Source organism: Flavobacterium sp. AK-345 (assembly GCF_058310175.1).
Genome location: NZ_JBZEER010000004.1, coordinates 134,994 through 191,901 on the forward strand (window position 1 = coordinate 134,994; position 56,908 = coordinate 191,901).

Sequence of the window (56,908 nt, forward strand, 5' to 3'; positions counted from 1 at the left end):
TGATCGGGAGGGCAGCCGATTCGATTTTCAAAAGCAAACAAAACAAAAAAGGGGGATTAGCTCATTTGGCTAGAGTACTTGCCTGGCAGGCAAGGGGTGACCGGTTCGAATCCGGTATTCTCCACAAATATTTCACAAAAATACCCAAATAGTTAAAACAACTGTTTGGGTATTTTTATTTATAATAGTTATGTTTTACACTTATATTCTATACTCTAATACAATTAACAAATACTATGTTGGTTCATGTCAAGATATTGAACAGCGTTTACAAGATCATTTGAATAGCAGAAGTAAATACACAAAAGTGGCTAAAGATTGGGAATTAAAATATTTTGAAACTTTCCTTACCCGAAGTGAAGCATGTCAAAGGGAATTAGAAATCAAAAAAATGAAAAGCAGAAAATATATCGAAAACCTAATTAAAACAAAAGGCTAGAGTATCCCGATGCATCGGGAAGATGACCGGTTCTCCCGATGTCTCGGGACGGTATTCTTCACAAAAAAACCGTATTACTTTATTGTGATACGGTTTTTTTTATTTTTTTAGAAGCAGAAGATTTCGTTTTTTTCATCACCTTAAGTTGTTTAGGCTTTATAAGAATCATTTTTTAAATTTGTTTGAAGACTTACGACAAATAAAGATTCCTGACTAACTTAACCTAAGCTATTTTATGAAAATTTCTTTCACACTTTATTGTTCTGATCTAGAAGTATCATTTCATTTTTATCAAAAAGTTTTTAATCTCAAAAACCAAACTTTTACAAACAAGTTCAAAACTTTTTTTGTGCCCATTGAAGACCATATAGAACTAAAAATAAGCATCCTGGAGAAGCCTCTCAATAAAACGAACATCGAAATAAACGAAGTAGATGTCGCCGAATTATATGATACACTCATCAAGAATCAACTTTCTAAAACTAATGAATCAGATCCTATGAAAATGCCATCGGGTACATTCTCCGGTCCATGGGAATTCCCGGGAGGTAGTGCAGTTTTTCTAATTGATCCGGATAATCATTTTATTGTTTTTACGGAATGGTAATTGAACGAATTACAAATCTTTACCATCAGTTTTAAAAACTCTGCAGAGTTCCTTGTGAAGATTTCACCTTTATCAAAATGACAATATGTGAAAAACAAGAATAAAATTTTAGTTTAAAAAACCTACTTCAACAAATACCCCAAACGAATACTCCCGTAAAAAGATCCGTTCATATCATGACTTTCCAATTCTTTCCCATGATAAATAAAAGAGTAAGACATGTTGAAGCTATTATGACGATATTTTAAACCAAATTCAGCATTAAAGCGCCACGGAATCAATTCAAAAGTTACCGGACTTGTATTGCTAAACATGCTCCCTTCGATTGTAGCATCATAAAATTGGTAATTGATACTTGGAATAGCATAAAAGTAAAATTCACGAACATTATATTGCGTTTGCGAACTTACTGAAGCATCGTGCAAATTAGAATCGTAAATTGGGAGTAATTTTTTGAAACCTAGTCGGGTTAAAAAACCTGCGGAAACTCCCGTGAAAATTGTTCCAACATTTGCTTCTGTCTGAAAGTGAAGATCGGCAAATTCATTGGGTTCATTTTTAAGTAATTTCTTCGAATACAAAGCATGCGCCTGAATACCTAATGCATTGTGAACCTGATTTTCCCAACCAAAAACTTCTTTGTATCCAATAGTATGATGAAAAGCTTCCTGCATTTGTCTTCCAAAAGCATTTGGCCCCATGTAACCCAACTGAAAATCGGTTTTTAAAACTGACTCAGATTGGTAAAAAAAACTTCTCCCCGCTTCGGCAAAAAGATAACCGGCAAACGGACGGTTGTTACGGTTACGAGCTTCAATATTAATATACCTCGGATTATAAATATATTGACCAACACGAAACTCAGTTATTTTCTTGTTGATTTTTTTATTTTCATTCTTCGATAAAAATCGGTAAAAAAGCTCCAAACCATTCGTATAATACATGTCATTTTTAGACGATGTATATAAATCATTATCTGTGATAAAACCTATTTCTTTAGTTTTTCCTTGTCCAAAAGTCAACGTAGTTGTTAATATCAGGAATGCAAAAACAATCTTTTTACTTCCCATCATAATTTATTTTTCCTACGGCGCGCATTTCACGAACAATTCTTTCTTTACGTCTGTTTATATAACTGGAAGATCCCGTTGCTTTAAATTTTCTTGGATTTGGTAAAATCGCAGCAATTCCGGCAGCCTGCATTGGTGTTAAACTCGAAGCATCGCGACGATACCAATGTTCTGTTGCCGCATAAGCTCCGTAAACACCATCGCCCATTTCAATACTGTTCAGGTACACTTCCATAATGCGTTCTTTGCCCCAGATAATTTCTATCAAAACGGTAAAATAAGCTTCTAAGCCTTTACGGAAATAACTTTTCCCCTGCCATAAAAATACATTTTTGGCCGTTTGTTGTGAGATCGTACTTCCACCACGAATTCGGCGTCCGCGTTCGTTGCTTTTATATGCTTTTTGAAGTGCCTTGAAATCGAAACCATTGTGTGATAAAAAAGTTCCGTCTTCACTTGCGATAACGGCTTTTTGTAAATTCATCGAAATTTTATCTATTGGTTCCCAATCATGATCAAAATAAACCTCTTTACCACCTAATTTATTTTCTATAGCCCTTATTAACATTAATGGCGTAAAAGGAACGGGTATATATTTAAAAAATATCACGGATCCAATTGAGAGTCCGAAAAACCATAACATCAGTTTAATAAAAAACCATTTTACTTTTTCGCCAAAAGAACGATTTCCCTTTTTCTTAGCTGTTGGTTTTGGTTTACTTGCGGTTGTTGTTTTTTTTGGTGCGGGTTTTTTAACTGCCATTATATTAAATCTGCTAATTCTGTTCCTATTAAACTTCCTATTGCAACGCCCATTCCGCCTAAACGCACTCCACAAAACACGTTTTCAGACAGTTGCGAAACAACAGGTTTTTTACTGTTTCCGATTCCCATAATGCCGCTCCAACGATGTGCAATTTGGAAATCCTGATTTGGTAAAATTACATTTTTAAGTAAATCTTCCAACTTATTTTGTACAATTTTGGTCTCACCAAATTCGGTTGTATTTTCTGCTTCAAAATCGAGGTTTCTTCCTCCGCCAAGTAAAATTCTGTCGCCAATATTTCTGAAATAATAATAACCGCGATCCAAATGAAAAGTTCCTTTTATATCCAGATTTTTAATAGGTTCGGTAATTAAAACCTGCGCTCTGGCTGGCTGTACTTCTCCTTTGGTCAAAGCATTGGCAAAACCATTTGTGGCAAAAAGTATTTTTTGAGATTTAAAACTAAAATCGCCAAGAGCAATTTCAACCTGATTTCCTAAATCGGCATAACCTGTTACAGTTTGTTTATTCAAAATTAGAATATCTGCAGCAACGGCTTGTTTCAGCAATTCCTGCATCATATTTCCGGTATCGATTTGGGCTTCAAACGGATTAAAAATCAAATATTCGTGAATGTTTTCAAATCCAAATCGGTCGACTTCTTTGGCAAAAACATCACTCTTGAAAATGGGTTTTAAAATTTCGTTGATAAATGGCAAACGCATTACAGCTTCATTAAAAACTCTTTCATCTTCTTTTAGAAACAATTCATATCCGCCATGAGGTTTAAAATCTATTGCCGTGTCCCCAAGTCTTTTTCGAAGTAATTGCAAACCCTGCCAGCGTTTCTCTATCAATTGCACAACATCTTCTTCTGAGTGTGTGTTTAAATCTTCTAAAATTTCAGAAAGACTTCCAAAACAGGCAAAACCGGCATTTTTCGTACTCGCGCCTTGTGGTAATGCTCCTTTTTCTAAAACTAGAATTTTAGCTTCCGGAAATCTTTCGCGCAAGCGTAATGCCGCATGCAATCCTACAATTCCGCTTCCAACAATTGTATAATCAACGTTGGTGAACCAATTTTTGAGTTCCCAGTAACTTAAATCCATTTGGCAATTTTTTATAAAAATAATGATTTTTTGTACCAAAAAATAAATTTCAATTTTAAAATTCCAAATTCCAATTATGGGAGTAAAATTCGATTTAAACTTTATTTCTCACTATGTCAGGCTGAGCGTCCCGAGACTTCGGGAGAAGCCCTTTTCATACACTTAAGCCTTCTCCCGAAGTCTCGGGACGCTCAGGGTGACAATAAGGTGTGCAAGATGGTAAGTTTAACATTAAATTGGAATTTGGAATTTAAAAGTTGGAATTTAAAATCCGTACTTTTAGCTCCACAAAAATTAGAATTTTATTATGAAAAAAGTATTATTTACAACCTTAATAATGATGAGTTTAAATGCTATCGGACAGAATGTAATGTCACCGGAATTGTTATGGAAGTTAGGAAGAGTGTCGGCACTTGGGCTTTCGAAAGATGAAAAAAATATTGTTTTTAAGGTTTCAACTCCTTCTGTTGAAGAAAACAAATCGCATTCTAAATTTTACACGATTCCTGTAAATGGTGGAAATGCAACTGAAATTAAAGATACTAAAGAGGTTTTGAAAGACAAAAATATTTCGCCTGACGGAAAATTTTTAGTGTATAATGAAGAGGTGAAAATTGACAAGGTTTTAGGTAAAGATTATTATCCTAACCTAACAAAATCTGACGTTCAGATTTATAATGGTTTAGATTACCGTCATTGGGATACGTGGAATGAAGGAAAATTTAACCACATTTTTTATAAAGAAAATAAAGAAGGCGCAAAAGGTATTGATATTTTAAAAGGTGAAACTTTTGATTCTCCGCAAAAACCTTTTGGCGGTGACGAAGATTATATCTGGTCTCCAGACGGAAAAAGTATTTTGTATGTGTGCAAGAAAAAAGCAGGAACTGAATATGCTGTTTCTACAAACACGAATATTTATGAGTATAATTTAGAAACTCAAAAAACGACTAACAGAACCGAAGATAATCTGGGTTACGATACGGCTCCGCAATTTTCTCCGACAGGAAATTTAACGTGGCTGCAAATGAAACGTGATGGTTACGAGGCTGACAAAAATGATATTATTGTTGAGTTTAAAGGAATCAAAACGAACCTAACGGCAAATTGGGACGGAACTGTAGATAATTTTATCTGGAGCAAAGATGGCAAAAATGTTTATTTTGTTGCTCCTGTTGATGGTACAAAACAACTTTTTGTTGTCAATTTTCCGGGTTTAACAAGAATTGCAATTCAGGTTCGTCAAATTACAAATGGTGATTTTGATGTAAATGATTTAGTTGGATTTTCTGGCGATGATATTATCGTAACAAGAAATGATATGAATCACGCTCCGGAAATTTTCTCTTATAATTTGAAGAAAAATACCTGGAAACAACTTTCAAATGTAAATACCGAAACGTATAAAACATTGGCGTTAGGCAAAACCGAAAGACGTTATGTTGCAACAACTGATGGCAAAAAAATGTTGGTTTGGGTAATTTTACCTCCAAATTTTGATGCTTCAAAAAAATATCCAACTTTATTATTCTGTCAAGGCGGACCACAAAGTGCGTTGACACAATCGTATTCTTTCCGTTGGAATTTCTCTTTAATGGCGGCAAAAGGCTATATTGTTGTAGCACCAAACCGTCGAGGAATGCCAGGTCACGGTGTTGAATGGAACGAACAAATTAGTAAAGATTGGGGCGGACAGGTTATGGATGATTACCTTTCTGCGATTGATGATGTTGCCAAAGAAAATTATGTAGACAAAAGTCGTTTAGGTTGTGTTGGTGCAAGTTATGGCGGATATTCAGTGTTTTATTTAGCCGGAATTCATAACAACCGTTTTAAAACTTTTATAGCTCACGATGGCGTTTTCAATACGGTAAGTATGTTAGGAACTACTGAAGAAGTTTTCTTTAACAATTGGGATTTTGGAGGTGCATATTGGGAAAAAGATAATGCTGTGGCTCAAAAAGCTTACACTACTTTTAATCCGGCAACTTTGGTTCAAAACTGGAATAAACCGATTTTAATTTTTCAGGGAGGAAAAGATTTCCGTGTACCAATTGGGCAAGGACAAGAAGCTTTTCAGGCTGCACAACTTCGCGGAATTAAAAGCAGATTGGTTTATTTTCCAGAAGAAAATCACTGGGTTTTACAGCCACAAAATGCTCAGGTTTGGCAGGGAGAATTTTTTAAATGGCTGAGCGAAACGCTTTAATCTATTAAATAAATAAATTAAGCCATCTATTTTTGCAGATTCAACTTTGTTAGTCGGCAAAAATAGATGGCTTTTTTGTAAATTCATATTACAATTATATAACATATTGATATGATTTTATACTTGAAAATCAGAAAATTTTAAATAAATTGCAATACTTTCAATTTTAAAAATACCAGCAATTACAGCCTATGGAGAGCAAAAGAAGTTACACTGCAATAAAAGTCCTCTTCAGTTATATTGCCTTATTGGGATTAGTTGTTACTGTTGGATGGTTTTTGTATTCAGAGAATGTGGTGTACAATAAACTTGAAGGCAAGATTGCTTTCGAAAAAACAAAAATTCTAAGGGTCAGCAAACTTTTTTCGAATGTTTATAAAACTGAAAGTCTCGCCAGAAAAACAATTCAGACCAATTCAGAAAGTGATTTTAAAAGTTATCTTACTGAAACAGATTCGTTACGATGCAGGATTGATACTTTAAAACAAATTGTTACTACAGAGTATCAAAAAGTTTTATTGGATAGTGTAAATTATTTACTGTCTGAAAAAACAGAAAACATAAGACAATTAAAAACGATAAAAAATAAAGCAGAAGACGAAGTTTCGGTAAATACGGCGATTGACGAGATTACCAAAATGGAGTTTAAACTGCGTAAATTAGAACTTCAGGATTTTACCAAAAATCCAAATGATCTTGGTAATTATCAGCGAAATGTATTGCAGAAATATGTTGATTACCTTAATCAAAATATTCCCGATGACAGCACCAATACGTTGAGCAAACAAGCTTCGGATTCTATTTTGGCCAATTCAAAAAAACTGCTTAGTAATGTAAAACTAAAAGCAGAAAAGAAAAAAGAGTCTTTGAATTTTGAAGAAAACAAACTCTTGAAAAATGAGATTGCAATTTCGGAACAACTTCGAAAAGTGCTTCGAATTATCGAGAGAGAAATCATCATTAACTCTATTAAAAATAATTCACTAAAAGAAAAATCACTAAAAAAGGTCAATGAAATCGTTACGGCTTCGGCTATAATTGGTTTGATTTTAACGCTGTTTTTCTCGGTTTTAATTGTTAGTGATTATTCAAAATCGCAATTGTATAAAAAACAGCTTGAGATTGCGAATTTTAAAACCAAAAATCTGCTAAAAAGCCGCGAACAATTGATTTCGACAGTAAGTCACGATTTAAAAACACCATTAAGTACAATTGTTGGCTACACGGAACTTTTAGGGAATTCTGATGTAAACTCCAAGCAATCCTATTTTGTAAAAAACATTAAAAATTCATCTGAATATATTTCGCAATTGGTTCAGGATTTATTGGATTTCTCTCAAATTGAAGCCGGAAAAATCACAATCGAAAAGGTACCGTTTTACTTACCTGAAATTATTGAAGATGTTGCCAAAAATATTCAGACGGTTTATAAACAAAAAGATATTGAGCTGATTATTAATGTTGATGAAAAGCTGAACACTAAAGTAGTGGGAGATCCTTTCCGCTTAAAACAAATTTTGAGCAACATTATTGGAAATGCTTATAAATTTACTGAAGAAGGTTTTATAAAAATAAGTGCTTTTGCAGATATTGAAGATCCTTTTTTTATTATAACAATTGAAGATTCAGGAATAGGAATTGAAAAAGGAAATCAGAAACTGGTTTTTGAAGAATTTGCTCAGGCGAATGAAAACATCGAAAAGAAATATGGCGGAACTGGCCTGGGTCTGGCAATTTGCCAAAAAATAATATCGATTCTGGGCGGAACTTTAAATCTTGAAAGCACTTTTGGAAAAGGAAGTACTTTTGAAATTAAACTGCCATTATTGTTTGACACCAGTCAGAATGCAATTCCTGAAATTAAAAAACCTGTTTTTCTCAACAATAAAAAATTTACTTTTATTGTTATCGACGACGACATCAATTTATTGAATTTAACGAGCGGCGTTTTAAAACAGGAAAAACATAAAGTTTTATCTTTTGACAGAGCTACAAAAGCATTAGAAGCTGTTTCAAACACGAATTTCGATTTTATTATTACTGATATTCAAATGCCGGAAATGGACGGCTTTACGTTTATTAAAAAATTGAGAAACTATAATTTTTCAACCTATAAAAACCAGCCGATAATTGCACTTACAGGGCGAACCGACCTGGATTTATCAGTTTACACTGAGGCAGGATTTACGACTGTAATTAAAAAGCCATATTCGCCAAAAGTATTACTACAGACTATTCAGCATATTTTAGAAAACAAAGATATTCCAACTACTGAAGTTAATGAAGCTGAGCCAAATTCAACTCAATTCTATTCATTAGAAACTTTAAAAGAATTTTTAGGAAATGACGATGATGCACTAAAAGATGTCATCCTATCATTTGTTGAAAGTACAGATGAAAATATGGTCTTTTTAGAAAAAGCGATATCGCAACAAAATATAGCAGAAATCAATACAATTGCTCACAGGATTGCGCCAATGTTCAGGCAAATTCAGGCAAATGAAATTGGGAATATTCTTAAAAACCTGGAAAGAAAAGATTTAGAAAGTGAAGGTTTAGAAAATATTTTCGAAAGCTTAAAAATCAAGACCGAAACTCTTTTCACATCTTTAAAACAAGAAATTGTTTAATCGATGTTGTATTGCTTCAATTTATTGTAAAGTGTTTTTCTGGTAATTTTAAGCAATTTTGCTGCTTCAGATTTATTATTTTGCGCTTTTGATAAGGCATAAATAATGGCTTCTTTTTCATTTTCAGACAATGAAAAATTACCCGCATTTGAACTTTGTTTCTGGATTTGAAAAAACTCCGCAGGCAAAACATCGCTTTCTATAAAATCACCACGAGATAATAATGTGGCGCGTTTTACACAGTTTTGTAATTCGCGTAAATTTCCGGGCCAGCTGTATTTTTGAAAAATATCGACCACTTCCGGCGAAAATCCGATAATTTCCTTGTTCAGTTGTTGATTGGCTTTCTCTAAAAAATAATCGGCAAAAACCATTAAATCTTCTCCCCTGTCTGTTAATGATGGAGACTGAATTGAAAATTCGTTAATTCTATGGTATAAATCTTCACGGAAATCACCGTTTTTAACGGCTTCTCGTAAATCTTCATTAGTTGCAGTAATGATTCGAATATCAACATTAATTTCTTTATTGCTCCCAACAGGTTTGATTTTACGTTCCTGAAGCGCTCTTAAAAGCTGTATTTGATTTTCGTAGGACAGATTCCCTATTTCATCTAAAAAAAGAGTTCCTCCGTTAGCAGCCTCAAAATAGCCCATTTTATCGCTAATAGCTCCGGTGAAAGATCCTTTCAAATGCCCGAAGAATTCACTTGCGGCTAATTCCTTTGGAATTGCGCCACAATCGACCGCTATGAAATTATTATTTTTTCTATTGCTTTGCTGATGAATGCTTTTGGCAATGATCTCTTTTCCTGTTCCGCTTTCGCCGATGATTAAAACAGACATGTCAGTTGGGCTTACCAATTGAATGTGATCGAGCAATTTTTTTGAAGCAACAGAAATTCCTTTTACAAATTCATTTTCAGAAGAAGTTGTTTGTTTTCTTGGTGCTTTTTTTTCTTTTGAAGGAGTTTCTTCTGTTGCCGTTTCGCTTTGTAGGGCATTTGTAATTACTAATAAAACCTCATCAGGATTAAAAGGTTTTGAGATATAATCGGCAGCACCATTTTTAATGGCTTTTACTGCTGTATTAACATCTGAATATCCCGTCATTAAAATTACAGGAATATTGGGGTAAGAATCCTTAATTTCTTTCATAAGTCCGATACCGTCAGAATCAGGCAAACGAAGATCTGTCAAAATCAAATCGAAAGATTCTTTTTTGATCGCTAATCGTGCTTCTTCTGCTGAGAATGCAATAGTTACTTCATATGCTTTTTTTAATAGAAATCGTTCTAATAATTTGCAAAATGAAATGTCATCTTCTATTAATAATATATTTGGCATCTGTTTTTTGGGACTTTTCTGCTAAAATAATACTATTAAAGTTGTATTTTCATAAAATTTTGCAAAAAAAAAGAGATTGTTTCCCAACAATCTCTTTTTCACCAAAAACATAAATCTAATTCACCTAATTATATTTTTAACCAGTTACCATTGACATCTGAAAAAACAGTAGCCTTTTGGTCTTTTACCGATATTTCTAGTTTGTATTCTTTTTTATCGTTTACATATGCTTTTACCACTTTCGCTCCCGGGTAAGCAGTTTCCAAGGCTGTTTTAACAGCCGTAGGAACCGCATCGGCGCTGATTTCTGTATATTCGGCTTGTATAGCAACTTCACTTTTCACTATTTCAGATTGTAAAGTTGTGGTTGCGTAAATAGATAAGCTTGCTAAAACGATCGCTACTGAAAGGACAATCTTTTTCATGATAATTATTTTTTAATGATGTTTCCTTCAGCATCTGCAAATACAGTATACTTTTGATCTCCTTTTGAGATTTCAAGTTTATATTCTTTCTTTTCGTTAACATATGCTTTTTCAAGTTTTGTTCCCGGAAAAGATTTTTCAACCGTAGACTTTACTGCGGCAGGCACAGCATCAGCACTAACTTCAGTAAATTCATCCTGAATAGTTACTGATTGATTCATTGAATTTGTTATTAACGGAACAGTAGCTGCATTTACAGTTAAACTTCCTAAAACGATTGCTGTGGATAATAGTAACTTTTTCATAGTGATTGTTGTTTGGGTTGATGTTAATTTATATTATTTTTTAAGGATTGTTCCTTTTTCGTCTGTATAAACAATAGACTTAACATCTCTAACGCTAATTTCGATTTTATACTCTTTCTTTGCGTTTACATATGCTTTTTCTAGCTTTACGCCTGGATAAGCATTATCTAAAGATGTTTTAACTGCTGCCGGAACAGCGTCGATTTCTTTATATTCGTCTTGAAAATTTACTGTTTTAATATTTGAATTTAAAACGACAGTATTTCCTGCTTGCATCGACAATGTTCCCAGAACAATTGCCGCTGATAATATTAACTTTTTCATAATAATAGTTTTTTAGTGTAATTTATAACCTAAGTCGTTGGTTAGTCGACTTATTTTTTAATCCAAGATCCGTCTGCATTAGCATAAAGAGAACCTACTTTGTCTCCAACAGTAACATCTAATTTGTACTCAGATTTTGTGTTTTTATATGCTTTTGAAAGTACTGCATCCGGATAAGCTTTTTTCAGAGCTTCTGTTATAGGCGCCGGTACTTCTTCAAGTTTAATTTCAGTATAATCATCCTGAATTGAAATTGTTTTAACGATTGTATTTGAAATTGGAGAAGTTGAAGCAAATGATGTTAAACCTCCCAAAACGATTGCGGCTGATAAAAATAAATTTTTCATAATAATATATTTTAAGTAATAACGTTAATTTTTAGTAATCTGTTGTAAATCAGATATAATTTTTATTTTTTAATCCAAGTTCCATCTGCGTTAGCATAAAGAGAACCTACTTTATCTCCTACGGTAACTTCTAATTTGTATTCAGATTTTGTATTTTTGTATGCTTTTGTAAGTACTGCATCCGGGTATGCTTTTTTAAGTGCATCCGTAACTGCAACTGGTACTTCTACTACTTTAATCTCAGTATAATCATCCTGAATAGTTACTGTTTTTACGATTGTATTTGAAATTGGAGAAGTTGAAGCAAATGATGTTAAACCTCCCAAAACGATTGCGGCTGATAAAAATAGATTTTTCATAATAGTCATATTTTAATATTTGTAATTTTATTTTAGTATTCTTAATTTGAATAAACATAAAAGTCTATTAAATTATTTTTTAATCCATGTTCCGTCTGCATTAGCATAAAGAGAACCAACTTTGTCACCTACTGTAACATCCAATTTATATTCTGATTTTGCATTTTTGTATGCTTTTGAAAGTACTGCATCAGGATAAGCTTTTTTCAAAGCATCTGTAATTGCAGCAGGAACTTCCTCTACTTTAATTTCTGTGTATTCGTCCTGAATAGAAATTGTTTTTACGATTGTATTTGAAATTGGTGAAGTTGAAGCGAATGATGTTAAACTTCCCAAAACGATTGCGGCTGATAAAAATAAATTTTTCATAATGTGTATATATTTAATAGTTAATAGTTGTTTACGCTTTAGATAATGAAATAATTATGCCGTAACAAAATGATAATCGCTTAATCTCTGTAAAAGCCTGTTTTTAAAGGGATTTAGGGAAATGTGCCAAAAATCAATAAATTAAAAAAGTGTGTAATTCAATGATATTGTGTATAAAAAGTATACACAAAATGTGTTTACCATATAAAAAGTAACCCCGACAGGTTTTAAAAACCTGTCGGGGTTGTTATGAAAAATGATTATCAAAACCTATAACCTTTACACAATGCTATAAACATAGCCAACGGTTTCAACCGTTGGAACGCAATAATGATCACCATTATTATTCCCAACGCGTCTCCCGTGGTTGAAATCACGGGCTATAATTAAAATGCGATATAATTGAGGAATTTAGAAACGTCAGATTTTATATGGTAGATTTCATTACACAAAACCCGACAGGTTTTAAAAACTCCCATCGGGTTTGCGACATGATGTAAAACAAAAAAAGGCTGCCAAATCTGACAGCCTTTTTTATTATTCTTCTATGGGTTTCATTTTAAAAGTATCCATAAATGCAGTTGTATAATCCCCTGCAATATATCTCGGATCATCCATTAATTGTCTGTGGAAAGGTATTGTTGTTTTAACACCTTCGATAACAAACTCATCCAAAGCTCTGCGCATTTTGCTGATAGCCTCTTCACGAGATTGTGCCGTAGTAATTAATTTAGCGATCATCGAATCGTAATTTGGCGGAATAGTATAACCAGAATATACGTGAGTATCTAAACGAACTCCGTGACCACCCGGCATATGAAGCGTAGTAATTTTTCCTGGTGAAGGACGAAAATCATTATAAGGATCTTCAGCATTAATACGACATTCGATAGCATGTAATTCCGGTAAGTAGTTTCTACCTGAAATCGGAATTCCGGCAGCCACCATAATTTGCTCACGAATCAAATCATAATCAATAACTTGCTCTGTGATTGGGTGTTCTACCTGGATACGTGTATTCATTTCCATGAAGTAGAAGTTTCTGTGTTTATCAACCAAAAATTCTACAGTTCCTGCACCTTCGTATTTAATGAACTCAGCGGCTTTTACAGCAGCCTCACCCATTGCAGTACGCAATTCATCCGTCATGAATGGTGAAGGAGTTTCTTCAGTTAGTTTTTGGTGACGACGTTGTACTGAACAGTCTCTTTCAGAAAGATGACATGCTTTGCCGTATGAATCTCCAACCACCTGAATTTCGATATGACGTGGTTCTTCAATAAGTTTCTCCATGTACATACCATCATTTCCAAATGCTGCAGCAGCTTCCTGACGTGCACTTTCCCAAGCTTTTAATAACTCTTCTTCTTTCCAGACAGCACGCATTCCTTTTCCACCACCACCAGCAGTTGCTTTAAGCATCACCGGGTAACCAAATTCTTTAGCTAATTTTTGTGTTTGTTCGAAAGATTCTAACAATCCTTCAGAACCTGGTACACATGGAACCCCTGCAGCTTTCATCGTTGCTTTTGCAGAAGCTTTATCTCCCATTCTGTCAATCATTTCAGGAGCGGCACCAATAAATTTGATTCCGTGTTCCTGACAAATTTTTGAGAATTTAGCATTCTCAGAAAGAAATCCATATCCTGGATGTATTGCATCTGCGTTTGTAATTTCGGCAGCGGCAATGATATTTGACATTTTCAAATACGATAAGTTACTTGGAGGAGGACCAATACAAACCGCTTCATCAGCAAACTTAACATGTAGACTTTCTGCATCGGCTGTAGAGTAAACTGCTACAGTTTTGATTCCCATTTCTTTACATGTACGAATTACACGAAGTGCAATTTCTCCTCTATTCGCAATTAATATTTTTTTAAACATCTTACTTTAATTAGATAATTAGACAATTCGATCATTAGATAATTTTAGATGATTAACAAAATTTCTATTGCGAACCAGTCTAAAATCTAAAATCTAAAATCTAAATTTATTTATGATGGATCAACTAAGAATAAAGGTTGGTCAAATTCTACAGGAGACATATCGTCTACAAGAATTTTTACAATTTTACCTGAAACTTCTGATTCGATTTCGTTGAATAATTTCATTGCTTCAATTACACAAAGAACATCACCTTTTGCAATAGTGCTTCCTACTTCAGTGAAAACTGGTTTGTCCGGAGATGGTTTTCTATAAAAAGTACCAATGATTGGTGATTTTATAGTAATATATTTCGAATCTTCAGCTGGAGCAGATACCTCGCTAGTTACATTTACAACAGCTGGAGCTTGTTGAGGAGCAACTGCCTGTGGTAATTGCGCTTGAGCAGGCAATTGTTGTACATAAGTAGTTTCAGTAACGTTTCCTTCCAAAGTTGTTCTAATAGTGATTTTTACATCATCCATTTCCAACTTTACTTCTGCAACTCCCGAATTTGCTACAAATTTGATTAGGTTTTGAATTTCTTTTAAATCCATAATGATTCGTTTTTAGTTTTAATTTATTTTTTATCGTAAGCCCATTTCAAATAGATAGATCCCCAAGTGAATCCTCCACCAAAAGCGGCAAAAATAATATTATCTCCTTTTTTCAATAAGTGTTCAAAATCGTGTAGTACTAATGGCAAAGTAGCTGAAGTTGTATTACCATATCTTTCGATATTCATTAACACTTTAGAATCATCAAGATTCATTCTGCCTGCAGTTGCATCAATAATACGTTTGTTTGCCTGATGAGGCACTAACCAATTTACATCTTCATTAGTCAAATTGTTTCTTTTTACGATCAATTCGCTTGCATCAGCCATATTGGTAACAGCAAATTTAAAAACGGTTTTCCCGTCCTGAATAATATTGTGCTGTCTGTTTTTTACGGTTTCTTCTGTAGTAGGTATTAAAGAACCACCGGCAGGGATTTTAAGATAGTCGCGTCCTTGCCCATCGCTTCGTAGGTATTCATCTTGCAAGCCTAAGCCTTCATAATTTGGTTCGAATAAAACAGCTCCTGCTCCATCTCCAAAAATAATACAAGTTGATCTGTCTGTATAATCTACAATTGATGACATTTTATCGGCACCAATTAATAGTACTTTTTTGTATCGACCTGACTGCACATATGCTGCAGCAGTTGACATTCCGTATAAGAAACTTGAGCATGCGGCTTGCAAATCATATGCAAATGCATTTGTAGCTCCAATTTGTGTAGCAACATAAACTCCTGTAGAGGCTACCGGCATATCTGCTGTAGCTGTTGCCATGATTACCATATCTATCTCTAACGGATCGATATTAGCTTTCGCGATTAAATCTTGTGCTGCTTTTATAGCAAGAAACGATGTTCCTTTATCAGCATCTTTAAGAATTCTTCTTTCTTTAATTCCGGTACGAGTGGTAATCCATTCGTCATTGGTATCTACCATTGTTTCTAATACTTTGTTCGAAAGAACAAAGTCTGGAACATAGCCTCCAACAGCGGTAATTGCGGCTGTGATTGTATTCATTATATTCTATTATTTCCTTCCAAATATTATTATTTGAAAAATTTTTAAAAGACTTGAAAAGTACAAAAAAAAACGAAGCGAATTTGTATCTATTTTCTTAAAAACCGAAAATTATAACCAACAAAAAAAACTCTCACTATGTGAGAGTTCTAGTATAATTTACAAAAACGTATTAAGCAACCGCTTCAGATTTATCGATAACAACTTGCCCTCTGTAATACATTTTACCTTCATGCCAGTAAGCTCTGTGGTATAAATGTGCTTCTCCAGTAATAGGACATGTAGCGATTTGAGCTACAGTAGCTTTATAATGTGTTCTTCTCTTATCTCTTCTTGTTTTCGAGATTTTTCTCTTAGGATGTGCCATTTTACTATATTATTTATCCGTTAATAGTTTCTTTAGTTTGTCCCAACGCGGGTCAATATCTTCTTCTTGTTTACTCTCTTCTTTTTGTTCTTTTACTTTTAATTCATTCAGTTTGGTTAAAGCTTCACTTTGTAAAGTTCCGTCTTTAACTCCAGGATGAACTCGTTTTAGCGGTACCGAAAGCGCAATCATTTCATAAATGTATTGTTCAACATCTATTTCATGCTCACCATGCGGCAGAATTAAAAGCTCTTCGTTATCATTATTGAATTCATCTCCAAAGCGAACAATCAATTTCATTTTCCCTTTTATAGGAAGATCAAAATCTTCGCCTGTTAGATCACAAGGTACATTTACAGTTCCTTTGTGTTTGAATTCCAACTCTAACATGTTGCTTTTCTTATCTAAAACTAAACTCACTTTGATATCCGAACTTTGAAATTCGTCGTAATCAAAGTTCTCAAAGAACGCATTACTTATTTGATACTCAAAATGGTGTTTTCCCAGCTTTAATCCAATAAATGGAATTAAAAATTCTTTTGTTTTGCTCATTTCAACATCAATTTGTCCTCTTCATATCTAAACTAGATATCCGAATTGGGGTGCAAAGATATAAAATTATTGTAAAACTAATAATCTTATTCACCTTTTTTTGTTTATAACTGTTTTTCTTTTATTTTAAGAGGTTTTTCGCTAATCTCCTCATACTGATTACGCGAGCGAAAAATATCAATCGCGAGATAAACTGCTTCCTTAAACGAATTGTAATCTGCCATATCTTTTCCTGCAATATCATAGGCTGTGCCATGATCTGGCGAGGTTCTTACCTTATTTAATCCCGCAGTATAATTAACTCCTTTTCCAAATGACAATGTCTTAAAAGGTATCAATCCCTGATCGTGATATGTTGCCACAATAGCATCATATTTCTCATATTGACCGCTTCCAAAAAAACCATCTGCAGGAAAAGGACCAAAAACCATTGTTCCCGAATCAAATATTTTCTTTAAGGTCGGCTTTAAAACCAAATCATCTTCTTTCCCAATCACTCCGCCATCACCTGCATGGGGATTTAATCCTAAAACAGCAATCTTTGGCTTTACAATACTAAAATCCTGAATTAACGATTTTCTTACTGTTTCGATTTTTCTTGTAATTAATTCTTCTGTTAAATGAGAAGAAACCTCACTTAAAGGAACATGATCTGTCAACAACCCTACTCTAAGATTATCCTGAACCATCATCATCAGGGCATTTCCTTCTAATTCCTGACCTAAATAATCTGTATGTCCCGGAAATTTAAATTCTTCGGACTGAATATTGTATTTGTTGATGGGAGCTGTAACTAAAACATCAATTAAATCTTCTTTTAACGCTTTTGTAGCTGCAACAAATGACTTTATGGCATAGGTTCCTATTTTCTCATCATTTGCCCCTAAATTAATATCAACTCCTTCTTTCCATAAATTATACACATTTACTTTTCCCGGCAAGACCTGATCTAATTTATCTACACCGTGAAATTGAACCGTTGAAGTAAAACTTTTTTTAACAAAAGAAAGAATTTTGGCATTTGCAAAAATAACCGGCGTACACAGTTCTAACATACGAGAATCTTCGAATGTTTTTAATATAACTTCGCTTCCAATACCGTTTAAATCTCCTATTGAAATTCCAACAATTATATTTTCTGCTTTTTTATTCATGAGCTCAGATTATTTATTACTAATTTTGATGTGCAAATTTAGTAAAATAAAACAACAATGTTTACAGGAATTATAGAAACCCTAGGAAGGATTCACGAAATACAAAAAGACCAAAACAATCTTCACATAACAGTCGACTCTTCAATTACACATGAATTGAAAATTGACCAAAGCGTTTCGCACAACGGAATTTGTCTGACGGTCGTTGCCATAAAAGACTCTTTTTATACTGTAACCGCTATAGATGAAACGATTTTAAAAACAAATATTGGAGAATGGCAGGTAAACGATATTGTAAATCTTGAAAGAGGCATGAAACTCGGCGATCGCCTTGACGGACATATTGTTCAGGGCCACGTCGACCAAACAGGAACATGCGTTAAAATTGAAGAAGCAAACGGAAGTTGGAATTATACTTTTGAATACGATAAAAACCTCAACAACATTACGATCGAAAAAGGCTCGATCACTGTAAACGGAGTTAGTTTAACAGTTGTAAATTCTAAAACCAACGAATTTAGTGTTTCGATTATACCTTATACTTTTGAAAATACAAATTTCAAAAACTTTAAGGTTGGGACAAAAATAAATCTGGAATTCGACGTCGTAGGAAAATATATTTCAAGGCTTTACGCGATAAACAAATAAAATTTCAAATGTGTCATAAAAATAAAAAAGCTTCAATTTATATTGAAGCTTTTTTATTTAAATTATATCTGTATATCGTATGTATTCCAAAAGACAAACCACATATTAACAAAACTATTAAATATTCATTAATAGGCCCATCGACAGGTGGTGGTGGAATTGCCGAGGTTCTATTAGTACTAGTTGGCGCAGGCGGAGTTCCATCTGCCAGAACACTTGATACATTTATCAAGGCTATTAAAAATGCTAATAAAACAGTCTTTGTTATTTTCATAAATCTTAACGTATTGAAAAACAATAGTATATATTATTAAATTCAACTTTATTTATTATAATTCGCACAAAAACAATCTTTTACGCTTTATTACAGCGGCAAATGTAGAAGATTTTGTCTTAAATACAAGGTTTTTAAGCAAAACTTTGTGATTTTTTGTGTTCTTTTTCTAAATGTCAACAAATCATGTATTACAACATATCCTATTGCTCTTTTTTGTATTTACGAATATTTTTCACTTTTGGTTTTATGATAACCTATTTATAAATATAATAAGACAATAATATATTCTTTCAGGCTTCAAAATTCATAAATACTATTTATTCCATAAAATAAATTTCAAATTTCATTGACAGCTCTTTTCAAAGATCCAATTCAGAGTTATGAGTTTTTTAAATACCATTGCATAATAATTCCCTAATTTTTTGATCTGATTAGCCTGAATTTATTTCACAAAAAAAGCCCTTACATTTCTGTAAAGGCTTATTCTAAAACTGTGGTCCCACCTGGGCTCGAACCAGGGACCACCTGATTATGAGTCAGGTGCTCTAACCAGCTGAGCTATAGGACCGGTTTGAGGATGCAATATTACTACTATTTTTCGTTCACTCCAAATATTTTGAGGCTTGATTTGCATTTAATTTAAAATCATATCCACTCATGTTAAAAACACAATTGATTTTCAATATCTTATTTAAAAACCAAAACCAAGTTTTTTTATTTAATTTCCTGACAAAGCTCTACCAAAACGCCATTTGTATTCTTCGGATGTAAAAAAACAACCAATTTATTATCGGCACCTTTTTTAGGAACCTCATTAATCAGCACAAAACCTTCGCTTTTTAACCGTTCTATTTCTGCAACAATATCATCAACATCAAAAGCAATATGATGAATTCCTTCTCCTTTTTTTTCCAAAAACTTCGCAATTGGACTTTCTGGATTTGTCGCCATCAAAAGTTCAATTTTATTGGTTCCCGTTTGAAAAAAAGAAGTTAAAACGCCTTCACTTTCTACTTCTTCTGATTTATAAGAAGGAACACCTAATAACTTTTCGAACAAGATATTTGATTCCTCAATATTTTTTACTGCGATTCCTATATGTTCAATCTTATTTACCATTTGCTTTTATTATTGATTAATATAAGTATTAAAATAACCGCATTCCGAAATCACATCCTGATAATATTTTGTATCAGAATAATCCTTTTTCAAGGTTTTAAATCCATTCCAGGCGATAAAATTAACTTTGTCATCCTGAATTTCCCACCAGCTGTTTACGTTATTGTATTTAGTGTTGTAATATTCGTTGCGCTCGCATTTTGCCAGCATGTAAATACATTTTGCTTTTTGTTCTTTTGTCGTTGCCGCTTCTAATGCTTTTTGATAATACATTTTCGGCACATCACAATTTGTAATCATTTTTTTCATCGAATCTCTAAATGAATAGGGACTTGAACCGTAACCTACAATACTTATTTCATAGAAAGTTCTTCCATTTCCAAAATGTGTGATATTATAAAAAGCATTTCCTAACAATAAACTATTTGTATAAACATCTTCTTTTTGAGCCAGTTTATCCTGCATTTCTTTTATTGTGGTTAGAAAATCCAATTGAGAATATTTCTTTTTTTGATAAGCCGAATGATCACAATCGTGACAATCTTTTATATTTCCGTTAAACGGATTTCCTAAAAATTGATAATACTGAACAGAATCTGTTTGTTGAATAAAACCAATTGCTTCCGGAATTTTATTTTTAAAAGTTGCCTGAACTGCCTGAAAATTGCTAATATCTTTTACTTTCAAACTATAAATTCCTGCCGCTATTTTTTCGATTTCTGTTTTATCTGTTTTAGCCAAAAACGCTTTCATATCCAGTAAATTCTTTTCATTGTCATAAAAAGAATTTCCGCGACCCCAATAATTATCCGGAGTATCACCAAATAATTCTGCCATAACCGGATTTGATTTTGCTCTGTAAAGCGATGCTAAATAATTTTTACTCCACTGCGCTGCATTTTGATATCGGAATTCCTGCCCTTTATATGTTTTTGGCAGCTCCTGATAGAGCCAGTTCAAATCGGTTAAAATTGTTTTTTCATTTTTATCTGTAAGTTTATCAATCTTGCTCATATTGTTTACAAAACGAAGCAGCCTTAATTGAAGTTTTGCCAACTCAGTTTTAGGCATTGTTTTTTCGGCTTTGTCAAAGTTAGTTTCTGCTGTTGCATAATCGCCTTTTAACGTTTGTAAATATCCTAACGAGATATCCCATAAATAAGGTTTATTGGTATTTCCTGCCGCAGCAATTTTAGCAACTACATCAAATGCAGCCTTATCGATTTTACTTTTATTCAGCTCCTTGTTTTCGGCGACAGTTTGTTTTTTTGCCGGAAGATTATCTTTGGCATTTTCTTCAAACGAATTATTAATGCTTTGCTCCTGCCCGTTTACCAATCGGGTTAGCAAATAATTCAAATGCTCACTTTTTGGATCAAGTTCATAAATTTTAGCGATCGCTTTCTTCTCCTCTTTATAAAATCCATGGATTGCCCAAAGTGCTGCTTTTTCGCTATTATTTTTAGCCAAAAACAACGATTTATTCCAATCGGCATCATTTTGCGGATGAAAACTATAAGCCGTAACAATTCTCAATTCCGGACATTTGTCAAATACTTGTGCATACAGACAATTAGATTCTGAGTATTTTTTCTGTTTGTATTTTATTCCCGCAACATAAGAAAGTCCACGATAATACAATATATTTTTAGGAACTGATTTTTCTGTTTTATTAAAAAAATCAATCGCTTTTTGTTTGTTACTGCTATAGAAATAGGCTTTCATGGTAAGAAACCAATATCTGTTTTGCAAAAACATATCTTTGGTTGTATTGTAAACATTTTCAATAGACTGAATCATTTTAAAATCATTGAAAGTTTTGGCCACAACCGGATCATAACTCCAGTAATCTTCTCCTATAGAAACGGTTTCTATTTTTTGTGCCAAATACAAAAATTCGATAAAGCTCTTCACTTTATCATCTTTCAAATTGATTTTCTTTCCCCATTTTAAAGAAGTCGGATTGTCTTTTTTAGTTTTCAAAAAAACATGAAGCTGCGTAATATCGGTTTTATTCAGAGGTGTTTTTTTCTCAGATGAATACATTGGTGTTTCTTCTCCAATCAAAAAATAGCTTACCGTTGAAGCATCTGCTTTTCCCTTTAGATAATTTTCCCAGTCTGATTTTATATCTTCATTAAATCTGGAATTGTGCTGTGTATCAAAACCAATCCCGTAAAAAATATCTCCCGATAAAAAAAGCGGCGTATATGATTTATCCGTAAAAGTTTCGGGCGTAAAATTGGAGTTGTAACTAAAAAAATCCCAGTCGTCACCACCAGCGCAGGCATAAATTATTCCGTAAACAAAAAGGAAAGAAGCACTAGAAATAAGAAACAACTTGTTTAAAAATATTCTTTTCATAGGTATTTATATTGAATTCATCTAAATCGTAAAAAATAATTTCGTTTGGTGTCTGAGCTAAATTTTCATCCAACTCTTGTGCCATTTCTTTTAAATCTTCTGCAGAAATGGCTTCTATTTTGAGTTTATCGTTTTCTTCATAAAAAACTCCATTTTTATAATTGGATTTTTTTACTTTAAAGAATATTACATCAATTTGCTCGAAGTTTTTATCTTTTTTAAGTTCGCTTACATTTAATTTGGAACGCAAACCTATCACTTTTCCATCTCGAATATGAACTCCCCAGGAATAAATGGGCAAAGCAAAATCAAGATGCAACGGATATTTCTTTAAACTTTTAAGATACCTTTCGGCAATTTTAGAGCTGTAAATAGAATTTTCCGCATCGGGCGCAATTGAACCCATATTATAGTACATTAAAACTCCGGAATCTACATTTGGAATTTTGGTTTTTTTGAAATATTTAACCTGATGCAATCGTATTGTTGCGGAAAGTTTTTTATGCGAAAGTTTCTTAAACCGTTCAATAAACTTCAAATAATTCCCTTTACTTTCAAGCGTCCAGTCGCAATCAATTTGAATTTCCTGAGATACAATTTTGTTTTTTGCATTTATTTCTTCAACCAAACGAAAAGTCTTTTGAGCTAAATCTTCAATATCAAGATTAGTTTGCAGCATAACTTTGTTTTTGATAAAAACAACCGGAACAACTTCAAAACCATTCATACTTTCCTGAAAATGTATCGGACTTATCGGAATTGGTTCTTTAGATTCGGGATGTAAACCAATATCAAAATAGCGAATATAAAGCTTCGTGACGTTGTTTTCCCTCAAAACCTCTTTCTCGGTTTCAGACAATTTGAAGATAGTTTTCCAATAATAAAAAGATACAATTGGCTCTTTTGTTTTGCTACAGGAAACAAGCAGTAAAAACACAAAACCAATTAAAATATTATTTTTCAAACCAATTAAATTAAATGCAGATTCAAAAGTAAGAAATTATAATCCGGTTTCTGAATCGAACTTCAAAAAAACAAGAAAAACTGAAAGTCCGAATTCCTAATAAATAGATAAAAAATTTCGATTAAAGCAAATATAATCGTTATTTTGTGCAATCAAATTTAAAACAGTTATGTTGAAAAACAACTTCAAATATATTTCATTTCTATTAGTATTGTTAATGATGAGCTGTGCCAAAAGAGGCAGCATTACCGGCGGATTAAAAGACACTTTGGCGCCTGTGCTAAGCTCAAGTTCGCCTAAAAACTTCAATACTGATTTTAAAGGAGATCAAATCGTCTTAAATTTTGATGAATATGTTAAGCTTAAAAACCTTAACAAGCAGCTTGTTATTTCACCACCAATGAAACACGAGCCTCTTATTACACCAACAAATGTCAGTAAAGTTTTAACGATAAAAATCAAAGACACCTTACAACCTAATACAACATACAGTTTTAATTTTGGGCAAAGTATTACAGACAATAATGAAGGTAATGCGATGAACCAATTTAAATACATTTTTTCAACCGGGCCTTATATCGATTCGCTTTCTATTGGCGGTATTGTTAAAGATGCTTACGAAAAAAATGTCGATAATTTTGTTTCGGTAATGCTGTATGAAGTAAATGACAAATACAAAGATTCTGTAGTTTATAAAGATCTTCCAAGATATATTACGAATACTTTAGACAGTTTGAGAACCTTTAAACTTGAAAATTTAAAAGCAGGAAAATATCTTTTGGTAGCCATGAAAGATAAAGGCAGCAACAATAAATTTAATCCTAAAGATGATAAAATTGGGTTTATAAAACATTTTATTACTGTACCAAATGATACGCTGTTTGAATTAGAATTATTTAAAGAAACACTACCTCTAAAAACCTTAAAACCAATACAAGCTTCTGGAAACAGATTGTTTTTACCGTATGAAGGAAAACAAAATTTCAAACTTTCCCAACCAAAAATTGTTCTTAAAAACAATGATGAAATACTGGAAACTATTGTAACACAATTTCCTAAAAAAGATTCTTTGCAAGTTTGGTACAAACCTTTAAAAGCAGATTCGTTACAGCTGGAAGTAACAAAAGAGAATTATAATAAAAAATTTACTTTTAAAATTAAGGATCAAAAGAAAGACACTTTAAATATAACAGCAGTACAAAACGGGGTTATTAATTTTAGAGACAGATTTACTTTAGAAACTGCAACGCCATTAGTAAAATTTGATAAGTCGAAAATTAAACTAATCAATAAAGATTCGCTTGACATAGATTTTACGACAGAATACAATGAACTGGAGCAAAAATTATATGTTGATTTTAAGAAAGAACCTTTAGAAAAATACAAGTTTACTTTTCTCCCGGGTGCTCTGACTGATTTTTACGATAACGTAAACGACACTTTATCGTATAAATTGACTACGAAAGAATATGCAGATTACGGGAATTTAGTTTTGAATTTGAAAAACGTAAAAAGGTTTCCAATCATTGTAGAAATAACCAATAAAAAAGGCGATGTTGTATTGGCCAGTGACTATTCTGAAGGCAATACAAAAATTCAATTTGACTTATTGCAGCCGGAATCATTTACGCTGCGAATAACGTATGACGATAATAAAAACAAAATATACGATTCTGGTAATTTCTTAAGTAAAACCTATGCCGAAGAAGTATTTTATTATCAAAAAGAAATCGATGTTCGAACCAATTGGGACGTTGATGAAACTATCGATTTAAGTATTCCGTATAATCCTGAAGTCGAGAAAAAAGAAACCGACAAGAAGAAAAAAGAAGAACAGAAAAAGAAAAAAGCGTTCTAAATTAAACTATTCAGCCTAGCAGAAATTTGACACGGATTTCACGAATTAGCACGAATACAAAATAAATTGATTCACCAAAAACATTCACAATGTAATTTGTGCAAATTTGTGTAATTCGTGTTATTTTTATTTAAATCCTGTATTAATTTACTCAAGATTAAATAGTTAGCTAAATTTTAATTTCGAAAGTATCTTTATCGCTTAGAAAATCTAGTTTTTTTCTAGTTTCCACCATAACATTTTTATCCAGTTCGACCACAAAAACACCTTCAGTTTCTTGTGGTTCGAGGATATAATTTCCTAAAAAATCAACAGCTTGCGAATGCCCAATATGCTCATAATTATTGGCATCCAAACCTATTCTGTTTACGCCAACAACATAACTCAGGTTTTCTACGGCGCGTGCTTTTAGCAAAATATCCCAGGCGTTTGTGCGCACTTTTGGCCAGTTGGCCACATATATAAGTAAATCGTAATTTTCTACATTTCGCGCAAAAACCGGAAATCTTAAATCGTAACAAACCTGCAGGCAAATTTTCCAGCCCAAATAATCAACAATCACTTTTTCGGTTCCGGCAGTATAGGTTTTATCTTCGCCGGCGAGCGTAAACAAATGTCTTTTATTGTAATATTGAATTTCTCCGGAAGGAAAAACAAAGAACATTCTGTTATAAAACTGTTCATTTTCGGTGATTACCAAACTTCCCGTGATTGCACAATTTTTCTGTTTTGCTATTGCCTGCATCCACAAAACAGTTTCGCCCTGCATGGTTTCGGCTACAGCCAAAGCATTCATGGTGAATCCGGTAGAAAACATTTCGGGCAAAACGATCAAATTAACTTCTGAATCAATTTGATTTATTTTCGATTCGAAAGCATTTCTATTTTTAGAAACATCTACCCAATAAAGATCTGATTGTATAAGTGCAATTTTCATAATTCAAAAATACGAATTTTAATATGAAAATTATTTTTTGCAAAAAAAGTCTATTCTGCAAAAATTTCTCAAAACACCGCTAAAAATCATGCTTCTTTTGGAAATTAAAAATACTTCAGAAAATAATATTGCAAAAAATATGCATTTTATGCAAAAAATATGCAAAGGTGAAAGATATTTATATATATTTGAACATCAATGCAAAACCAAAAAAACAACTAACCAAAAAAAATTATGAAAACAAGGCTAATTTCATTAGTGTTTATCGGAGGAATCATCTTCTCCGCAAACGCCAAAGAGATTGCAATAAAAAAGCATCTTTTTGAACAACAAAGCAATCAGGTTGAAATCTCGGGTCAGATTTTAGGCCAGGATGACGGTCTGCCAATTGCCGGAGCTACTATTTATGCAGAAAGCAATAATAAAATTGCAACAATATCTGACGAAAACGGAAAATTTAAATTAACCGTTCCGGAAAACGAAGCCCATATTATTGTAACGTACATGGGTTATGAAACTTTATCATTTGCTTTAATTAAAACGACAAGTTTAGTAATCCGACTAAAACCTGCAGAAAATGTTCTGGAACAAGTTTTAGTAACCGCGCTTGGAGTTAAAAAAAGCAGCAAATCAGTCGCATATGCTGTAACAGAACTTAAAGGGACAGAATTTACAAAAGCAAAAGAAACTAATATAGCCAACGCATTAGTTGGAAAAATTGCCGGTGTAAACGTAAGCAGCACCGCAACGGGACCAAACGGATCGAGCAGAGTTGTGATTCGTGGAAACGGTTCCTTAAACGGAAACAACCAGCCGATGTATGTGGTAAATGATTTGCCGATTGATAATACGCAATTGAATTTACCGGGAATTGGAAACGGTGCCGGATCAACAAGAATAAATGTGGACCGAGGCGACGGAACTTCGGTCATAAATCCGGATGATATTAAAACTATTACGGTTCTTAAAGGTGGAACGGCTGCGGCTCTTTATGGCGCAAATGCTGCAAATGGTGTCATTTTGATTCAGACAAAAAGAGGTGCAGCACAACAAGGAATTGGCGTTGAGTACAATAGTTCTTTTACTTTTGAAACGCCATCTATTACTCCGGATTGGCAATATGAATATGGTTCTGGAGCAAATGGCCTAAAACCAACAACTCAAGCCGAAGCCATTGCTACCGGACGCTGGTCATGGGGCGCAAAAATGGACGGAAGTAATGTTATTCAATTTGATGGTGTTGCGAGACCTTATGTAGCACAAAAAGATAATATCAAAAATTTCTATAAAACAGGAACAACTTTTATCAATTCGATTGCTTTATCTGGTGGAAATGAAAAAGCTACAGGACGTCTTTCGTTTTCGAATATGGACAATGAAAGTGTTTTGCCAAATTCAGGTTTTAACCGCAAAACTTTGAATATTGCCGGAAATGTTAACTTAACAGACTGGTTAAAGTTTGATGTGGTAACACAATATAATTTAGAAAAATCAGAAAACAGACCTACCGTTTCTGATGCTGAAGCAAATGCCAACTGGGGAACTTACATGATTGCAAACACTGTCGACATTAGAAATCTTGCCCCGGGCTATGATGCAAATGGTGTTGAAGAAGCATGGAACCCGGTTGCCGTTGCTACAAACCCTTATTTTGTGGTAAATAAAATTAAAAACCGCGATACTAAAAACCGTTTCATCGGAATGGTAAATGTGAAATTGAATTTTACCCGCGATTTATTCCTTCAGGGTAGAATTGGTCAGGATTATACAGATTATGATTTCTTCGGATACATCCCAAAAACAACTTTAAACAATCCGGTTGGATATGCGCAGGGTTCACGAATGAAATTATCCAACTTAAACTCAGAAGCAATTCTTAATTACACTAAGAAAAACATTTACAAAGAATTCTCATTAAACGCATTAGTTGGGGTTAATTCAAGAACAACGCTTAGGGACGAAACTAAAGTAGAAGGATCAAATTTTGTACTAGATGATTTTTATGCTTTGAGCAATTTATCGACTTTGGCTTATAGTTATCCTTACGGAAAAACCAAAACAAACTCTGTTTACGGCGCTGTCGATTTAGATTATAAAAACATTGTTTTCTTAAACTTTACAGGTCGTCAGGATTGGTTTTCGACTTTATCTGCAGAAAACAATACAGTGTTTTATCCGTCTGTAGGAACAAGTATCATTGTTTCGGATATTATTACAATGCCTGAATTTGTTTCATTTGCAAAACTTAGATCTTCCTGGGCCGAGGTTGGTGGCGCAACTCCTGATCCGTACGCATTAAATCAATCCTACTCCATGATTCAGGGAGGACACAACGGTCAGCAATTGCAAGGCCCGACAAGTTCAAGAGTCCCTAATTCGACTTTAAGTCCGTTAACTTCTACAACATTTGAAGTTGGAACTGATTTAGGTTTTTTTAATAATCGCTTAAATATAGATTTTGCATGGTACAATCGTGCCACTACAAATGATATTGTCGAAACTACAATTTCTACAGCTTCAGGAGCAAACACAGCTTTATTGAACCTTGGAAAAATGAGAAATAAAGGTGTTGAACTTTTGCTTACCGGAAAAATCATCAACAATAAAAACTTTTCGTGGGATGCTACTTTCAACGGATCATACAATAAAAATACCGTTGAAGCACTTACAGATCAGCTAAACTCGATTACAATGGCAACTTCTGTAAACGGTTACGTAACAATTGCAAGTGATGTTGGTCGCCCATACAGTATCATAAAAGGATACAAACCTCGTGTTGATGCTAATGGAAATACAGTTTATAACGTAAGCGGTGGTTCTGCAACCATAGCACAAGGTCCGCTTGAAGAATTAGGTCAGGGAGTTCACCCTTGGGGAGCGGGAATCAGCAATGAATTTAAATACAAAAATGTCTCTTTCAGCTTTTTAATTGATGGGAAATTCGGCGGAAGCTTATACTCTGGAACTGATTTGTACGGAACTCGTATGGGTTTAACCAAATTAACACTTGAAGGTCGTGAATCAGGTTTGCCAATTTCCGGAGTTGACACAAACGGAAACCCGGTAAATATGGTTATTGCTCCTGAAAATTTGAGAACCTATTATGACGGTTTAAGAAACATCTCGTCCACTTTTGTTTATGATGCAAGTTTCATCAAACTGAGACAAATTATTTTGGGTTATTCGTTGCCAATTGAAAAAATAAAAGGTTTGTCTAAACTTCAGGGCGCTTCTCTTTCATTCGTAGCAAGAAACTTATTCATTCTTTACAAGAAAACACCAAACGTAGATCCCGAATCTGTATTTAGTGCAGGAAATGCTCAGGGTGTTGAACAATTTGGAGTGCCAAAAACAAGAAGTTTCGGTTTAAGTTTAAACGTTAAATTCTAAAATTAAAAGACATGAAAAAGATAACCATTTTATATATCACAGGCGTACTTTTAGCTAGTATGACAAGCTGTACCAAAGATTTTGAAGAAATAAATACGAACCCGAATGTTGTTGAAAAACCAAACCCGAATTTCATTTTCAGCAAATCTATTTTAGACGGTTTAAACAATAATTATTTTGCTACGAATATTCTGGAGTGTGGCGGAATGTTACAGCATTATGCCACTTATAAAGAAGCATCCGGAGTTGGAGATAAATATTTGAGCAATGAAGTTTATTTTTCGGCTTACTTTAATCAGGTTTATCCAACGGCTTTAAACGAAACCGAAATTGTAATTGATGCCGTAAAAGGTAATGAAAACGACAGCAATAAACTGAATGTTGCCAGAATCTGGAAAGCGTATTTGTATCACAGAATTACAGATTTATACGGAGATATTCCGTACACAGAAGCTGCAAAAGCAAACAGCACGCAAATATTTCTGCCAAAATACGATACGCAGGAATTTATCTATAAAGATTTATTGAAAGAATTAGACGAAGCTGCTTTGGCATTAGATCCAGCAAAACCAACTTTTGGAAATGCCGATTTTATCTACAACGGCGATGTGGCAAAATGGAAAAAATTCTCGTATTCGCTAATGCTTCGTTTGGCAATGCGATTAACAAAAGTTGATCCGGCATTGGCACAAACCTGGGCAAATAAAGCAATCGCCGGCGGTGTAATTTTGAATACTGCCGACAATGCCATTATGAAATATACAGACGGTCCAAATGATATCAACAGAAATCCGGTTGGTTTTGATTCGAGAAAACAAGATTTTACCGCAGGATCTTTTGGACAGAAAAATGTGGAAGGCGGAAAATTATCCAAAACATTTATAGATTTACTTCAGGCGACTGCAGATCCAAGAATTAGTGTTTATGCAGGCGTTTGGGAAGGAACGGTACAAAACACAAGTCTTGCGGTACAAAAAGGTTTTCCGAACGGAACAAAAATAGCACCAACACCAATAGAACAAGCGACTTATTCTGAACCAAATCAAAGTACGGTTTTTAAATATGATGCGCCAATTATGATTTTAAGCAATGCCGAAACTAATTTTCTGTTAGCCGAAGCTGCTGCAAGAGGCTGGTACACCGGAGAAACCGATCAGGCTTTATATGAAAAAGGTGTAAAAGCTTCATTTTTAAACATGGGAATTTACGGAACAGCGTACACAATTGCAGATGCAACGCCTTATTTAACATCAAATCCATTCAACGCCGCCGGGTCTTTTGAAGATAAAATGAATCAAATTCATACTCAAATCTGGATTGCCCTTTTTGTAGACGAGCAGGAAGTTTATGCCAATTGGAGAAGAACTGGATATCCGGTTTTAGTTCCGGTAAACTTTCCCGGAAATGTTACAAACGGCACAATTCCAAGACGTTTCAGATATCCAACCAGCGAATATTCAGTCAATTCAGCTAACTTAGCAGAAGCGGTTAAACGCCAAGGCGAAGATAATTTCACGACAAGAATTTGGTGGGATAAATAATAGTAAATGTTTTTTGCAAATAATTCAACAAATAAGTTGGCTGCTAAAAAAGTATAATCCCTACGGGATATTTCCAGGGTGTGCCTTTCGTTATTCTACCAATATTTAACTCCTAACGGAGTAATAAAAAATATCTCGGAGAGATTACATATTGGTAGAAATTAATTTTTTTGTGCCATTTTTTTGTCCCGTAGGGACTACAAACTTGAATTAATTTAAAGACATAAAACATAGTTTCAAAGATTTTTAATTTTTAATTCTCAATTTTTAATTAAAAGAATAAATGAGCATATTAATTCTTACGGCATGCATTGCATTTTTGATCCTTCAAATTGCCTGGTTTAAAATCAATCCGTTTATTGCCTTTATCATAACAGCTTTACTGGCAGGTCTTTTTTTAGGTCTGCCAATAAACGCCTTATCGCAAACGGTACAAAAAGGTTTGGGCGAAATGTTGGGTTCGATTACGCTGATTATCGTTTTTGGAACCTGCATTGGTAAACTTACCGTTTCATCGGGCGCAGCCAATGTTATTGCAAAAACAGTTATGGGATGGACAGGCGAAAAATATGTCCGCTTAGGCTTAATGATTACCGGATTTATTGTTGGGATACCACTGTTTTATAGTGTTGGATTTGTTTTGTTAGTACCTTTAATCTTTTCAGTAGCCCGCCAATTTAAACTATCAAAAGTATATCTGGGAATCCCTATGCTTGCGTCACTTTCAGTTGCGCACGGTTTTTTGCCTCCACATCCGTCTCCAATGGCGTTAAGCAGTATTTTAAATGCTGATATTGGTCTTGTTTTAGTTTACGGAATCATCATTGCCGTTCCAACAATATTTATCGCGGGATTATTATTTTCAAATTTGCTCAAAAACATCAAAACAGAATCTGATCATGAAATTTTAAATGTTGAAGAAGTGGTAAACGAAGGTAAATTGCCGAGTTTCTTCACAAGTTTATTTTCTGCCTTATTTCCCGTTTTCGGATTAACGATAACTTCAATATTGCCATTAATTTCAGATAATGAAACACTACTAAATATTTGCAAAACAGTTGGCGAACCCAGTATAATCATGCTGATTTCCTTGCTTATTTGTACTTATACTTTAGGAATCAGAATGAACCGAAGTCTAACTTCTGTAATGGATGATTACGCCATTGCCATAAAAGATGTTGCACTAATTGTTTTAATTGTAGGCGGCGCCGGAAGTCTGAAAGAAGTGATGATCGTAAGCGGTGTCAACGAAACTATAGTTTCAACATTAACCCAAATCAACATTCATCCCTATTTACTTGCCTGGATTATGGCGGCAATTATCAGGGTTTGTGTAGGTTCTGCAACCGCGGCGGGATTAATGACTGCCAGCGTTTTATTACCTTTATTACAAACTAATAATCTCGACCCCAACTTATTAGTTTTATCTGTTGGAGCTGGAAGTTTGATGTGCTCGCACGTAAACGATCCGGGTTTCTGGATGTTCAAAGAATATTTTAATATCAGCCTGAAAGATACTTTTAAATCATGGACCGTAATGGAATCCTTAGTATCTGTTTTGGGAATTGTTTTCGTTTTTATTTTAAACTCTATAATACATTAATATCATGAATTTATTGCCTCAGGAAAAATTTGAAACCCTTGGCTTATCATTACCGCCAGCGCCTCAACCTCTTGGTATATATAAACCTTATTTAGTCGACGGAAAGTATTTGTACCTTTCTGGTCATGGTCCGGTTCGCGACGACAAATCTTTAATTATCGGGAGAATTGGCGACGATATGGATATTGAAGAAGGAAAACTGGCCGCCAGACAAGTGGGTTTAACCATGCTTTCGACAATTGTAACCAATTTTGGAAGTCTGAACAAAGTAAAAAGAGTTATAAAAGTATTGGGAATGGTGAATTGCAATGGCGATTTCCTTAGACATCCGTACGTAATAAACGGCTGCAGCGAATTATTCGCCGAAGTTTGGGGACAAGAAAACGGAATTGGCGTAAGAAGCGCCGTAGGAATGGGTTCTTTACCAGATAATATCCCCGTAGAAGTTGAAGCTGTTTTCGAATTATATTAGATTAAGAATTTAGCCCACAGATTTTACGGATTAAACAGATTCGCACAGATTATTTAGTTGAACCATTAAGATATTAAGTTTATTAAGAAGCTAAGCTTAATTTTTCTTAACCTTTTTAAGTTTCATTAAGTCAAGCTTAATTTTCTTAATCTCTTAATGGTAAAAAAAATTGAATGTTTAATTCAGTTAAACCATAACACATTAAGCTTTATTAAGAAGCCAAGCTTAATTTTTCTTAACCTTTTTTAAGTTTCATTAAATCAAGCTTAATTTTCTTAATCTCTTAATGGTAAAAAACATTGAATGTTTAATTCAGTTAAACCATAACACATTAAGCTTTATTAAGAAGCCAAGCTTAATTTTTCTTAACCTGATAAGTTTTATTAAGTCAAGCTTAATTTTCTTAATCTCTTAATGGTAAAATATTTAATCTGTGGCAAAAAACAAAAAATATGAATACAACACCACAAACAAGAATTGCAACTTTCGGAGAATTATTACTTCGGATGAATGTTGCAGATGGAAATCGTTTTACGCAGGCCAGTGATATTAAAGTTCACGTTGGCGGAGCCGAAGCCAATGTTTGTGTATTACTTTCTCAACTCGGCATTCAAACCGATTATATTACGAGATTACCGGAGAATGATTTGGCACAACTGGCCTTAAACGAATTGCAGAAATACAAAGTAAACACTTCAAAATGTGTTTATGGCGGAGAACGTTTGGGATTGTATTTTGTCGAAGCCGGAAATCAAATCAGACAATCGCAGGTTATTTACGACCGAAGCAATTCGTCTTTTGCAACCATTCAGAAAGATCAGATTAACTGGGATTTGGCTTTCGCCGATGTAACTCATTTTCACTGGTCTGGAATAAGTCCGGGCGTTTCAAACGAAGCTGGTTTGGTTTGTAAAGAAGCCATTCTTTCGGCACACAAAAAAGGATTGCCGATTTCTTCCGATTTTAATTATCGCTCAAAATTGTGGCAATACGGAAAACATCCGTCTGAAATTATGCCCGATTTGCTTCAATACAGTACGATAACCGTTGCAGATTTAGACGCAATTGAAATTTACTTCGGAATAAAAACCGATAAAAACGAATCTGATGCCAATCGTTTCAGGAAAACATTTGAGTTATTAAAAGAAAAAATGCCTTATCTGAAAACCCTTGCCATGAGTTTTAGAAAATCAGACGGACTGGCGCATTTATACAAAGGAATGTTGTTTCACGAAGACAAATTTTACGAAACAAAAGAATACAAAATACATTTGGTAACCGATCAAATTGGTTCCGGAGATGCCTTCAACGCAGGATTATTATACGGATTATCCAATAAATTATCGGCACAGGAATGTATCGACTGGGCAACAGCCTGCGGCGTAATCAAACAAAGTATTCACGGAGATTTCACCATGAGTAATCCAACAGAAATAAGTCATTTTATTGCAAATGGCGCGAGTAACAGAATCAATAGATAAAATTATATTTAAGCATATGTACAGCATTTTAAAAGCACAAGGCGTACTTCCGTTAGTAACACAAATCAATATCGAGACAGCCAAAATTGTGCTGCAGTCCGCCGCAGATGCTGGTATAAAAATTATCGAATTTGCTGCTCGTGCAGATAATGCTAAAGAGGTTTTCACTCAAATGGTTGCCTTTAAAAAAGCAAATAATTTAGATGTAAAAATTGCCGTTGGTTCTATTTTAAGCGTTGACGATGCCGAAATATTTCATCAATTGGGCGCAGATTGTATCGTTTGTCCGCATACTGATCCTGAAATTGGCAATTATTGTTTAAAAAATAATATTTACTGGATTCCCGGCGCAGCAACTTTAAACGAAATATTGCACGCCAATAAATTAGGTGCCGATGTTGTCAAACTTTTTCCTGCCGATAAAATTGGTGGACCAGGTTATGTGAAAGCGATTAGAGCGCCGTTTCCGAATTTAAGAATAATGCCAACCGGAGGCGTAACATTAGAAGAAAGCAATTTGAAATCATGGTTCAAATCCGGCGTTGTTTGTGTTGGAATTGGTTCTAATTTATTTTCGAAAGAAATGCTTTTGAATTTAACTTATGAAGAATCGCTTCAGGCTTTTCAAAATTTAATTGAAGTGGTAGAAAAAACAAGAAACTAGATTATGCAAAAAAATTGGTGGAAAATTAATTCCGAAACTTGTCCCGACACTCCATTTTTGGCCGTTTACGAAGATCGTATCCGGTTTAATCTCGAACGCCTTATTGGGGCAGTAAACGGCGACACTCAAAAATTAAGGCCACACATCAAAACACATAAAATAGGCGAAATTCTGGAGTTGTTTAAAATTTACAACATCAAAAAAGTAAAATGCGCCACAATTGCCGAAGCTGAACTTGCCGCGATACATGAAATTCCGGACGTGCTTCTCGCCTATCAGCCTGTTGGTGCAAAAAAAGAAAGATGGATTTTGTTGCTTCAAAAATATCCAAATATTCAATTTTCGACTATTGTCGACAATTTAGATTCGGCGAAAGCCTTAAATGAAATTGCTAAAAAAAATAACCTGATTCTAAATATTTTTCTCGATCTAAATACAGGAATGAACAGAACCGGAGTTTCAATTTCTGATAAATGGATTGATTTAGCTTCTGAAATTATTGCATTAAAAAACATTCATTTTGAAGGTTTTCATATTTACGACGGTCATATAAAAGGAACTGTTGAAGAACGAAATATTCAAGCTTCAAACTCCTTTTCAATTATTAAAAAAGAGATTGAAATACTTCAGCAAAAAACAGATTACGAATTAAAAATCGTTGCCGGGGGATCAAATACATTTCCGTTTTATGCCACTCAGGAAAATGTAGAATCCAGCCCGGGAACTTTTGTTTTTTGGGATTCTAATTATCAAACCAATTTACCGGAACAGGAATTTAAGCCTGCTTTGGTTATTGTAGGAACTGTAATTTCAAAACCAACAAATACAACGTTTTGTGTTGATATCGGATACAAAGCCGTTTCATCAGAAAACCCGATCGATAAAAGATTAGTAATTTTAAATGATGAAAATTTAATTCCGATTTCGCATTCAGAAGAACATTTGATTGTAGAAAATCGGGGAAAAAATCAATATAAAATTGGCGATACCGTTTATGCCCAGCCGTATCATGTTTGCCCAACCTGTGCACTTTACGATTCTGTTCAGGTCATCAACAAAGAACATCAAATTTGCGATCAATGGTTGGTTGTGGCAAGAAGCAGAAAAATTAATATCTAGCAGCAGAAAAAGGAGAATAAAGATAAAAAGAATAGAAAATAGAGCAAAGAAGAAAGAGAATAGACCTCATAATAACACTTGTAGAGAACCTCTGAGCCTTTGTGCCTTAAAAAAATACTATGTTTATAATAGACGCCCATTTAGACCTGAGCATGAATGCGATGGAATGGAATCGAGATTTAAGAAATGACGTTCCCACTTTGCGCCATCTCGAAAAAGGAATGACTGATAAACCAGATCGCGAACGTGCCACGGTTTCGTTTCCGGATTTGCGACGCGGCAATATCGGAATTGTTGTCGCCACTCAAATTGCAAGATTTGTAAAACCCGACAGTATTATTCCGGGTTGGAATTCTCCCGAACAAGCCTGGGCGCAAACGCAGGGACAACTTTCGTGGTACAAAGCGATGGAAGAAGCCGGAGAAATTACAGCGATTATCGATAAAAAATCACTTCAAAAACAAATTGATTTATGGAACGACGGAACGCCAAACGATAAAAAACCTATTGGTTATATTTTGAGTTTGGAAGGTGCCGATTCTATTATTGATATTTCGTATTTAGAAAAAGCATACAATTACGGATTACGCGCCATTGGTCCGGCACATTATGGCCCGGGACGCTACGCAAACGGAACAGATGCAACGGGAAAAATGAATCAAAACGGTCTTGATTTATTGAAAGAAATGGAACGTTTGAATATTATTCTCGATGCAACGCATTTATGCGATGATGCTTTTTGGCAGGCTCTCGATCATTATAACGGACCGGTTTGGGCAAGTCATAACAATTGCAGAAGTCTAGTTGATCACAATCGTCAATATAGCGACGAAATGATCAAAGCTTTGATTTCGAGAGGAGCCGTTATTGGCGGCGCTTTAGATGCGTGGATGCTGGTTCCGAATTGGGAACGAGGCGTTTCGACTCCAAAAGGTACCAATTGCGATCTTGAAAGTGTTTTTAAACACATGGATCACATTTGTCAATTGGCCGGAAATGCCAATCATATTGGTGTGGGTTCTGATTTAGATGGTGCCTTTGGAACAGAACAATCTCCGTATGATTTAAACACGATTGCCGATTTGCAGAAATTGGTTTTGATTTTTAAAGACAAAGGATATTCTGATGAAGATTTAAATAAAATCTTTCACCAGAACTGGATTAATTTTTTAATGAAGAATTGGGATTAGATAAAAACTAAACTTGGAACTGCCTTTTTATAAGCTTGTAATTTTGCGTCTTTAGGATCAACTTCCGTGACAACGTAATCAACTTCAGATAAATTGGCAATTTTCATTTTTAGAACCGTATCCAATTTTTCAGAAATAGTTAGAATCGCTGTTTTTTCAGAAGCCTGAATCATTGCTTTTTTTACCTGAACGGTTTCCCAGTCAGAATCTGAGAATCCGCCTTCGATATCCAGAGCATTGGTTCCTAATATTAATAAATCGACTTTAATATTTGCCAACTGATTATAAACGTCGCCGCTCACACACATTTGACTATAAGATGAAATGCTGCCGCCAATCATGATAATTTTCACATTGGGTTTGTCCAGAAGTTCAACCGCAGACAAAACGGTAACGGTAAAAATAGTAAGATTTAAATCATTAGGAATTAAGCGAATGAATTCACGAATTGTAGTACCGCCGCCAATTAACAAAACCATGCCGTCATGAAGTAAGCCTAAGGTTTTTTGCGCAATGATTTGTTTTGATTCACCCGCATAAGTTTGATTGGATGAAGAATGGTGGTACGCTTTTGTCATCGCGCCGCCTTTTACTTTAATCAATAACGATTCTGATTCGAGTTCATTAATATCGCGTCTAACGGTATCTTCTGAAACAAATAATTTAGCCGAAAGTGTTTCAAAACTTACGCGGGTATGCAAGTTAATCTCTTTTAAAATAAGATTTTTACGTTCTTCCTTGCTATAGTTTACCACTTCATTATCGTTATTCATGCGAATTCTTTTTTTTGAACAAATGTAAACAATAAATGCAATATTCTTGCGAATCAAATTATAACACAACGTAATAAAAAAGTTAACAAGCCTAATTTAAAGACTTTTATAACAAATTTAGAATTGCAAAAAAAATGCAACTTTATGTAACAAACCTTAAATTTGTTTAACCACCAAAAAAGTAACCATGCAAAAAAGTATATTTCTCTTTTTGATATTCTGTTATTCCTTCGGAAATGCACAAACTGCTTCTAATAACAATTCGATAATTCCTGCTCCAAATTTTTATAAAGCAACCGGAGATAGTATTTTTTTAAACGGACAAATAAAAGTAGTTTTTGAAAAGAACAAGTTTAGTGCGAAAGAATTAAAAACAGCACAGATTTTTGAATCGACCATCAACAAAAATGTGCCTTCGAAAAAGAGCAATATTGACGTTTTGTTTATTACTCAAAATCCGTCTTCATCTTTAAAAAAAGAGGCTTATAAAATCAATATTTCGACTAAAAAGATCATCGTTACCGGAAGTGAAGAAGGATTATTTTATGCAGTTCAGAGTTTATTACAGCTTTTGCCCAACAAATTTAAAAATCAGGAAATAAAATTGCCTTGCGTTACTATCGAAGACGAGCCGAGATACAGCTACCGCGGGCTTCACCTTGATGTTTGTCGTCATTTTTTTACTACTGATGATATAAAATATTTTATTGCACAAATGTCCAGTTATAAACTAAATAACTTTCATTGGCATTTAACCGACGATCAGGGCTGGCGAATCGAGATAAAAAAGTATCCAAAATTAACCGAAGTCGGATCTAAAAGAGCACAGACTTTAGTTGGAAATAAATTTGAAAGATCACCCTATTTTTTTGATGGAAATCCGTACGGAGGATTTTATACTCAGGAAGAAATTAAGGACGTTGTAAAGTTTGCCGAAGAACATTATGTAAACATTATTCCTGAAATCGAAATGCCGGGTCATGCAACTGCGGCGGTTACAGCTTATCCAAATTTATCGTGTTTTCCAGACAGAAATTATAAAGTGGTTGAATATTGGGGTGTTTTTGAAGATATTTTCTGCGCGGGAAAAGAAGAAACTTTTATTTTTCTGGAAGATGTTTTGACAGAAGTTATGGCTTTGTTTCCGAGTAAATACATCCATATTGGTGGAGATGAATGTCCGAAAACAAGATGGAAAGAATGTCCGAATTGCCAAAAACGAATCAAAGATTTAGGCTTGAAAAACGAACATGAATTACAAAGCTATTTAACCACACGAATTGAAAAATTCCTAAACGCAAACGGAAGACAAATTCTCGGCTGGGATGAAATGCTCGAAGGCGGACTTGCACCAAACGCAGCCGTAATGTCCTGGCGAGGAGAAGCAGGCGGAATTGCCGCAGCAAGACAAAAACATAACGTAATTATGAATCCGGAACAGGTTTTATATCTGGATTATAATCAGGGATATTCACCAAATGAACCTTTAACGATTGGAAGATTAACGACAGTTGAAAAAATCTACAATTACAATCCAACTCCGATTGATAGTTTAACTGTTGAGGAGCAAAAATATATTATGGGCGTTCAGTCTAATCTTTGGTCGGAATATTTGACGAGTCCGGCGAAATTAAATTACATGCTTTATCCGAGAATGTTTGCTTTAGCAGAAATTGCGTGGACTGAACCTCAAAACAAAAACTATAATAACTTCGTTTTAGATAGAATTCCGCATCATTTAGAAAAATTAGATGCGCAAAAAAGATTGTATAAAGTTCCAACACCTTTCGGCTCGACCGAAACCGCTTTAATCGCATCAAAATATGTTCTGGATTTAAAACCAACTATCAAAAACGGGCAAATTTTCTACACGATTGATGGTTATAATCCAGACGAAACAGCTGAACTTTATACGAAACCCGTAACGATAAATATTCCGAAAGGAGAATATCGAATTATAAAAACGGTTCAAATTAGCGAAAGCGGAAGAAGAAGTTCTGTCAATAAAATATTGGTTCGAAATCCTGATCTGAAATCGGCTTTAAACATAAAACCAACGAAGAAGGGCTTAAAATACGATTATTTTACCGGAACTTTATTTCAGCAGGTTCAGGATTTAGAATTAATAAAACCTATTAATTCAGGTATTTTTGAAGGTTCAATAAGCAGCGAAAAATGGAAATCGAAAACAGAGCGTTATATCGGCTTAAAATTCGACGGATATATCTATATTCCGGAAACGGCAAATTATACAATTTCAATGCTTTCAGATGATGGATCGAAGCTTTTTATTAACAATGAATTAGTTGTCAATAATGATGGTATTCATTGGCTTAATGAAGCATACGGGGCGGTGAAACTCGAAAAAGGTTTTCACAAAATCAACATTAGCTATTTTGATCAAATTGGAGGAACTACTTTAAGCTGTTTTATTCAGCAAGAAGGAAAAGAAAAACAGGAAATTAGTGCTTCGCAATTGTATTATGAATAAAAACAAAAGACGCATTTGCTGTAGCTAATGCGTCTTTTGTTATGGAAATCTATTTAGATATTGCTTTACTAATGTTTTTAAAATCGTCATCTTTTAAATTATATGCAAAACCGGCACCGTAAAAATAGTAAACCGGATTTCCCGTTTTGGTATTTACAACATCTAAATATTTGTTACCATTCATACTTACGTAGCGTAAATAGAATATATCTTCGTTATTAAGAATCTTCTTTTCCAGATCTTCATCTCTAATAAACTGATATTTGTATTTGTAATCTTCTACCAGTTTTTTAAGATCCTTTTCATCTCTAAGTTTTTCAGTTCCTTTCCAAGGATTATATTCCATCATATAAGCTTCCGGAATATAAAGTGTATTTTCTTTTAGATTCTTAACTTCCTGAGTTACAAAATCATCATAAAGTCCGGTATGCTCACCTTTGCTGATAATTTGGTTTATCTGCTGAAAATAGTTTTTCAACATTCCTAAATTAGTATTTGTAAAACTTTGGTCTGTATACATTCTATCATAAAAGCTGCCAATTTTTTCATCTGATCCGGCTCCTGCCATCGCGTCTACTAAAAATTTATTATTAACGCTAAGTGGGAATCTTGCTATATAAGTTAGATTTTCTCTGAAAAGTTCACTCAATTTTCTATTATATTTTTTGTCATCTGCTTTTAGTTTAGCAAATCCTTTATCGAATTTTTCTTTATCCAAAATTCGTATTGCAAAATTGGTATGAATATAAACGGTGCCTTTTCCGCTTGTAGTAATATCTCCAATGAATTTTGCAATTGAATATTTACCATCGGCATAATCTGTCATTTTAAAATCTTTAAAATCAACAACCTTATAAGGAGTAACTGTCCAAACTTCTTTCAAAATTTTTTCGTAATCTTCTTTCTTGTTTAATTGTGGTAAAACAAAAACCGTAGTTGTAGCTTTAAATTTTTCAAGTTCGCCTTTTTCAAATGGTTCATTTGCTCCTCTGTAAGATGCCGTTATAGCAATTTGTGAGTAATTTTTAATGCTCAGAACGAGCATAGTAATAAGTAAAATTCTTTTCATTAATTTGTTTTTGGTTTGATTTCGGGGCTAAAGATAATATTATTAACATTGAAACAACTGCATAAAAAAACGCATTCAACTTAATGAATGCGCTTTTTATTATTTAAAACTATTTCTTAAAATTACCCTTTTAAGCTTGCAGATAAATATTCACGGTTCATACGCGCGATATTTTCAAGAGAAATTCCTTTAGGACATTCTACTTCGCAAGCCCCAGTGTTGGTACAGTTACCAAAACCTTCGTGATCCATTTGGTGTACCATGTTTAATACACGATCAACAGCTTCAATTTTACCTTGTGGCAATAAAGCATATTGAGATACTTTTGCAGCAACGAACAACATTGCCGATGAGTTTTTACAAGTTGCAACACAAGCTCCACAACCAATACAAGCAGCAGCATCAAATGATTTATCTGCATCATGTTTGTTAATCGGAATTGTATTTGCATCAATTGTATTTCCTGAAGTATTTACCGAGATAAATCCACCAGCATGTTGAATTCTGTCAAAAGAACTTCTGTCAACAACTAAATCTTTAATTACCGGGAAAGCTTTTGCTCTAAATGGCTCGATAAAAATCGTGTCACCATCTTTAAACATACGCATGTGTAATTGACAAGTTGTAACTCCTCTGTCTGGTCCGTGTGCTTCTCCATTGATGAATAAAGAACACATTCCGCAGATTCCTTCACGACAATCGTGGTCAAATGCTACTGGCTCTTCTCCTTTGTTGATTAATTGTTCGTTAAGAACATCAAGCATTTCAAGGAAAGACATATCTGGTTCGATTCCGTCGATTGGATATTCAACGATTCCCCCTTTATCCTGGGCGTTTTTCTGACGCCATATTTTTAATGTAAGTTTCATTTTCTATAAGTTTTAAGTATTAAGAAATAAGTATTTAGACTTTTTCAGAATACTATTTATAACTACGCTGTACTAATTTAATGTTTTCGTAAACCAGAGGTTCTTTGTGTAATACGGCATCGCTTGGTTTTCCTTTGTATTCCCAGGCTGCAACATATGCAAAGTTTTCGTCATCACGAAGTGCTTCTCCTTCTTCTGTTTGGTATTCTTCACGGAAGTGACCTCCACAAGATTCATTACGGTGCAATGCATCTTTTGCGAACAATTCTCCTAACTCTAAGAAATCGGCAACACGTGTTGCTTTCTCTAATTCCTGATTAAATTCGTTTGCGCTTCCAGGAACTTTTACATCTTTATAAAACTCTTCACGTAAAGCGGCAATTTCTTCGATAGCTTCGGCTAAACCTTTAGCATTACGAGCCATACCTACTTTATCCCACATGATTTTTCCTAATTTCTTGTGGAAATAATCTACAGAGTGAGTTCCTTTATTATTGATAAATCTGTCGATTTGATCTTTTACTTCTTTTTCTGCTGCTACGAATTCTGGTAAATCTGTAGAAATTTCTCCCATTTTAATATCCGGAGCTAAATAATCTCCAATAGTATAAGGAAGAACGAAATATCCATCAGCTAAACCTTGCATCAAAGCAGAAGCTCCAAGTCTGTTTGCTCCGTGATCAGAGAAGTTAGATTCTCCAATTGAGAAACATCCAGGAATTGTAGTCATTAAGTTATAATCAACCCAAGTTCCACCCATTGTGTAGTGAACCGCTGGGTAAATCATCATTGGTGTTGTATAAGGATCCTCATCGACGATTTTGTAATACATCTGGAATAAGTTTCCGTATTTACTTTTCACGATTTCAGCTCCTAATTTAGTTACCAATGTAGCATCATTAGCATCTAAACCTTTTACGAAAGCTTCTTCAGTTCCGTAACGTTTGATAGCCGCAGCGAAGTCTAAGTAAACAGCTTCTCCTGTTTTGTTAACTCCAAAACCAGCATCACATCTTTCTTTTGCAGCACGAGATGCCACATCACGAGGTACTAAGTTTCCAAAAGCCGGATATCTTCTTTCTAAGAAATAATCTCTTTCAGCTTCAGATAAATCAGTTGCTTTTTTCTTTCCTTCACGGATTGCTTTAGCATCTTCTAGTTTTGCAGGAACCCAAATACGACCGTCATTACGTAATGATTCAGACATCAAAGTCAATTTTGACTGGTGATCTCCAGAAACCGGAATACAAGTTGGGTGAATTTGTGTGTAACAAGGATTTGCGAAAAACGCTCCTTTTTTATGAATTTTCCAAGCTGCTGTTGCGTTACTTCCCATAGCATTTGTTGACAAGAAAAATACGTTTCCGTATCCTCCAGAACCAACTACTACTGCGTGAGCAGAATGCCTTTCTATTTCTCCTGTAATTAAGTTACGAGCAATAATACCTCTCGCTTTTCCGTTCACGATTACTATGTCCAGCATTTCGTGACGGTTGTACATTTTTATTTTTCCACGGCCAATTTGACGGTTCATTGCAGAATAAGCTCCTAACAATAATTGTTGTCCGGTTTGTCCTTGTGCATAAAAAGTACGAGAAACCAAAGTTCCTCCAAAAGAACGGTTATCTAAAAGTCCGCCATATTCACGAGCCAATGGAACTCCTTGAGCCACACACTGGTCAATAATATTAGCAGAAACTTCAGCCAAACGGTGAACGTTTGCTTCACGCGCACGGTAGTCACCCCCTTTTACAGTATCATAAAATAATCTGTAAACAGAGTCACCATCACCTTTATAATTTTTTGCTGCATTGATTCCCCCTTGTGCTGCAATAGAGTGTGCACGACGAGGTGAATCCTGAAAGCAGAAAGCTTTTACGTTATATCCCTGCTCAGCCAAAGTAGCCGCAGCCGAACCTCCAGCCAAACCTGTACCAACAATGATAATATCTAAATTACGTTTGTTAGCAGGATTTACTAAATTAATATGATCTTTATAATCTGTCCATTTGTCCGATATTGGGCCGTGTGGAATTTTTGAATCTAATGCCATTATAATTTATATTAATTATTGAAATGATGAAATAATGCGATAATTACGAAAGCAGCCGGTACTACAACAGCGAACCAGTAGCCTACTTTTGCTAAAAATCTTGAGTATTTGTTGTGCATTCCCACTGATTGAAGAGAAGATGCGAATCCATGCCAAAGGTGAAAACCTAATAACACAAAAGAAATACAATACAATCCTGTGCGAATTGGATCGTGAAATTTATGAACTAAATCTTCATAATATCTGGTAGCATTTGGTGCTTCACCTGCAATATATTTATAGGTAACCTCAGGAAACCAAAAATCATAAAAATGCAATCCTAAGAAAGCTAAAATAACCAATCCGGAAATAATCATATTTCTAGAACTCCATGAAGCATTTGCAGCTCCGTTGTAATTTGCGTAAGCAATTGGTCTAGCAGCTCTATTTTGAGCAGTAAGTACAAATCCCATAACAAAATGGAAAATTACTCCGAATGCCAAAACAGGTTGCATTACATATTGAATTAGCGGATTGTAACCCATAAAGTGAGAAGCTTCGTTAAAAACATCTTCACTAAGAATAGAAATGAAATTTAAGGTAACATGCAGCGCTAAAAACGTGATTAAGAATATTCCCGAAAGAGCCATAGCCACTTTCTTTAAGATGGAAGCATTCAATAGTGCAGATTGTGCCATAAGTGTTTAAGTAGTTTGTTTTAAAAAATTAGACAAAAATAAGTCAATTAACAAAGAACTACAACCATTTCGTTGTTATTTATAATGATTTTAAAATAGACTACGTAATACGTATTTTTACGTATAAAAAATACTTAATATCAAATAATTTTATTATAAAAATCTAAAAACGCATACTTTACAGAAATTATTTAACAGTAATAGCCGCTATCTGACTCTCATAAAACTTTATGAAATTACTATTTTAATCAAACATTTAATTTATTTTCTTCAAAAGTGTTCCATCATCGTAATTTTGTAGCCGAAAAAAATGGTCATTCCATTGCATAATTTTACCTTTATCAGCTTCAAAAAAAATCAGAATGAAAACAGGAATAGACGCTATATCATTTGATGTAGCCAACATACATTTACCTATAAAAACTTTGGCTGTTGCCAGAAATATTGAACCGGAAAAACTAGAAAAAGGTCTTGGATTAATTAAAATGACTTTACCGGACGTCCATCAGGATGCGGTTGTTTTTGGCGCAAATGCTTTAACTAAACTTATTCTTGAGCATGAAATAAACCTTAACGAGATTAGCCGGATTTATGTTGGTACCGAAAGCGCGATCGATAGCTCAAAACCCATCAGTTCTTATTTAATTAATTTAATGGAGCAAAAATTTGGCGAAGATTCACTTGCCGAATGCGATGTTGTAGATTTTACTTTTGCCTGCATTGGCGGTGTCGACGCTTTGCAAAACTGCATTGATTTTGTAAAACTGAATCCAACAAAAAAAGCAATTGTAGTTACAACTGATTTTGCAAAATACGATTTAAACTCAACCGGAGAATATACACAAGGTGCAGGAGCATTGGCAATGTTAGTAACTTCGAACCCAAGAATTATTGCTTTTGATGAAAATTGGGCAACAAGTACAAAAGGAGTTTTTGACTTTTTCAAACCTTACAGAACTATATCAAAGGAATCAATTACAAAAAATGAAAACAATGATCCTTGGTTTGAGAATTTAGAAGCTGAAATTGAAGTTCATAAAGACCAGCCGGTTTTTGATGGTCAATATTCGAATCAATGTTATATGGACCGTACGCGAAATGCTTACTTTTCATTTAAGAAACTAAAAAATACAACAGAAACTTTATACAATACCTGGAATAGTATTATTATGCACTTGCCATATTCTTTTCAGGGACGCAGAATGTTGTCTGAGATTTATGCTTTAGACAGTGCAGATAAAATCATTGCAGAAAATATTGATCCCGCAGATTATCAGAATAAAATTAAAGAAGTGGGAAAATCGGATGAATACAGAAAGTTTGTAACCGAGAAATTACAACCTGCAGAATTGGCTTCATCGCTAATTGGCAATCTTTATACTGGTTCCATTTTCATGGGATTATTGTCGACTCTGGCACATTATTATGACACTAAAAAAGAAGTTGCCGGAACAAAATTCGGATTTCTGGCTTACGGAAGCGGATCTAAATCAAAAGTTTTTGAAGGAACAATTCAGCCAAATTGGCAATCAGCTTTAGCCAAAACCAAACTTTTTGAAAACTTAGAAGAAAGCACCGAAATTGGTTTTGAAACTTATGAAAGTCTTCATAAAAAAGAACAAAAACAAAGTGTTCGAACTCCTAAAAAAGAATGGGTTTTGGATCGAATCGAAAAAGAAATTCCTAATTTAATTGGGGCGAGATATTATAAATGGGTTGATTAAGAGATTTCAATTTTTTAATCCCGATAGCTATCGGGACCAAATTCCAATTTAATAAATGCGCAAAACCTTTGTCAAAGTTTAAAACTTTGACAAAGGTTTTTTTATGCGCAATATAATTACGCACAAGCTTGTCATTTCGACCGAAGGGAGAAATCACACAAGTAATTCCGCAAACAAAGTCGCCAATCTTTATCGAGTTCTAGTGCGATTTCTCCCTTCGGTCGAAATGACAGAAATGCGTTAGAACCTCAAAGAAGACTAATCCTTCTTATGCTGTTCGGTATAATTTTGATTTCCTTTAGTTGCCTCTTCATGAACATTCATTCCGTTTGACATTCCCAGCATAAAAGCGGTTATTATAACAATAAATTTTCTTTTTATCCAATGAAGCGGTCGCTTAGATTGCTCTAAACGTGTTTTATTTTTGTGTTTATTCATTTTGAAAATGATAAATGATTAGACATTATTGTATCATTTTATGCGTTTTTGCGCACAATGCCCAAAGAAAATCTTTAAGCGATGTATAAACTTTTACGGCAATTATTTGAAGTGATTATTTCATTTACAAAAACAAATTGTTTTACAAATGAATTTATATTTTGATAAAGAAGTTTTTGAAGTTGCAGAAGAACTCTTATTTGAACATTACAAGCAACTTTAAATTGGAGAAAGATTAAAGGAATTGAAAAACCAACTTTTTCAAAAGTTCTTAATTTATTAAATAAGAAGAAACCAGAATTTTTAAAATCTAATTCTCTTCTTAAAATCACAAAAGAAGACTGATAATAATCTGCTGATTTTGATTGAGAATCTAAAGTACAATCGCTCGCAATCATAGCAAAAGCCAGAAAGAGTAAGATTAAGTATTTTAGAGTTTTATTCAATTTATTTAAATTCAGTTATTCCCTTTAAACAAAAATACAAATTAAAAATAGAGATTCTATTTTGAGTTTATTATTTATCAAATTGTTCGTTTTGGTTTTCTTTTCTATTTAAGTAAAAAAGTCAATCCTAAAACAAAAACCACACAACCCGACAACATATAAACTCCATTTTTTAATATAAAAAAAGAGAAACCTATTGCTAACGAAGAAAGAAAAACCATTAAAAAACTTATCACATTAGTTTTTATAAAATTCAACGCGTGAAGAGACAGACCAATAAAAAGCAAAGATGGACCAACAATTACAAAAGGGTACAAAATTGATGGCACATTACTAATATGCCGGCTTAATTCTTCTCTCGCGAAATCATTTGCTCCATAACTCGACATTATTAAATCGATTGTACAAAGTCCGATATGCGCAACAACTCCTAAAGTTGTTACAAAAGAATCAAAAGAATTTAATCTGTTTTTAGGAAATACATCATTAAACGACAGCAAAAAACAGGCTCCAATTAAATTGAACCAATGTGCAAAATCAATTGGACTTTGAAAATCAGGTAAAGTTTTAGAAAATAGCAAATAACTTATTACAAAAAATAGTAATCCTATCATACAAAAGTGTTTTGTTTTCATAATTTATTTTAAAATTGATGAAACAAAACTAGGATGAAAAACTTCTGCAAATGCCAATATTATTGACTTTGGTACAAAACGTATTGTTTTAGGTACGAAATTACAAAGTCAACAAACTTTCTTTATAATTTTTAGAAACCGGAAGTTCCATTTGAGTCAAAATAACAGTATTTGAATTTCTCCAGGACTTAAAATGAATCGGATTTATTAAATGAGAACGATGGATTTGGATTAAAAAAGTAAAATCTTCGAGAATTTTTTTGAGTGAAGAACGAATTAGTTTTGAATGCAATGTTTCATTTTCGATATAAAAAATCTCGACATAATTTTGAGCATTCGAAATACAAACCAAATCAGCTTTTTGGACTTTTAAAATGTCTAATTTGTTTTCCCCAATAAAAGTGAGCATGTCATCTTTTACAGGAATGAGTTTGATTAAATATCTTCTCGCCAGAATAACTACGGGAGTTAAAATCAAAGCAACTTTAATAAAAATAATCGAGAAAAACTCATAAAAACTATAACCTCCTTTTAAAATCGGGCTTTTGTAAAAGGTATAAATTCCAAACAGATAAATAAGGAAAAATAAAACAATACTTCCAATTTCTAAACTAAGATTCCATTTTGAGATTTTCTTGTAAATCCTATTTTGAAGAACAGCAAGAATACCATAACATAAAAATGCCATTATACTAAAACCAAAACTTATTAGAAACCAAGCTCTGAGATTTATAGTTCCATCGTCAAAAGGTTTTATGATGAAAGCAAAAACAAATAACCAGAGACCAATTAGCGAACCAACTATTAAATGATGTTTTATTTTCGGATTTAATTCTTTCATCTTTTCCTGAAGCAATTATTATTTTACAATATTAAACTTTAATCCAATTTGCTTCAAGTAAGATTCACAAGTTTTTTCACTTATTTTCAAAATCAACAATTGCATTAAAAACACAAAAAAAGAAAGAATTTACTGTGGTTTTAAGTTAAAAAAAGAAAAATATTGAAGATTTTTGAAAAATCAATCAGAATCTAAATGTTTCTTTTTGTAAGTATTTATTTGGAAAAAATAATTAGTATTTTTATCAAGTAGTATCCAAAAACTTATAGAACAGAAAAATCCAAAAAACCTTATTTATGAAAAACTTACAAAAATTGTCGACACAAAAATTATCAAAAGAAGAATTGAAATCAATTAACGCCGGTAATAATGCACCCTGTATACCATGGCCACTATGTAACGGTCAGGAAGCCACTTTTTATGTAATAAACTCATGTGGCTGGTATTTATACAAAACATCAACAGGTAGTACCTGTATGGAATATGGAGCAGTATAACAACATAATTATCCATTTTCATCAAAATAATATCTAGAACAGAAAAATCCAAAAAACCTTGTTTATGAAAAACTTACAAAAATTGTCGACACAAAAATTATCAAAAGAAGAACTGAAATCAATTAATGGCGGAGTTGTAAACTGCGTGCCATATCCGTTATGCAACGGTGACGAAGTTTCTTATTATGGTAGAAACATATGTGGCTGGTATTTGTACAGAACAGCAACAAATAGTATCTGTATGGAATACCTACCATGATAACAACATAATTATCTATTTATTAAAACTGCTACCAACAAAATAGCAGTTTTTTTATGTTCAAATTTCATAGCTGGAAAGCTATTTATAAATCGTAAACTTATTATGCGATAAGGTAAAACCAAGATTTTCATAAATCAACACGTTCTCAACTCTTCGCCGATTTGTGGTAACTTCGATACTTTTCAGGTTATTTTGATTTGCATATTGCATGATCTTCTCTATCAATTGTCTTCCAATTCCTTTTCCCCGATGATTTTGATGAATAAAAAACTCCTGAATTTCTCCAACCCGACCACAGTGATGTAATAGATTTTGTGTGTGAAAACTAATAAAACCTAAACCTTCATTCTCATTTTCGGCTATTAAATACAAATTGTTTGGGTTTGAAATATTTTCATTGAATATTTCTTTGAAAACTTTGAAATCTAATTCTTCATTTTCAAGTTCGCAAATTGATTTGTAAACAAAATCTAAGTCTTGTTTTTCGACTTTTCTGATTTCAACTTTTTGTTTCATAATTTAGTATTGGACAATTAATTGCAAATCTTGCGTGTCATTTTCTACAAGTTACCGTAAACAACTATATAATCAGCATACGTTAATTTATCTTCTAGCCAGTTTGTTACTTCTTTCAAGAAAAACTGAACTTTTTCATCATCGTTTTTTATATGAGATATCTTTTCTACGATAATTCTACAGGTTTTATTATCAAAAAAGTTATTACCAACAGGATCAAATTCATCCTCAATATCATTATTCCAAGGATTTTTTAATGGAAAAACAGATTGAAACTCTTTTAGGATAATGTCAAAATCTTCTGTATGAATAAAGACATCATTTCTTTTGGCTGTTTTATAGAATTCTCCTGCAGCATTTTCGGGCCATAAAACAAACCCAATTTTAGAATCTGTTGTATTTCCGGTTGTAATTATTACTTGTTTTTTGATTGATTCTTTCAATCGCTTTTACTATATCGTAATTGCACAACGCATAACTTTCGTTCGCCGTTTTGTAATCACATTCTGCTTTCTGAGAAATTGTTTGGATATTAATATCATGAAATTCCTGCTCACATAATAAAACATCATTATTATTCTTTTTAAGAAGCTCAACAGCGACATTTAAAGGAACTGCAATTTTACTTCTTAGTATTTTTATCTTTTCGTTATCCATTTTTCAAATACTATGATTACAAACCAATACGTTCAAGCTTCTGTTTGTACTTTTCAACATATTTATTCCACTCTGCTTCATTTTGAACATTATCATAAACAGATGCCGCGTATTCAAAAACTTCTTTGCTAAAATGATTTCCAAAAACAGCGTCAAGATTTATTATTCCAGAGTCAATAACACGTTTTAAAATCGATATTTTATCTTTTCCATTTTCTTTGCAAGCTTTATCGAGCCATAATCCTTTTCCAATTTTTACATATTCTTCCAGCAAACTTTCTGTAATAAATTCAGAAGGAACATCATTAATATCGGGTTCGTGTTTACCATTTTTGAAAGTCGTCAGAATCAGTTCTTCCGAATAAAAATCATGCGGAATCAACGAAATCAATGTTCCGCTTTCTGCAGCTTTCAAACAAAGTTCCTGGGTTATAAACTGACTTGGTATTTTCTGAATTGCAAAACCATCTTTCTCTACTAATTTTTCACAGAGTTCAGCCGTAATAAATTCCTCATTTACAAATGATAAAGCATGAAATGTATTATTCAAAGCCAACTCACATAATTCTTTAGTTTTAAATTGAGGTGGAACCACTTTTAAATCTCTGTAATTCGACGTTACTCTATTTTGCCAATATTCATATGTTTTCGGCTGCGGATTACTTTGCTTTAAAACCAATTCACCTCTTTCTAATTCGCGCTTTAATTCTTCAAAAGTTGCGATTAAAGGATTTTCAAGGTGTTTGCGTAATTCAATTGAGATAGTATCTTCATCTTCTTCGTCGTATTCACAATCGTTTTCAGAGTCATAATCATTTGTTTTGTCATTGTAATAAAACAAATCATTTTTTCGATCTCCAAAAGTTGTATAATGATCTTCGACTATAAAAACCGGAGCTTCAATAATACCAGAACATTTAAAACTACCATGATTATACGAAGTCATTACCATTTCTTTGGTTTTTACATCGCCCATTATTTCGACATACGAACCTCCTAACAGCAAACTTTGACAAGTAACATTTCCATTAATAAAAATGTACGGTCCATAATCGCCTTCAGCATTTATGATCGTTCCGTTTACAGAGAAATTTCCGTTTATTAAAACGCCTTCAATTCGTGTTTTTTCAATTTCTTTTAATGGAAGATTTAACAAATTCGAAAGCCATTTTTTCTCTTTATCTTCATAAAGATCTAAATAGAAATTCCCTTCAAAATTGACATCTTCATTTGAAACTAAAAAGAAATCCTGATCTTCCCATTCATCAAAATAATCAAAACCTTCATGATCCAATAAAAATGGATATTGCGATTTGACTTCTTTGATTGTTATTAGTTTAAAAGTTGAATTATGCATTTTCTATTTCTCCTATTCTATTAATTTTTAACTCCATTATCGGCAAATATCGATCTTTAATGGAAGTTTCCATTTGCCCTACTTTTACAAATCCGAATTTAATATAAAAATCTTCAGCGTTTGGTTCTGAGTTTAAAATTACTTTCTGAACATCGCTATTTTTGATTTGAACAAGAAAATCATTCATTAATATTTTTCCGAATCCTTTGCCAATAAAATCAGGCAAAACAAATAAATTATCCAGTTTTATAATGTTTTCACTTTCGTGGAAGAATGAATAATAGCCAACAATTTTATTATCAACAATTAAATTATACACCGATTTAGTTTCGATATATTCTTTTGAAACCGTTAAAAATTCAGACCAGATTTGAATTTGTTCATCAGAATATCCCCAATGTGCTTTTGATTTTTTGGTGATTTCTGTGAGGATTTTGTGATCGTTGGGATTTGCTTTTTTTATGGTCATAATTTTTAAATTATTCATCATTACATCTTAAAAATACGGATAATCTAATTATAAATCACACTTTCTAATTTATGTATATTGAGTAAAATAACAAGTGACTTTAGATATTGGTTCAAAAAAAACATAAAGATCTCCTCCGCAAAAATTTAGTTTATCAAAATAATCTTTATTCCAATCGCTTTCAGCAATAATGTTAGAGCTTTTCATTTTTGAACCATTATTCAATTGACATAAAAACTTCATTTTTCTTCCAGATTTTGGACACGTAGGAATATATTGTCCTTGCATCCAATTTGGTATACCTGAATCTATATTGCCTGAGTATTCGACACTTTGTTTAAAATCAAATCTTAGTTCTTCAAAAATTATCATTGAATCTTTATTAACTTCATTAAAAGATGTATCATAAACTTCAACATCTTCTAAATTTAAAATTACCGGGAATGAACTGTCTGAATAGTCAAGGAAAATTTCTTCAAAATTTAAATAAATGGGACAAGTTAAATGAAGTTTAAATGGTAACCAATTAAACTTAACATCTTCATTATTAATAAATCCTAAATATTGAAAAGGAACACAGCAATTATTAATTGGATATTTAAATTCATTCGAAAAATCACCTCCTAATTGATGAAATCCATTTGGGTTTTCCTGAAATTTCAGAATATAATTAACTTTAAAAGCTGGAAATTTATACTAGATTTCATCAGATTGTAGCTGTCGCTCTTTAACACGAGAATAAACAGCCAATCCTTTCATTTCTTCATAATATTGATATGCTTTTAAAGGTTTTTCATTTTCAAAAACTAATTCGATTCCTCTTCCCAACCCTATCAATGTTTCTTTATCAGTGATTTGGGTCTCAATTATATCTTCATAATATTTCTCTCCATTAAAACGAATTAATGTTTCTGCAATGTAAATCGATTTTCGTTTATTTAGAATTCTATTTATTATTTTTTGAATCATTAATTTAAATTTTATTCATTTTTCTTAAGACGACAATATACAAATTCCCACAATTCAAAACTCATTTCATAAACAACAAACTTCTTATAAAACCCAGGTTTGCGTGAGGGATTGAGGCGGTATCCTTTTATGAAGTGAAACGGAATAAAAGATATAGCCGAAAGCCCGGCCCGGAGGGACACGCCCATATTAAGATTCTAAGGTTTTGAGAGGCTAAGTTGCTGAGTTTTTTTTCACTCGCGAATCGGCAAAGATTGGCTATATTGTTTGCGGAGTGTGATTTCTCCTCCGTCGAAATGACAAGACTTTGCGCTTATAAATTTTTGTTTAAAAAATTGGTAAAAAACTTTGTGCCTTAGTGCCTTCGCGGCAAAACCAAAAACAAATAAGAAAACTTTAATAATTCAATTTTGCGATACATCTTCAAAAATCACTAATTTTGAATTTCGAAGTTCAAAAATCAATTTTTATGAAATATCATCAAATAAACAGCGCTCTTTTTGTAAAAAATCGCAGAAAATTCACGGCAGAAATGAAACCTAACAGTGTTGCCGTTTTCAACTCAAATGACATTTATCCAATTAGTGCAGATAGTACTTTGCCATTTGCACAACACAGAGATATTTTTTATCTGAGCGGTGTAGATCAGGAAGAAAGTATTTTGCTTTTGTTTCCGGATGCGCCGTATGAAAACCAAAAAGAGATTCTTTTCCTGAAAGAAACTAGCGAACATATCGCAATTTGGGAAGGCGAGAAACTGACTAAAGAACGTGCTTTTCAGGTTTCTGGAATCAGAACTGTTTATTGGTTACAGGATTTTCATAAAGTTTTGAACGAAATGATGACATATGCCGACACAATGTACATTAACACTAATGAACATTACCGCGCAACTGTTGAAACAGAAACACGCGAGGCTCGTTTTGTAAAATGGTGGAAAGAGCGGTATCCGGCGCACAATGTGGCAAAAAGCAACCCAATTTTACAGCGCATTCGTTCTGTAAAAGAAAGCGAAGAAATCGATTTGATTCAGCAAGCTTGTGATATTACCGAGAAAGGTTTCCGCAGATTGCTTTCGTTTGTAAAACCAAATGTTACGGAATATGAAATTGAAGCCGAATTGGCTCACGAGTTCATCCGCAACCGTTCTAAAGGTTTTGCTTACACGCCAATTATTGCTTCTGGAAATAATGCAAATGTTTTGCATTACATCGAAAATAATCAGCAATGTAAAGCTGGAGATTTAATTTTATTGGATGTTGCTGCAGAATATGCAAATTATTCAAGTGACATGACAAGAACGATTCCGGTTTCGGGAAGATTTTCTGATCGTCAAAAAGCGGTTTACAATGCGGTTTTGAGAGTTAAAAATGAAGCTACAAAAATGCTGGCTCCAGGAACTCTTTGGAAACAATATCATATTGAAGTGGGTAAAATCATGACTTCAGAATTATTAGGTTTAGGTTTAATTGACAAAGCCGATGTTCAAAACGAAAACCCTGATTGGCCAGCTTACAAAAAATATTTCATGCACGGAACTTCTCACCACATGGGACTTGACACGCACGATTACGGATTACTTCATGAACCAATGAAAGCCAACATGGTTTTTACGGTTGAACCGGGAATTTATATTCCGGCTGAAGGTTTCGGAATTCGTTTAGAGGATAATCTTGTGGTTCAGGAAAAAGGAGAACCTTTTAACCTTATGCGTAATATTCCGGTTGAAGTGGATGAAATCGAGAGCTTGATGAATTCTTAATTCACAATGAAAAAGATTTTTTTACTTGGTTTTTTATTCTTTTTGGGAAACATTTTTTCTCAAACAGAAGGCTATGCAGTTAACGCTGATGGAACCAAAACCTTTTACAAAACTTTCGGGAAAGGCACACCGCTTTTAATTATAAACGGCGGTCCGGGAATGAACAGCAATGGTTTTGAAGATATGGCGAAAACTTTGGGCGAAAATCAGCAAACAATTATTTACGATCAAAGGGGTACCGGAAAATCGAAACTTTCAAAATTAGATTCTAAAAGTATTTCGATGAAAATAATGGCTGATGATGTTGAGTCGTTAAGAAAGCATCTTAAAATTAAAAAATGGAATATTCTGGGGCATTCTTTCGGCGGAATGTTAGGTTCTTATTATGCTAGTGTTTATCCAAATAGTATCGATAAATTGATTTTATCATCATCTGGTGGCGTAGATTTGACTTTATTAAAAAGTCCGAATTTAATTGAAGCCGGTTTAAGTAAAGCTGAAAAGGATTCTCTGGATTACTGGAATGATAAAATCGAAAAAGGCGACACATCTTACAAAGCAAGACTCGGCCGCGGAAAAGCTATGGCTCCGGCTTATGTTTACGATCGGAAATTTGTTTCCATAATTGCCGAAAGGTTAACACAAGGAAATTCTACAATAAATGGCTTGTTATGGTCTGATATGCAGAAAATGAATTTTGATTGCAAAGACAAGCTAAAAAGCTTCAAAAATCCGGTTTTAATTATTCAGGGAAAAGAAGATATCATTAGCAATGAAATTGGAGAAATTGGTCATAAAGCGTATCCAAATTCGAAACTTATTTTATTGGAGCATTCTAAACATTACGGATGGCTCGATGCAAGAGATAAATATTTCTCGGATATTAATTCATT

Annotated in this window: 57 protein-coding genes and 2 tRNA genes (1 of these 59 running past the window's edge); 21 read left to right on the forward strand and 38 right to left on the reverse strand. The window is 33.6% G+C overall.

Annotated elements, in window-relative coordinates:
• Positions 1-50 precede the first annotated feature (50 nt).
• From AC4FQ3_RS09725 to AC4FQ3_RS09735, 3 genes are all read left to right on the forward strand, one after another.
• Positions 51-124 (forward strand) — tRNA-Ala (locus AC4FQ3_RS09725).
• 66 nt (positions 125-190) lie between these two features.
• On the forward strand, positions 191-439 hold the full coding sequence (locus tag AC4FQ3_RS09730) for a GIY-YIG nuclease family protein (RefSeq protein WP_073397668.1): 249 nt from the start codon (positions 191-193) through the stop codon (positions 437-439).
• A gap of 349 nt (positions 440-788) precedes the next feature.
• Complete coding sequence (locus AC4FQ3_RS09735) at positions 789-1,046, forward strand: hypothetical protein (RefSeq protein WP_131494923.1); 258 nt, start codon at positions 789-791, stop codon at positions 1,044-1,046.
• Between the two features lie 122 nt (positions 1,047-1,168).
• Here AC4FQ3_RS09735 and AC4FQ3_RS09740 read toward each other — a convergent pair whose 3' ends face one another.
• From AC4FQ3_RS09740 to AC4FQ3_RS09750, 3 genes are read right to left on the reverse strand one after another with little or no spacing between them, the layout of a single operon-like run.
• Entirely contained in the window at positions 1,169-2,119 is a 951-nt protein-coding gene (locus tag AC4FQ3_RS09740) for a lipid A deacylase LpxR family protein (protein WP_491181720.1), read from the reverse strand.
• Entirely contained in the window at positions 2,106-2,879 is a 774-nt protein-coding gene (gene mtgA / locus AC4FQ3_RS09745; protein WP_042565626.1) for a monofunctional biosynthetic peptidoglycan transglycosylase, read from the reverse strand. Before mtgA ends, AC4FQ3_RS09740 begins: the two co-directional genes overlap by 14 nt.
• Positions 2,879-3,991 (reverse strand): NAD(P)/FAD-dependent oxidoreductase, encoded by a 1,113-nt coding sequence (locus tag AC4FQ3_RS09750; RefSeq protein ID WP_491181721.1) that lies wholly within the window; start codon positions 3,989-3,991, stop codon positions 2,879-2,881. Before AC4FQ3_RS09750 ends, mtgA begins: the two co-directional genes overlap by 1 nt.
• A 307-nt stretch (positions 3,992-4,298) precedes the next feature.
• Here AC4FQ3_RS09750 and AC4FQ3_RS09755 point away from each other — a divergent pair, with 307 nt between their 5' ends.
• Both AC4FQ3_RS09755 and AC4FQ3_RS09760 read left to right on the forward strand, forming a co-directional pair.
• On the forward strand, positions 4,299-6,200 hold the full coding sequence (locus AC4FQ3_RS09755) for a S9 family peptidase (RefSeq protein ID WP_491181722.1): 1,902 nt from the start codon (positions 4,299-4,301) through the stop codon (positions 6,198-6,200).
• 191 nt (positions 6,201-6,391) lie between these two features.
• Positions 6,392-8,830 carry a hybrid sensor histidine kinase/response regulator gene (locus AC4FQ3_RS09760; protein ID WP_491181723.1) on the forward strand — a complete coding sequence of 813 codons (2,439 nt, stop codon included), beginning with the start codon at positions 6,392-6,394 and terminating at the stop codon, positions 8,828-8,830.
• On the opposite strand, the gene AC4FQ3_RS09765 is transcribed toward AC4FQ3_RS09760, so the two are convergent.
• From AC4FQ3_RS09765 to pdxA, 13 genes are all read right to left on the reverse strand, one after another.
• Positions 8,827-10,176 (reverse strand): sigma-54-dependent transcriptional regulator, encoded by a 1,350-nt coding sequence (locus AC4FQ3_RS09765; protein ID WP_491181724.1) that lies wholly within the window; start codon positions 10,174-10,176, stop codon positions 8,827-8,829. The two genes, AC4FQ3_RS09760 and AC4FQ3_RS09765, sit on opposite strands and share 4 nt — an antisense overlap.
• Positions 10,177-10,304: 128 nt before the next feature.
• On the reverse strand, positions 10,305-10,601 hold the full coding sequence (locus tag AC4FQ3_RS09770; protein WP_042565569.1) for a PepSY-like domain-containing protein: 297 nt from the start codon (positions 10,599-10,601) through the stop codon (positions 10,305-10,307).
• Positions 10,602-10,606: 5 nt separating this feature from the next.
• Complete coding sequence (locus AC4FQ3_RS09775) at positions 10,607-10,906, reverse strand: PepSY-like domain-containing protein (protein ID WP_042565568.1); 300 nt, start codon at positions 10,904-10,906, stop codon at positions 10,607-10,609.
• 33 nt (positions 10,907-10,939) lie between these two features.
• Positions 10,940-11,230, reverse strand: a complete 291-nt coding sequence (locus AC4FQ3_RS09780) for a hypothetical protein (protein ID WP_042565567.1) — start codon at positions 11,228-11,230, stop codon at positions 10,940-10,942.
• Positions 11,231-11,280: 50 nt separating this feature from the next.
• Positions 11,281-11,577, reverse strand: a complete 297-nt coding sequence (locus AC4FQ3_RS09785) for a hypothetical protein (RefSeq protein WP_042565566.1) — start codon at positions 11,575-11,577, stop codon at positions 11,281-11,283.
• 62 nt (positions 11,578-11,639) lie between these two features.
• Positions 11,640-11,936 carry a hypothetical protein gene (locus AC4FQ3_RS09790; RefSeq protein WP_073397614.1) on the reverse strand — a complete coding sequence of 99 codons (297 nt, stop codon included), beginning with the start codon at positions 11,934-11,936 and terminating at the stop codon, positions 11,640-11,642.
• A gap of 72 nt (positions 11,937-12,008) precedes the next feature.
• Complete coding sequence (locus AC4FQ3_RS09795) at positions 12,009-12,305, reverse strand: hypothetical protein (protein WP_042565565.1); 297 nt, start codon at positions 12,303-12,305, stop codon at positions 12,009-12,011.
• A gap of 537 nt (positions 12,306-12,842) precedes the next feature.
• Positions 12,843-14,192 carry an acetyl-CoA carboxylase biotin carboxylase subunit gene (gene accC, locus AC4FQ3_RS09800; RefSeq protein WP_042565563.1) on the reverse strand — a complete coding sequence of 450 codons (1,350 nt, stop codon included), beginning with the start codon at positions 14,190-14,192 and terminating at the stop codon, positions 12,843-12,845.
• A gap of 110 nt (positions 14,193-14,302) precedes the next feature.
• On the reverse strand, positions 14,303-14,788 hold the full coding sequence (gene accB / locus AC4FQ3_RS09805) for an acetyl-CoA carboxylase biotin carboxyl carrier protein (RefSeq protein ID WP_042565562.1): 486 nt from the start codon (positions 14,786-14,788) through the stop codon (positions 14,303-14,305).
• A 23-nt stretch (positions 14,789-14,811) separates the two neighbouring features.
• The gene (locus AC4FQ3_RS09810) at positions 14,812-15,810 is read right to left on the reverse strand and encodes a beta-ketoacyl-ACP synthase III (protein WP_042565561.1); all 999 of its coding nucleotides are present in this window, start codon (positions 15,808-15,810) and stop codon (positions 14,812-14,814) included.
• Positions 15,811-15,982: 172 nt separating this feature from the next.
• A complete protein-coding gene (rpmF, locus tag AC4FQ3_RS09815; RefSeq protein ID WP_031455170.1) occupies positions 15,983-16,177 on the reverse strand; it encodes a 50S ribosomal protein L32 in 195 nt (64 codons plus the stop codon).
• 9 nt (positions 16,178-16,186) lie between these two features.
• On the reverse strand, positions 16,187-16,729 hold the full coding sequence (locus AC4FQ3_RS09820; RefSeq protein ID WP_042565560.1) for a YceD family protein: 543 nt from the start codon (positions 16,727-16,729) through the stop codon (positions 16,187-16,189).
• A 104-nt stretch (positions 16,730-16,833) separates the two neighbouring features.
• On the reverse strand, positions 16,834-17,883 hold the full coding sequence (gene pdxA, locus AC4FQ3_RS09825) for a 4-hydroxythreonine-4-phosphate dehydrogenase PdxA (RefSeq protein ID WP_491181725.1): 1,050 nt from the start codon (positions 17,881-17,883) through the stop codon (positions 16,834-16,836).
• Between the two features lie 57 nt (positions 17,884-17,940).
• Between pdxA and AC4FQ3_RS09830 the strand changes: the two genes are divergently transcribed.
• Complete coding sequence (locus tag AC4FQ3_RS09830) at positions 17,941-18,531, forward strand: riboflavin synthase (RefSeq protein WP_042565558.1); 591 nt, start codon at positions 17,941-17,943, stop codon at positions 18,529-18,531.
• Positions 18,532-18,568: 37 nt separating this feature from the next.
• Here the strand turns inward: AC4FQ3_RS09830 and AC4FQ3_RS09835 are convergent, their stop codons facing one another.
• The 5 genes from AC4FQ3_RS09835 to AC4FQ3_RS09855 all read right to left on the reverse strand — a co-directional run bounded on the left by AC4FQ3_RS09835 (position 18,569) and on the right by AC4FQ3_RS09855 (position 23,255).
• Complete coding sequence (locus AC4FQ3_RS09835; RefSeq protein ID WP_491181726.1) at positions 18,569-18,805, reverse strand: hypothetical protein; 237 nt, start codon at positions 18,803-18,805, stop codon at positions 18,569-18,571.
• Positions 18,806-19,302: 497 nt separating this feature from the next.
• Positions 19,303-19,376 (reverse strand) — tRNA-Ile (locus AC4FQ3_RS09840).
• Between the two features lie 146 nt (positions 19,377-19,522).
• On the reverse strand, positions 19,523-19,927 hold the full coding sequence (gene mce / locus AC4FQ3_RS09845) for a methylmalonyl-CoA epimerase (protein ID WP_491181727.1): 405 nt from the start codon (positions 19,925-19,927) through the stop codon (positions 19,523-19,525).
• Between the two features lie 9 nt (positions 19,928-19,936).
• Positions 19,937-22,291 (reverse strand): hypothetical protein, encoded by a 2,355-nt coding sequence (locus tag AC4FQ3_RS09850; RefSeq protein ID WP_491181728.1) that lies wholly within the window; start codon positions 22,289-22,291, stop codon positions 19,937-19,939.
• Positions 22,251-23,255 (reverse strand): hypothetical protein, encoded by a 1,005-nt coding sequence (locus AC4FQ3_RS09855; RefSeq protein WP_491181729.1) that lies wholly within the window; start codon positions 23,253-23,255, stop codon positions 22,251-22,253. Before AC4FQ3_RS09855 ends, AC4FQ3_RS09850 begins: the two co-directional genes overlap by 41 nt.
• A 169-nt stretch (positions 23,256-23,424) precedes the next feature.
• On the opposite strand from AC4FQ3_RS09855, the gene AC4FQ3_RS09860 reads away from it, so the two are divergent.
• Positions 23,425-25,113 (forward strand): Ig-like domain-containing domain, encoded by a 1,689-nt coding sequence (locus tag AC4FQ3_RS09860; protein ID WP_491181730.1) that lies wholly within the window; start codon positions 23,425-23,427, stop codon positions 25,111-25,113.
• Positions 25,114-25,282: 169 nt separating this feature from the next.
• Here AC4FQ3_RS09860 and AC4FQ3_RS09865 read toward each other — a convergent pair whose 3' ends face one another.
• On the reverse strand, positions 25,283-26,050 hold the full coding sequence (locus AC4FQ3_RS09865; protein ID WP_491181731.1) for a nitrilase family protein: 768 nt from the start codon (positions 26,048-26,050) through the stop codon (positions 25,283-25,285).
• A 234-nt stretch (positions 26,051-26,284) separates the two neighbouring features.
• On the opposite strand from AC4FQ3_RS09865, the gene AC4FQ3_RS09870 reads away from it, so the two are divergent.
• The 8 genes from AC4FQ3_RS09870 to AC4FQ3_RS09905 all read left to right on the forward strand — a co-directional run bounded on the left by AC4FQ3_RS09870 (position 26,285) and on the right by AC4FQ3_RS09905 (position 37,510).
• Positions 26,285-29,440, forward strand: a complete 3,156-nt coding sequence (locus AC4FQ3_RS09870) for a SusC/RagA family TonB-linked outer membrane protein (RefSeq protein ID WP_491181732.1) — start codon at positions 26,285-26,287, stop codon at positions 29,438-29,440.
• 11 nt (positions 29,441-29,451) lie between these two features.
• A complete protein-coding gene (locus tag AC4FQ3_RS09875) occupies positions 29,452-30,981 on the forward strand; it encodes a SusD/RagB family nutrient-binding outer membrane lipoprotein (RefSeq protein WP_491181733.1) in 1,530 nt (509 codons plus the stop codon).
• 283 nt (positions 30,982-31,264) lie between these two features.
• Positions 31,265-32,584, forward strand: a complete 1,320-nt coding sequence (locus tag AC4FQ3_RS09880) for a GntP family permease (RefSeq protein ID WP_491181734.1) — start codon at positions 31,265-31,267, stop codon at positions 32,582-32,584.
• A 4-nt stretch (positions 32,585-32,588) separates the two neighbouring features.
• Positions 32,589-33,056 (forward strand): RidA family protein, encoded by a 468-nt coding sequence (locus tag AC4FQ3_RS09885; RefSeq protein ID WP_042565550.1) that lies wholly within the window; start codon positions 32,589-32,591, stop codon positions 33,054-33,056.
• 452 nt (positions 33,057-33,508) lie between these two features.
• Positions 33,509-34,537, forward strand: a complete 1,029-nt coding sequence (locus tag AC4FQ3_RS09890; protein ID WP_491181735.1) for a PfkB family carbohydrate kinase — start codon at positions 33,509-33,511, stop codon at positions 34,535-34,537.
• A gap of 16 nt (positions 34,538-34,553) precedes the next feature.
• Positions 34,554-35,201, forward strand: coding sequence for a beta/alpha barrel domain-containing protein (locus AC4FQ3_RS09895; protein ID WP_115847882.1), 648 nt, complete (start codon positions 34,554-34,556; stop codon positions 35,199-35,201).
• A gap of 3 nt (positions 35,202-35,204) precedes the next feature.
• The gene (locus tag AC4FQ3_RS09900) at positions 35,205-36,320 is read left to right on the forward strand and encodes a D-TA family PLP-dependent enzyme (RefSeq protein ID WP_491181736.1); all 1,116 of its coding nucleotides are present in this window, start codon (positions 35,205-35,207) and stop codon (positions 36,318-36,320) included.
• A 119-nt stretch (positions 36,321-36,439) separates the two neighbouring features.
• The gene (locus tag AC4FQ3_RS09905; protein ID WP_491181737.1) at positions 36,440-37,510 is read left to right on the forward strand and encodes a dipeptidase; all 1,071 of its coding nucleotides are present in this window, start codon (positions 36,440-36,442) and stop codon (positions 37,508-37,510) included.
• Here AC4FQ3_RS09905 and AC4FQ3_RS09910 read toward each other — a convergent pair.
• On the reverse strand, positions 37,507-38,283 hold the full coding sequence (locus AC4FQ3_RS09910; RefSeq protein WP_318804213.1) for a DeoR/GlpR family DNA-binding transcription regulator: 777 nt from the start codon (positions 38,281-38,283) through the stop codon (positions 37,507-37,509). The genes AC4FQ3_RS09905 and AC4FQ3_RS09910 overlap by 4 nt on opposite strands.
• A 187-nt stretch (positions 38,284-38,470) precedes the next feature.
• On the opposite strand from AC4FQ3_RS09910, the gene AC4FQ3_RS09915 reads away from it, so the two are divergent.
• Positions 38,471-40,774: a family 20 glycosylhydrolase gene (locus tag AC4FQ3_RS09915; protein ID WP_491181738.1), complete on the forward strand. Its 2,304-nt coding sequence runs from the start codon at positions 38,471-38,473 to the stop codon at positions 40,772-40,774.
• 49 nt (positions 40,775-40,823) lie between these two features.
• Here AC4FQ3_RS09915 and AC4FQ3_RS09920 read toward each other — a convergent pair whose 3' ends face one another.
• The 4 genes from AC4FQ3_RS09920 to AC4FQ3_RS09935 form a co-directional block, all read right to left on the reverse strand.
• Positions 40,824-41,843 (reverse strand): hypothetical protein, encoded by a 1,020-nt coding sequence (locus AC4FQ3_RS09920; RefSeq protein WP_491181739.1) that lies wholly within the window; start codon positions 41,841-41,843, stop codon positions 40,824-40,826.
• 122 nt (positions 41,844-41,965) lie between these two features.
• On the reverse strand, positions 41,966-42,712 hold the full coding sequence (locus AC4FQ3_RS09925; protein ID WP_042565543.1) for a succinate dehydrogenase/fumarate reductase iron-sulfur subunit: 747 nt from the start codon (positions 42,710-42,712) through the stop codon (positions 41,966-41,968).
• A gap of 52 nt (positions 42,713-42,764) precedes the next feature.
• Positions 42,765-44,765 (reverse strand): fumarate reductase/succinate dehydrogenase flavoprotein subunit, encoded by a 2,001-nt coding sequence (locus tag AC4FQ3_RS09930; RefSeq protein WP_073397548.1) that lies wholly within the window; start codon positions 44,763-44,765, stop codon positions 42,765-42,767.
• Between the two features lie 11 nt (positions 44,766-44,776).
• Entirely contained in the window at positions 44,777-45,442 is a 666-nt protein-coding gene (locus AC4FQ3_RS09935) for a succinate dehydrogenase cytochrome b subunit (protein ID WP_302093842.1), read from the reverse strand.
• A gap of 362 nt (positions 45,443-45,804) precedes the next feature.
• Between AC4FQ3_RS09935 and AC4FQ3_RS09940 the strand changes: the two genes are divergently transcribed.
• Complete coding sequence (locus AC4FQ3_RS09940; protein WP_491181740.1) at positions 45,805-47,166, forward strand: hydroxymethylglutaryl-CoA synthase family protein; 1,362 nt, start codon at positions 45,805-45,807, stop codon at positions 47,164-47,166.
• Between the two features lie 258 nt (positions 47,167-47,424).
• On the opposite strand, the gene AC4FQ3_RS09945 is transcribed toward AC4FQ3_RS09940, so the two are convergent.
• From AC4FQ3_RS09945 to AC4FQ3_RS09960, 4 genes are all read right to left on the reverse strand, one after another.
• Positions 47,425-47,604 carry a hypothetical protein gene (locus AC4FQ3_RS09945; protein WP_491181741.1) on the reverse strand — a complete coding sequence of 60 codons (180 nt, stop codon included), beginning with the start codon at positions 47,602-47,604 and terminating at the stop codon, positions 47,425-47,427.
• 74 nt (positions 47,605-47,678) lie between these two features.
• Positions 47,679-48,050 (reverse strand): hypothetical protein, encoded by a 372-nt coding sequence (locus AC4FQ3_RS09950; RefSeq protein WP_491181742.1) that lies wholly within the window; start codon positions 48,048-48,050, stop codon positions 47,679-47,681.
• 104 nt (positions 48,051-48,154) lie between these two features.
• Positions 48,155-48,664 carry a hypothetical protein gene (locus AC4FQ3_RS09955; protein ID WP_491181743.1) on the reverse strand — a complete coding sequence of 170 codons (510 nt, stop codon included), beginning with the start codon at positions 48,662-48,664 and terminating at the stop codon, positions 48,155-48,157.
• A gap of 121 nt (positions 48,665-48,785) precedes the next feature.
• Positions 48,786-49,526 carry a LytTR family transcriptional regulator DNA-binding domain-containing protein gene (locus AC4FQ3_RS09960; RefSeq protein ID WP_491181744.1) on the reverse strand — a complete coding sequence of 247 codons (741 nt, stop codon included), beginning with the start codon at positions 49,524-49,526 and terminating at the stop codon, positions 48,786-48,788.
• Between the two features lie 296 nt (positions 49,527-49,822).
• Between AC4FQ3_RS09960 and AC4FQ3_RS09965 the strand changes: the two genes are divergently transcribed.
• Together AC4FQ3_RS09965 and AC4FQ3_RS09970 are read left to right on the forward strand one after the other, a co-directional pair.
• Complete coding sequence (locus AC4FQ3_RS09965; RefSeq protein WP_073397533.1) at positions 49,823-50,023, forward strand: hypothetical protein; 201 nt, start codon at positions 49,823-49,825, stop codon at positions 50,021-50,023.
• Positions 50,024-50,087: 64 nt separating this feature from the next.
• Positions 50,088-50,282 carry a bacteriocin-like protein gene (locus AC4FQ3_RS09970; protein WP_042565534.1) on the forward strand — a complete coding sequence of 65 codons (195 nt, stop codon included), beginning with the start codon at positions 50,088-50,090 and terminating at the stop codon, positions 50,280-50,282.
• A gap of 81 nt (positions 50,283-50,363) precedes the next feature.
• Here the strand turns inward: AC4FQ3_RS09970 and AC4FQ3_RS09975 are convergent, their stop codons facing one another.
• The 7 genes from AC4FQ3_RS09975 to AC4FQ3_RS10005 all read right to left on the reverse strand — a co-directional run bounded on the left by AC4FQ3_RS09975 (position 50,364) and on the right by AC4FQ3_RS10005 (position 54,253).
• Entirely contained in the window at positions 50,364-50,801 is a 438-nt protein-coding gene (locus AC4FQ3_RS09975) for a GNAT family N-acetyltransferase (RefSeq protein WP_491181745.1), read from the reverse strand.
• A gap of 44 nt (positions 50,802-50,845) precedes the next feature.
• A complete protein-coding gene (locus tag AC4FQ3_RS09980; RefSeq protein WP_491181746.1) occupies positions 50,846-51,244 on the reverse strand; it encodes a hypothetical protein in 399 nt (132 codons plus the stop codon).
• Positions 51,186-51,458 carry a hypothetical protein gene (locus tag AC4FQ3_RS09985; RefSeq protein WP_491181747.1) on the reverse strand — a complete coding sequence of 91 codons (273 nt, stop codon included), beginning with the start codon at positions 51,456-51,458 and terminating at the stop codon, positions 51,186-51,188. The genes AC4FQ3_RS09980 and AC4FQ3_RS09985 overlap by 59 nt, the downstream gene beginning before the upstream one ends.
• 16 nt (positions 51,459-51,474) lie before the next feature.
• On the reverse strand, positions 51,475-52,815 hold the full coding sequence (locus tag AC4FQ3_RS09990) for a polymer-forming cytoskeletal protein (protein ID WP_491181748.1): 1,341 nt from the start codon (positions 52,813-52,815) through the stop codon (positions 51,475-51,477).
• Positions 52,808-53,284 carry a GNAT family N-acetyltransferase gene (locus AC4FQ3_RS09995; protein ID WP_491181749.1) on the reverse strand — a complete coding sequence of 159 codons (477 nt, stop codon included), beginning with the start codon at positions 53,282-53,284 and terminating at the stop codon, positions 52,808-52,810. Before AC4FQ3_RS09995 ends, AC4FQ3_RS09990 begins: the two co-directional genes overlap by 8 nt.
• Before the next feature lie 69 nt (positions 53,285-53,353).
• Positions 53,354-53,656 (reverse strand): hypothetical protein, encoded by a 303-nt coding sequence (locus AC4FQ3_RS10000; protein ID WP_491181750.1) that lies wholly within the window; start codon positions 53,654-53,656, stop codon positions 53,354-53,356.
• Positions 53,657-53,980: 324 nt separating this feature from the next.
• A complete protein-coding gene (locus AC4FQ3_RS10005) occupies positions 53,981-54,253 on the reverse strand; it encodes a hypothetical protein (RefSeq protein WP_491181751.1) in 273 nt (90 codons plus the stop codon).
• 469 nt (positions 54,254-54,722) lie between these two features.
• Here AC4FQ3_RS10005 and AC4FQ3_RS10010 point away from each other — a divergent pair, with 469 nt between their 5' ends.
• Both AC4FQ3_RS10010 and AC4FQ3_RS10015 read left to right on the forward strand, forming a co-directional pair.
• A complete protein-coding gene (locus AC4FQ3_RS10010; RefSeq protein ID WP_302093855.1) occupies positions 54,723-56,015 on the forward strand; it encodes an aminopeptidase P family protein in 1,293 nt (430 codons plus the stop codon).
• A 6-nt stretch (positions 56,016-56,021) separates the two neighbouring features.
• On the forward strand, positions 56,022-56,908 hold the 5' portion of the coding sequence (locus AC4FQ3_RS10015; RefSeq protein ID WP_491181752.1) for an alpha/beta fold hydrolase. It continues 13 nt past the right edge of the window; only the first 887 of its 900 coding nucleotides appear in the window; it begins with the start codon at positions 56,022-56,024; its stop codon lies beyond the right edge, outside the window.

What these genes read in the sequence shown, in the direction of transcription:
- mtgA (WP_042565626.1), bottom strand. Translation starts at nt 2,879, where the DNA reads ATGGCAGTTAAAAAACCCGCACCAAAAAAAACAACAACCGCAAGTAAA.
- accC (WP_042565563.1), bottom strand. Translation starts at nt 14,192, where the DNA reads ATGTTTAAAAAAATATTAATTGCGAATAGAGGAGAAATTGCACTTCGT.
- AC4FQ3_RS09965 (WP_073397533.1), top strand. Translation starts at nt 49,823, where the DNA reads ATGAAAAACTTACAAAAATTGTCGACACAAAAATTATCAAAAGAAGAA.
- AC4FQ3_RS09870 (WP_491181732.1), top strand. Translation starts at nt 26,285, where the DNA reads ATGAAAACAAGGCTAATTTCATTAGTGTTTATCGGAGGAATCATCTTC.
- AC4FQ3_RS09770 (WP_042565569.1), bottom strand. Translation starts at nt 10,601, where the DNA reads ATGAAAAAGATTGTCCTTTCAGTAGCGATCGTTTTAGCAAGCTTATCT.
- accB (WP_042565562.1), bottom strand. Translation starts at nt 14,788, where the DNA reads ATGGATTTAAAAGAAATTCAAAACCTAATCAAATTTGTAGCAAATTCG.
- AC4FQ3_RS09790 (WP_073397614.1), bottom strand. Translation starts at nt 11,936, where the DNA reads ATGAAAAATCTATTTTTATCAGCCGCAATCGTTTTGGGAGGTTTAACA.
- AC4FQ3_RS09955 (WP_491181743.1), bottom strand. Translation starts at nt 48,664, where the DNA reads ATGATAGGATTACTATTTTTTGTAATAAGTTATTTGCTATTTTCTAAA.
- AC4FQ3_RS09810 (WP_042565561.1), bottom strand. Translation starts at nt 15,810, where the DNA reads ATGAATACAATCACAGCCGCAATTACCGCTGTTGGAGGCTATGTTCCA.
- AC4FQ3_RS09750 (WP_491181721.1), bottom strand. Translation starts at nt 3,991, where the DNA reads ATGGATTTAAGTTACTGGGAACTCAAAAATTGGTTCACCAACGTTGAT.
- AC4FQ3_RS10010 (WP_302093855.1), top strand. Translation starts at nt 54,723, where the DNA reads ATGAAATATCATCAAATAAACAGCGCTCTTTTTGTAAAAAATCGCAGA.
- AC4FQ3_RS09885 (WP_042565550.1), top strand. Translation starts at nt 32,589, where the DNA reads ATGAATTTATTGCCTCAGGAAAAATTTGAAACCCTTGGCTTATCATTA.
- AC4FQ3_RS09920 (WP_491181739.1), bottom strand. Translation starts at nt 41,843, where the DNA reads ATGAAAAGAATTTTACTTATTACTATGCTCGTTCTGAGCATTAAAAAT.
- AC4FQ3_RS09755 (WP_491181722.1), top strand. Translation starts at nt 4,299, where the DNA reads ATGAAAAAAGTATTATTTACAACCTTAATAATGATGAGTTTAAATGCT.
- AC4FQ3_RS09880 (WP_491181734.1), top strand. Translation starts at nt 31,265, where the DNA reads ATGAGCATATTAATTCTTACGGCATGCATTGCATTTTTGATCCTTCAA.
- AC4FQ3_RS09795 (WP_042565565.1), bottom strand. Translation starts at nt 12,305, where the DNA reads ATGAAAAATTTATTTTTATCAGCCGCAATCGTTTTGGGAAGTTTAACA.
- AC4FQ3_RS09875 (WP_491181733.1), top strand. Translation starts at nt 29,452, where the DNA reads ATGAAAAAGATAACCATTTTATATATCACAGGCGTACTTTTAGCTAGT.
- AC4FQ3_RS10000 (WP_491181750.1), bottom strand. Translation starts at nt 53,656, where the DNA reads ATGATAATTTTTGAAGAACTAAGATTTGATTTTAAACAAAGTGTCGAA.
- AC4FQ3_RS09930 (WP_073397548.1), bottom strand. Translation starts at nt 44,765, where the DNA reads ATGGCATTAGATTCAAAAATTCCACACGGCCCAATATCGGACAAATGG.
- mce (WP_491181727.1), bottom strand. Translation starts at nt 19,927, where the DNA reads ATGGTAAATAAGATTGAACATATAGGAATCGCAGTAAAAAATATTGAG.
- AC4FQ3_RS10005 (WP_491181751.1), bottom strand. Translation starts at nt 54,253, where the DNA reads ATGATTCAAAAAATAATAAATAGAATTCTAAATAAACGAAAATCGATT.
- AC4FQ3_RS09985 (WP_491181747.1), bottom strand. Translation starts at nt 51,458, where the DNA reads ATGGATAACGAAAAGATAAAAATACTAAGAAGTAAAATTGCAGTTCCT.
- AC4FQ3_RS09975 (WP_491181745.1), bottom strand. Translation starts at nt 50,801, where the DNA reads ATGAAACAAAAAGTTGAAATCAGAAAAGTCGAAAAACAAGACTTAGAT.
- rpmF (WP_031455170.1), bottom strand. Translation starts at nt 16,177, where the DNA reads ATGGCACATCCTAAGAGAAAAATCTCGAAAACAAGAAGAGATAAGAGA.
- AC4FQ3_RS09935 (WP_302093842.1), bottom strand. Translation starts at nt 45,442, where the DNA reads ATGGCACAATCTGCACTATTGAATGCTTCCATCTTAAAGAAAGTGGCT.
- AC4FQ3_RS09780 (WP_042565567.1), bottom strand. Translation starts at nt 11,230, where the DNA reads ATGAAAAAGTTAATATTATCAGCGGCAATTGTTCTGGGAACATTGTCG.
- AC4FQ3_RS09945 (WP_491181741.1), bottom strand. Translation starts at nt 47,604, where the DNA reads ATGAATAAACACAAAAATAAAACACGTTTAGAGCAATCTAAGCGACCG.
- AC4FQ3_RS09995 (WP_491181749.1), bottom strand. Translation starts at nt 53,284, where the DNA reads ATGACCATAAAAAAAGCAAATCCCAACGATCACAAAATCCTCACAGAA.
- AC4FQ3_RS09765 (WP_491181724.1), bottom strand. Translation starts at nt 10,176, where the DNA reads ATGCCAAATATATTATTAATAGAAGATGACATTTCATTTTGCAAATTA.
- pdxA (WP_491181725.1), bottom strand. Translation starts at nt 17,883, where the DNA reads ATGAATAAAAAAGCAGAAAATATAATTGTTGGAATTTCAATAGGAGAT.
- AC4FQ3_RS09990 (WP_491181748.1), bottom strand. Translation starts at nt 52,815, where the DNA reads ATGCATAATTCAACTTTTAAACTAATAACAATCAAAGAAGTCAAATCG.
- AC4FQ3_RS09740 (WP_491181720.1), bottom strand. Translation starts at nt 2,119, where the DNA reads ATGATGGGAAGTAAAAAGATTGTTTTTGCATTCCTGATATTAACAACT.
- AC4FQ3_RS09970 (WP_042565534.1), top strand. Translation starts at nt 50,088, where the DNA reads ATGAAAAACTTACAAAAATTGTCGACACAAAAATTATCAAAAGAAGAA.
- AC4FQ3_RS09895 (WP_115847882.1), top strand. Translation starts at nt 34,554, where the DNA reads ATGTACAGCATTTTAAAAGCACAAGGCGTACTTCCGTTAGTAACACAA.
- AC4FQ3_RS09820 (WP_042565560.1), bottom strand. Translation starts at nt 16,729, where the DNA reads ATGAGCAAAACAAAAGAATTTTTAATTCCATTTATTGGATTAAAGCTG.
- AC4FQ3_RS09850 (WP_491181728.1), bottom strand. Translation starts at nt 22,291, where the DNA reads ATGAAAAGAATATTTTTAAACAAGTTGTTTCTTATTTCTAGTGCTTCT.
- AC4FQ3_RS09835 (WP_491181726.1), bottom strand. Translation starts at nt 18,805, where the DNA reads ATGAAAATAACAAAGACTGTTTTATTAGCATTTTTAATAGCCTTGATA.
- AC4FQ3_RS09830 (WP_042565558.1), top strand. Translation starts at nt 17,941, where the DNA reads ATGTTTACAGGAATTATAGAAACCCTAGGAAGGATTCACGAAATACAA.
- AC4FQ3_RS09960 (WP_491181744.1), bottom strand. Translation starts at nt 49,526, where the DNA reads ATGAAAGAATTAAATCCGAAAATAAAACATCATTTAATAGTTGGTTCG.
- AC4FQ3_RS09865 (WP_491181731.1), bottom strand. Translation starts at nt 26,050, where the DNA reads ATGAAAATTGCACTTATACAATCAGATCTTTATTGGGTAGATGTTTCT.
- AC4FQ3_RS09760 (WP_491181723.1), top strand. Translation starts at nt 6,392, where the DNA reads ATGGAGAGCAAAAGAAGTTACACTGCAATAAAAGTCCTCTTCAGTTAT.
- AC4FQ3_RS09860 (WP_491181730.1), top strand. Translation starts at nt 23,425, where the DNA reads ATGTTGAAAAACAACTTCAAATATATTTCATTTCTATTAGTATTGTTA.
- AC4FQ3_RS09890 (WP_491181735.1), top strand. Translation starts at nt 33,509, where the DNA reads ATGAATACAACACCACAAACAAGAATTGCAACTTTCGGAGAATTATTA.
- AC4FQ3_RS09910 (WP_318804213.1), bottom strand. Translation starts at nt 38,283, where the DNA reads ATGAATAACGATAATGAAGTGGTAAACTATAGCAAGGAAGAACGTAAA.
- AC4FQ3_RS09915 (WP_491181738.1), top strand. Translation starts at nt 38,471, where the DNA reads ATGCAAAAAAGTATATTTCTCTTTTTGATATTCTGTTATTCCTTCGGA.
- AC4FQ3_RS09785 (WP_042565566.1), bottom strand. Translation starts at nt 11,577, where the DNA reads ATGAAAAATTTATTTTTATCAGCCGCAATCGTTTTGGGAGGTTTAACA.
- AC4FQ3_RS09905 (WP_491181737.1), top strand. Translation starts at nt 36,440, where the DNA reads ATGTTTATAATAGACGCCCATTTAGACCTGAGCATGAATGCGATGGAA.
- AC4FQ3_RS09900 (WP_491181736.1), top strand. Translation starts at nt 35,205, where the DNA reads ATGCAAAAAAATTGGTGGAAAATTAATTCCGAAACTTGTCCCGACACT.
- AC4FQ3_RS09940 (WP_491181740.1), top strand. Translation starts at nt 45,805, where the DNA reads ATGAAAACAGGAATAGACGCTATATCATTTGATGTAGCCAACATACAT.
- AC4FQ3_RS09925 (WP_042565543.1), bottom strand. Translation starts at nt 42,712, where the DNA reads ATGAAACTTACATTAAAAATATGGCGTCAGAAAAACGCCCAGGATAAA.
- AC4FQ3_RS09775 (WP_042565568.1), bottom strand. Translation starts at nt 10,906, where the DNA reads ATGAAAAAGTTACTATTATCCACAGCAATCGTTTTAGGAAGTTTAACT.
- AC4FQ3_RS09730 (WP_073397668.1), top strand. Translation starts at nt 191, where the DNA reads ATGTTTTACACTTATATTCTATACTCTAATACAATTAACAAATACTAT.